The organism is Terriglobales bacterium, from assembly GCA_035487355.1.
GTDB lineage: Bacteria > Acidobacteriota > Terriglobia > Terriglobales > Acidobacteriaceae > QIAW01.
In genome coordinates, this window is record DATHMF010000082.1 from 1 (window position 1) to 57,671 (window position 57,671).

The 57,671-nt window shown below is 54.0% G+C and carries 41 protein-coding genes (1 of these 41 running past the window's edge); 19 read left to right on the forward strand and 22 right to left on the reverse strand.

The window, feature by feature from the left end:
- On the forward strand, positions 1–196 hold a 196-nt coding region (locus tag VK738_14405; protein ID HTD23847.1), incomplete at its 5' end, for a hypothetical protein.
- Positions 197–291: 95 nt separating this feature from the next.
- On the opposite strand, the gene cimA is transcribed toward VK738_14405, so the two are convergent.
- The 7 genes from cimA to VK738_14440 form a co-directional block, all read right to left on the reverse strand.
- Positions 292–1,896: a citramalate synthase gene (cimA, locus tag VK738_14410; protein HTD23848.1), complete on the reverse strand. Its 1,605-nt coding sequence runs from the start codon at positions 1,894–1,896 to the stop codon at positions 292–294.
- Positions 1,897–2,054: 158 nt separating this feature from the next.
- Positions 2,055–2,576 (reverse strand): CHRD domain-containing protein, encoded by a 522-nt coding sequence (locus VK738_14415; GenBank protein ID HTD23849.1) that lies wholly within the window; start codon positions 2,574–2,576, stop codon positions 2,055–2,057.
- A gap of 369 nt (positions 2,577–2,945) precedes the next feature.
- On the reverse strand, positions 2,946–4,637 hold the full coding sequence (locus VK738_14420) for a carboxypeptidase-like regulatory domain-containing protein (GenBank protein HTD23850.1): 1,692 nt from the start codon (positions 4,635–4,637) through the stop codon (positions 2,946–2,948).
- A 5-nt stretch (positions 4,638–4,642) separates the two neighbouring features.
- Positions 4,643–6,385, reverse strand: coding sequence for a carboxypeptidase-like regulatory domain-containing protein (locus VK738_14425; GenBank protein ID HTD23851.1), 1,743 nt, complete (start codon positions 6,383–6,385; stop codon positions 4,643–4,645).
- 108 nt (positions 6,386–6,493) lie between these two features.
- Positions 6,494–7,366 (reverse strand): fibronectin type III domain-containing protein, encoded by an 873-nt coding sequence (locus tag VK738_14430; protein ID HTD23852.1) that lies wholly within the window; start codon positions 7,364–7,366, stop codon positions 6,494–6,496.
- A gap of 113 nt (positions 7,367–7,479) precedes the next feature.
- Positions 7,480–8,094 (reverse strand): hypothetical protein, encoded by a 615-nt coding sequence (locus tag VK738_14435; GenBank protein HTD23853.1) that lies wholly within the window; start codon positions 8,092–8,094, stop codon positions 7,480–7,482.
- Between the two features lie 129 nt (positions 8,095–8,223).
- On the reverse strand, positions 8,224–8,889 hold the full coding sequence (locus VK738_14440; GenBank protein ID HTD23854.1) for a polysaccharide lyase family 7 protein: 666 nt from the start codon (positions 8,887–8,889) through the stop codon (positions 8,224–8,226).
- Positions 8,890–9,551: 662 nt separating this feature from the next.
- On the opposite strand from VK738_14440, the gene VK738_14445 reads away from it, so the two are divergent.
- Positions 9,552–12,035 carry a S8 family serine peptidase gene (locus tag VK738_14445; GenBank protein ID HTD23855.1) on the forward strand — a complete coding sequence of 828 codons (2,484 nt, stop codon included), beginning with the start codon at positions 9,552–9,554 and terminating at the stop codon, positions 12,033–12,035.
- A 331-nt stretch (positions 12,036–12,366) separates the two neighbouring features.
- A complete protein-coding gene (locus VK738_14450; protein ID HTD23856.1) occupies positions 12,367–14,136 on the forward strand; it encodes a hypothetical protein in 1,770 nt (589 codons plus the stop codon).
- Positions 14,137–14,194: 58 nt separating this feature from the next.
- Here VK738_14450 and VK738_14455 read toward each other — a convergent pair whose 3' ends face one another.
- From VK738_14455 to VK738_14470, 4 genes are all read right to left on the reverse strand, one after another.
- Positions 14,195–14,575, reverse strand: coding sequence for a hypothetical protein (locus tag VK738_14455; GenBank protein ID HTD23857.1), 381 nt, complete (start codon positions 14,573–14,575; stop codon positions 14,195–14,197).
- A 91-nt stretch (positions 14,576–14,666) separates the two neighbouring features.
- Positions 14,667–15,323: an LUD domain-containing protein gene (locus VK738_14460; protein HTD23858.1), complete on the reverse strand. Its 657-nt coding sequence runs from the start codon at positions 15,321–15,323 to the stop codon at positions 14,667–14,669.
- On the reverse strand, positions 15,316–16,761 hold the full coding sequence (locus VK738_14465; GenBank protein HTD23859.1) for a LutB/LldF family L-lactate oxidation iron-sulfur protein: 1,446 nt from the start codon (positions 16,759–16,761) through the stop codon (positions 15,316–15,318). Before VK738_14465 ends, VK738_14460 begins: the two co-directional genes overlap by 8 nt.
- Positions 16,758–17,561 (reverse strand): (Fe-S)-binding protein, encoded by an 804-nt coding sequence (locus VK738_14470; protein ID HTD23860.1) that lies wholly within the window; start codon positions 17,559–17,561, stop codon positions 16,758–16,760. The genes VK738_14465 and VK738_14470 overlap by 4 nt, the downstream gene beginning before the upstream one ends.
- A gap of 393 nt (positions 17,562–17,954) precedes the next feature.
- On the opposite strand from VK738_14470, the gene VK738_14475 reads away from it, so the two are divergent.
- The 8 genes from VK738_14475 to galE all read left to right on the forward strand — a co-directional run bounded on the left by VK738_14475 (position 17,955) and on the right by galE (position 26,017).
- On the forward strand, positions 17,955–18,737 hold the full coding sequence (locus tag VK738_14475) for an IclR family transcriptional regulator (protein ID HTD23861.1): 783 nt from the start codon (positions 17,955–17,957) through the stop codon (positions 18,735–18,737).
- A gap of 2 nt (positions 18,738–18,739) precedes the next feature.
- A complete protein-coding gene (locus VK738_14480; protein ID HTD23862.1) occupies positions 18,740–19,039 on the forward strand; it encodes a hypothetical protein in 300 nt (99 codons plus the stop codon).
- Positions 19,040–19,082: 43 nt separating this feature from the next.
- The gene (locus VK738_14485) at positions 19,083–19,343 is read left to right on the forward strand and encodes a hypothetical protein (protein HTD23863.1); all 261 of its coding nucleotides are present in this window, start codon (positions 19,083–19,085) and stop codon (positions 19,341–19,343) included.
- Positions 19,344–19,348: 5 nt separating this feature from the next.
- Positions 19,349–20,551: a galactokinase gene (locus VK738_14490; GenBank protein HTD23864.1), complete on the forward strand. Its 1,203-nt coding sequence runs from the start codon at positions 19,349–19,351 to the stop codon at positions 20,549–20,551.
- A gap of 271 nt (positions 20,552–20,822) precedes the next feature.
- Positions 20,823–21,890: a UDP-glucose--hexose-1-phosphate uridylyltransferase gene (locus tag VK738_14495; GenBank protein ID HTD23865.1), complete on the forward strand. Its 1,068-nt coding sequence runs from the start codon at positions 20,823–20,825 to the stop codon at positions 21,888–21,890.
- Between the two features lie 50 nt (positions 21,891–21,940).
- Positions 21,941–22,834 (forward strand): fumarylacetoacetate hydrolase family protein, encoded by an 894-nt coding sequence (locus VK738_14500; GenBank protein HTD23866.1) that lies wholly within the window; start codon positions 21,941–21,943, stop codon positions 22,832–22,834.
- Between the two features lie 101 nt (positions 22,835–22,935).
- Positions 22,936–25,023, forward strand: coding sequence for a glycoside hydrolase family 3 C-terminal domain-containing protein (locus tag VK738_14505; GenBank protein HTD23867.1), 2,088 nt, complete (start codon positions 22,936–22,938; stop codon positions 25,021–25,023).
- A gap of 22 nt (positions 25,024–25,045) precedes the next feature.
- On the forward strand, positions 25,046–26,017 hold the full coding sequence (galE, locus tag VK738_14510) for a UDP-glucose 4-epimerase GalE (protein HTD23868.1): 972 nt from the start codon (positions 25,046–25,048) through the stop codon (positions 26,015–26,017).
- A gap of 2 nt (positions 26,018–26,019) precedes the next feature.
- Here the strand turns inward: galE and VK738_14515 are convergent, their stop codons facing one another.
- Complete coding sequence (locus VK738_14515) at positions 26,020–27,279, reverse strand: TCR/Tet family MFS transporter (GenBank protein ID HTD23869.1); 1,260 nt, start codon at positions 27,277–27,279, stop codon at positions 26,020–26,022.
- A gap of 2,006 nt (positions 27,280–29,285) precedes the next feature.
- Here VK738_14515 and VK738_14520 point away from each other — a divergent pair.
- The 3 genes from VK738_14520 (at position 29,286) to VK738_14530 (ending at position 38,084) form a co-directional block, all read left to right on the forward strand.
- A complete protein-coding gene (locus VK738_14520) occupies positions 29,286–32,873 on the forward strand; it encodes a hypothetical protein (GenBank protein ID HTD23870.1) in 3,588 nt (1,195 codons plus the stop codon).
- Positions 32,874–32,976: 103 nt separating this feature from the next.
- A complete protein-coding gene (locus tag VK738_14525) occupies positions 32,977–36,237 on the forward strand; it encodes a hypothetical protein (GenBank protein ID HTD23871.1) in 3,261 nt (1,086 codons plus the stop codon).
- A 410-nt stretch (positions 36,238–36,647) separates the two neighbouring features.
- Complete coding sequence (locus VK738_14530) at positions 36,648–38,084, forward strand: hypothetical protein (GenBank protein ID HTD23872.1); 1,437 nt, start codon at positions 36,648–36,650, stop codon at positions 38,082–38,084.
- A 46-nt stretch (positions 38,085–38,130) separates the two neighbouring features.
- On the opposite strand, the gene VK738_14535 is transcribed toward VK738_14530, so the two are convergent.
- The 6 genes from VK738_14535 to VK738_14560 form a co-directional block, all read right to left on the reverse strand.
- Complete coding sequence (locus VK738_14535; GenBank protein HTD23873.1) at positions 38,131–39,501, reverse strand: alpha-L-fucosidase; 1,371 nt, start codon at positions 39,499–39,501, stop codon at positions 38,131–38,133.
- A gap of 128 nt (positions 39,502–39,629) precedes the next feature.
- Positions 39,630–40,007: an L-rhamnose mutarotase gene (locus tag VK738_14540; GenBank protein ID HTD23874.1), complete on the reverse strand. Its 378-nt coding sequence runs from the start codon at positions 40,005–40,007 to the stop codon at positions 39,630–39,632.
- 4 nt (positions 40,008–40,011) lie between these two features.
- Positions 40,012–41,409 (reverse strand): L-fucose:H+ symporter permease, encoded by a 1,398-nt coding sequence (gene fucP / locus VK738_14545; protein ID HTD23875.1) that lies wholly within the window; start codon positions 41,407–41,409, stop codon positions 40,012–40,014.
- A gap of 48 nt (positions 41,410–41,457) precedes the next feature.
- On the reverse strand, positions 41,458–42,285 hold the full coding sequence (locus tag VK738_14550) for an amidohydrolase family protein (protein ID HTD23876.1): 828 nt from the start codon (positions 42,283–42,285) through the stop codon (positions 41,458–41,460).
- 133 nt (positions 42,286–42,418) lie between these two features.
- Positions 42,419–43,234 (reverse strand): glucose 1-dehydrogenase, encoded by an 816-nt coding sequence (locus VK738_14555; GenBank protein ID HTD23877.1) that lies wholly within the window; start codon positions 43,232–43,234, stop codon positions 42,419–42,421.
- Positions 43,210–44,901 (reverse strand): altronate dehydratase family protein, encoded by a 1,692-nt coding sequence (locus VK738_14560; protein ID HTD23878.1) that lies wholly within the window; start codon positions 44,899–44,901, stop codon positions 43,210–43,212. The genes VK738_14555 and VK738_14560 overlap by 25 nt, the downstream gene beginning before the upstream one ends.
- Before the next feature lie 570 nt (positions 44,902–45,471).
- Here VK738_14560 and VK738_14565 point away from each other — a divergent pair.
- Positions 45,472–46,356, forward strand: a complete 885-nt coding sequence (locus tag VK738_14565) for an SGNH/GDSL hydrolase family protein (protein ID HTD23879.1) — start codon at positions 45,472–45,474, stop codon at positions 46,354–46,356.
- Between the two features lie 97 nt (positions 46,357–46,453).
- Here VK738_14565 and uxaC read toward each other — a convergent pair whose 3' ends face one another.
- A complete protein-coding gene (gene uxaC / locus VK738_14570; GenBank protein HTD23880.1) occupies positions 46,454–47,896 on the reverse strand; it encodes a glucuronate isomerase in 1,443 nt (480 codons plus the stop codon).
- A 276-nt stretch (positions 47,897–48,172) separates the two neighbouring features.
- Between uxaC and VK738_14575 the strand changes: the two genes are divergently transcribed.
- Together VK738_14575 and VK738_14580 are read left to right on the forward strand one after the other, a co-directional pair.
- On the forward strand, positions 48,173–49,180 hold the full coding sequence (locus VK738_14575; GenBank protein ID HTD23881.1) for a Gfo/Idh/MocA family oxidoreductase: 1,008 nt from the start codon (positions 48,173–48,175) through the stop codon (positions 49,178–49,180).
- Positions 49,181–49,607: 427 nt separating this feature from the next.
- Positions 49,608–51,851, forward strand: a complete 2,244-nt coding sequence (locus VK738_14580; protein HTD23882.1) for a glycoside hydrolase family 88 protein — start codon at positions 49,608–49,610, stop codon at positions 51,849–51,851.
- Positions 51,852–51,945: 94 nt separating this feature from the next.
- Here the strand turns inward: VK738_14580 and VK738_14585 are convergent, their stop codons facing one another.
- On the reverse strand, positions 51,946–52,812 hold the full coding sequence (locus VK738_14585; protein ID HTD23883.1) for an IclR family transcriptional regulator: 867 nt from the start codon (positions 52,810–52,812) through the stop codon (positions 51,946–51,948).
- A gap of 247 nt (positions 52,813–53,059) precedes the next feature.
- Positions 53,060–53,359 carry a CHAT domain-containing protein gene (locus VK738_14590; GenBank protein HTD23884.1) on the reverse strand — a complete coding sequence of 100 codons (300 nt, stop codon included), beginning with the start codon at positions 53,357–53,359 and terminating at the stop codon, positions 53,060–53,062.
- A 46-nt stretch (positions 53,360–53,405) separates the two neighbouring features.
- Between VK738_14590 and VK738_14595 the strand changes: the two genes are divergently transcribed.
- Positions 53,406–54,968, forward strand: coding sequence for a cobyric acid synthase (locus VK738_14595; GenBank protein HTD23885.1), 1,563 nt, complete (start codon positions 53,406–53,408; stop codon positions 54,966–54,968).
- On the opposite strand, the gene VK738_14600 is transcribed toward VK738_14595, so the two are convergent.
- Entirely contained in the window at positions 54,969–57,143 is a 2,175-nt protein-coding gene (locus tag VK738_14600) for a winged helix-turn-helix domain-containing protein (protein HTD23886.1), read from the reverse strand.
- 242 nt (positions 57,144–57,385) lie between these two features.
- Between VK738_14600 and VK738_14605 the strand changes: the two genes are divergently transcribed.
- Positions 57,386–57,671 carry the 5' end (the start) of a retropepsin-like aspartic protease gene (locus VK738_14605; GenBank protein ID HTD23887.1) on the forward strand. It continues 494 nt past the right edge of the window, so the window shows 286 of its 780 coding nt (coding positions 1–286); its start codon is at positions 57,386–57,388; its stop codon lies beyond the right edge, outside the window.

Genomic DNA, 57,671 nt, shown 5'->3' on the forward strand with positions numbered 1-57,671 from the left:
AGGTTCTTCACGGCCACCCCTAAATATGAGCCAGCCTATCGTAACGCCACGTCAGTCGGAAGGCGGGGGCAGCTTTCACGGTGGGAGCAGCAACTCCGGTGGCGGTTCGCGCAATGATAGCGGTAGCCACAGCCAACCGAGCCAGCCGAGCGGGCGCAGCGATTCGCACTCCTCGGGTTCAGGATGGCACCGCTAATTAATCTTTTTCAGAATTCCCAGTATGGGATCAAGCCACCCCACGAAGTAACGTTCGTGGGGTGATTTGTTTAGGAATGCAATTTTTCGACCGGTTTACGGCTGCTCTCCTACTGCGATTTCCGTGGGAGTGTTTTTCTGTGACAAGCGAATGAGATCCAGACGGGCGCCATCGAGCAGGGCCTTCCAACTGGCTTCAATAATATTGGTAGAGACTCCTACCGTGGACCAACTCTTGCCGCCGTCGTGGGCCCACTGTACCAGCACACGGACTTTCGCTGCCGTATTGCTGCGCGAATCCAGCACACGCACTTTGTAGTCGGTAAGGCTGGCCTGTGTGAGATGAGGGTAAAGCGAGGAGACACATTTTCGAAGGCAAAGATCAAGCGCATGCACCGGGCCTTCACCCACAGCGGTGGTGGTGTGGATGCGATTTTCGTGCTCCACAGTAACACTGGCCGTCGAGGAAGAGCGCCCGCCTTCGGTCACTTTGGTGGTGACCTCGTAGTGCTTTACGCTAAAGAAGTGGGTTTCCGGGTGTAAGGCTTCGTGCACCAGCAACTCGAAGGTACCCTCTGCCGATTCGAGCTCATAGCCGAGGAATTCCATCTGCTTGATGCGCTGCAGAAGTTCGCGTCTTCCTTCTTCACTGAGACGTTCTTCCAGGCCGCGCTGCTTGAGCATATAAAGAATGTTGCTTTGTCCCGATAGGTCGCTCACCAGCACGCGCTGGCTGTTGCCCACGGCACCCGGGGCGATGTGCTCATAGGTTGCAGAGTCTTTAAGAATGGCGCTGACATGGATGCCGCCTTTGTGCGCAAAGGCGCTCTTGCCGACAAAGGGCTGGTCACCACGCGGGGTCAGGTTCGCCACATCGGCAATTGAGCGGGCCAGGGAAGAGAGATGGGCAAGCTTTTCAGTGCCGATGACCTGGTATCCCATCTTCAATTCCAGATTAGCGATGATGGAGCAGAGATTGGCATTGCCGCAGCGCTCGCCATATCCGTTGATGCAGCCCTGGACATGAGTGGCGCCCTGCTCGACGGCCGCCAGGGTGTTGGCCACAGCGACGTCGGAATCGTTGTGCGTATGAATACCGATAATCCCGTCGAATCGGCGGCGGACCTCGGCCACGACCTCGGTAATTCGTCCGGGAAGCGTTCCACCGTTGGTGTCGCACAGGCAGAGAACATCGGCCCCAGCCTTCTGGGCAGCTTCCAGCGTTCTGAGTGCGAAATCTTTATTGGCGTTATATCCATCAAAGAAATGCTCGGCGTCGTAGACGACTTCCTTGCCATGCTCCTTAAGAAAGCGCACAGTCTCGGAGATCAATTGCAGGTTTTGCTCTTCGGTGACGCCCAGCGCACGCCTGGTGTGCAGCTCCCAGCTCTTGCCGAAAATGGAAACCACGGGCGTGCCGGTCTCGATCAATCCAAGAACACTTGGGTCGGTTTGCACGGTATTTTTTGCCGTGCGAGTAGAGCCGAACGCGGTAAGCTTGGCGTGATGAAGCTTCAGCTCCCGTGCCTTGACGAAAAATTCCTTGTCCTTGGGGTTGGAGCTGGGCCAGCCGCCTTCAATGTAGTCAATACCGAGTTCATCCAACATCTGCGCGATGAGGAGCTTGTCTTCCAGGGAGAAGGAAATGGATTCGCCCTGGCTTCCATCGCGAAGCGTGGTGTCAAAGGTAAAAATCTTCATGCAAAGTATACGTAACGAGCAACTTCTATTCTCGCCGAAGTCGACCGCTACGGCAAACCCAATATGGGCCTTGCTAAGAATTGAACCCAAAAGTGAAATGTAAAAGAAAAGCCTCGTCCGAAGACGAGGCTTGGTGAAAGAGAGACAAAAGACTTTACTTAATCATGCCGGCCGGCAAAGTGGACCTGCCCGCGGATTTCACCACCAGGGAAATTCGTAGTGTGAAGGTTTACATAGGTCGCGCCCTCGCCCACCAACCGCAGGGCAGTAACGAGATCACCGACTGTAACGTTCTGTTTCGTAGGGCCAACAACATTAGCTGCAGTGATGGTACCTGTTATCGTCCCTGAGGTGGCTGCAGGGCACGCCGGCTGGGAGTCGCCACCGCACAGGAAGACCATCACCCCCCCCGACTCGGCTGGAAAGCCAAAGTGAATGTGTGAAAAGAGGGGCATGGAAGTCAGGTTCTTAAAGGTAAGCGTGAAGGTAACGGTGCCATCCGGGTGAACGGTCATTTTAAATGTGCCCGTGGCGGGGGTGTTGATTGGGGCTCCCCCAACCGACGTTTCATTCAGGCCGTTCAGACTCGTCCTGAAGAAAACACTATCGTCATTATCGGCAGCCGAGCACAACATGCCAAAGCAAAATACACAGAGAACAACTAACACAAGTTTCTTCATCTTAAGATTCTCCTCGTGACAAAAGTTGGGACAACGTACAAAAGCCTGGAACAAAATGGAGTCGAGTTGACTTAATGCAGCGCTTTTTTGTCTCAAATTCCCTGACGAATTAAGAGACGAGTTATTTACTCAACATCTTTACAGCCAAAGGCTCCGCAGCCAAAACGCGGCTGCTATAGCCTCCCTTTTGATTCGCGCGGAACTACGCTCATCAAAAGTTCACCCACATTCAAATCAATGTGGCGGGAGAAGTATAGAAAAGGCAAGTTCTGGGATTTGTCACTTAAATGTAATATTTTTGTTAATTGAGTATTAACGTTAAAAGCGGTTCAGAGGTTAAAAACCCTTGATTCTATTGAGTTTTACCGGTTATTTCACAGGATGGACTTTTTCCGGACTGCCATCTGCAACGGAGCACTTTACGGTAAGACTGATTTTGCTGCTCGATTCCACCTGTACGGCCTCACCTTTTGACATGTAGGGTTGCAGCACCGCAGGATTTGCCCACTCCAGGTCCCAGCCGTTCTCGATGGCCAGCACCGTATACTTGCCAGGCAGCACCGAGGATAGCTCGAAAGTACCGTCGCTATCACTCTGATCGCGGCGAAACAGGGGCCAGTTGTTCGCCGGGTCTTGCGGCACAAGCACAATCATCGCTCCAGCGATGGGTTTGTTGTCGCGTCGCACCACACCTTCCACCCGGCCGTTTCCTTTGGAAGCTACCAGCGCGAGTTGGACGTGATCAGAGCCGCTGATTTCAACCGACTGGCCCACCACCTTGGCGTTGAGGGCGGAGATACTCTTCAAAATAAACCCTTCAGAGTTGAGCAGAATAAGGTCGTAGTGTCCCGGGCTGACCTCCGGCGAATCAAACTCTCCCTTGGGCGAGACAGGAATCTCGAACTGCTGGCCGGACTCACGGTTGTGAAACTGAAGCGATGCTTCCTGCGGAGGGTTGTGCTGGTCGTCAAATATCACGGCGCCGGTGACAGTTGCGAGTTCAGAGCCGACAGCGGCATCCACGGCGCCGTTGCTTTGTACGTTCAAAGTCTGGTGCCGGGAGTTTGTGCTTATCCCTCCATTTTTCTCTTTCGATGTTTCCACACCCATGTCGTAACGGCCCGGAGGTATGCCGGAAATCTCAATCACATTTGGGGAGATGTTCTCAATTTGGGTTTCCACAAAGGTCACGTTGCCCCCGATCAGAGTTTGTTTTAACGTCGCTCCCTCGATCCCAAGAGATGAGTTCGGGTTCTGATTGCTCAATCGCAAATGGATTGCGGGCACGGCCCGTAAGCTGATATCGGCTGTGAGGTGGTCGCCCCAGCTCAAGGTAATAGGTGTGGCCGCCTCTGGTTCAATCGTCTGCCGGTAATACGTGATGGGGTAGGCGACATCGAGTTCAGAATTGTCAGTTGTGGCAAGCTTTGCCACTCTGCTTCCCGAGGGATCGTGGTACGCATACCAAGGTTTGGCCGAAACGGCCACGAAATAGGTCCCCGTGGGAAGATGGCCGAAGTGGTAGGACCCCTGGTCATCGGTCGCTCCGTGAATGCTGAGGTCGGTGGTACGCTCTCCGGTATCGGAATGCCGAACGAACAGCATGACCGCGGCGTTACGTATCGGGTCATCCTGCTCGTCCGTGACCCTTCCGGAAATCGAGCCTTCAGGCTTGAGACGAAACAAAATATTCTCTGAGGTTTTCTCCGGTCCGACTGCGATGCCTGTAGAGAAGGGGCCGTGCCCGTCGAACGCTTGCTGCGGAAATCCCCTGTGCTTTGCCGCCAGGGTATATTTGCCGGGAGCAACGTCCTTAAACAAGAAGTGCCCATTGGCTTCCGAAACTGCGGTCTGGAGTTGATTTGGGTTGCTGGTGGAGGCAATCACGACCTCTGCGCCTGCAATGGGCTCACCGTTAAGTGCGTGGACCACAGTGCCGTTGATTTGAAAGCCACTTGGTGCAGCAGAAGGCGGTGCAGCCGGAGCAGGCGCAGGCGTAACCGGTTGTTGCGCAGCCAGCCCAAGCGTGAGAAACAAGAGACAAATGGATCTCGATAGCAAGCTGATTACTCTCCTCTTGGAATCAGACCAACTCTGACGGTTGTCTTTTCATTGGGCTGAAGGCTGACTTGGGCCGCTTTGGAGGCATATTCGCTCAGAACATCAGGATTGGAATACTCAAGTCCATCCAGACGGTCAAAGGCGAACACCTTATATTCACCGGGAGCAAGTCCATCAATCTGGAAGTCACCGTGATCGTCAGCAACAGTCATTTTCGGATCGAGCGGGGCATAGTCGGGAACAACTAACACGGCCGCTTGCCCGTCATTCTCCTGCGATTGCACGGTCCCACTCAGTGTGGCGCTGTCGTCTCGCAGTACGATCTCCATCGTAGAAGATTGGCCCGGCGTTACTGTCAGCTCTTCCCGCAAAAGGTCTGCGCCGCCGTATTGGATAGACTTAACATACAAGGAAAGATCGTTCGAATTGTTGGGAACCACCTCAACCTTATATTTGCCGGCTTCGACATTGCGCAGCACAAGCAGCGGGTTTCTCGGCCCGCCTTCAACATTGGCGGTAAGATCAGGATGGCCAATGTCAATGGGATGAAGATTGACGGAGGCTGGAACAGAGCCTACCCTTACGACGCTGCCTCCTATGGTGCCAACCCCCTCAATTTGGGGTTCGGATTGGAATTTGGTTGTTTCCACGCGTACCACAATGGGAATGGATAGTGCCGGCGTCAACGAGAGGCGCAGGTTTTTTGCGTTTGTGGTTGCGCTTACTGTGAGCTCTGCATGCAGTAGACGCTCGAAAGTGTCCTTGGCGTCAGCCTTGATGGTGCAAAGACCGGCTGCGACAATCCGCGCCTCGAACTTGCCGGTTTGCGGATCAAATTGCTTTTCGAGAGCCACATCATCTCCAGATTGATTCAGGAATTGCACGTCCGCTTCCTGTCCATGAGGATAGCCGGTGATCACGCCGGCAACGGAAACTACTGGTGTTTGTCGAAGCGTGAAATCCATCTGCGCGTGCTGGCCGGGCGCAAGTCGAATGGGCTCGGCTTCGGAGAATTCCGCAACCCCGGGATAATAAGTGACCGGATAGGCAACATTCGGATTGCTCCCAAATTGGGGCTGATCGCGGATCGGGTAAGGAACAGCGGCAAGGTAGTATGTGCCAGGAGCCAGGTTGGCAATGCGAAACTCGCCGTCTTCATCTGTGCCCAGGGTTTGTGGCTGCTCCTGCTCCTGCTGTAGCGCCTGCAACTGTTTGCGGCCATTTGCCCTAAGCAAGCCGCTGATTCTTATGATCACCCCTTCGAGCGGTTCTCCGTTGGCATCCACAACGTGTCCGGTAATCACCGCTTCCGGTATAAGTTTTATGACCACAGCAGGCGCATCCGGGCCAACATCAACGTGGTTTTCCCGAGGCCAGCCTTCATTCAGCTCCTGTTGATTGAAGAAGCCCGGTTTTCTCGCGATCAGGGTTGTTCGCATCTGCGGCAGCCCCTCGAATTTGAAACGGCCTTCCCGATCAGTAAGCATTGTGCGCTGCCGGTAACCGGGGTCAAAGGCGTTTGGGTCGTCCTCCTCCCCCATGGGTGGGTGAAATACCGGCGCCTGATTCGAACTGATCTGCACTAACGCCCGGCTGACCGGTTCTCCGGTCACAGAATTCACAACCGTGCCACTTAAAGTGTAAGAAGATTTTTCTGTTTCGTTCGAGGATAGGAAGGTGCCAGAGTTGATCTGTGCTTTCGCCGGCGGAACAAAAACAGAAGTGCCAGCCAGTAGGAAAAAAGCCACGGAACAAAAATAGAAACAACTCGGGATTCGGTACATGTTGAAAACATTAATTATATTACTGTGGAATTGATACAAGCCATGTCCAATCTAAGAAGCTTCACCCGGTTTTCAGGGTTTGTTTGACGGCAGGGATTGAGTGGTTTGATCCGATGGTTCACGCCCTGTGGTCTTTTCAGCCAGATTGGAAGGCTGACCGTAAAAGAAAGCCCGGACTCGAAAAGACAACTTGGCTTCGTAAGGAAGGTTATAGGTAATTAACGACGTAGTGCCCGGATCCAAAAAAGAAGAGACTTTGAAGTCGGAATTTGGGTCTGACTTGATTTCAATCAAATACCCATCTTCATCCTTAGCATGGTCTTTCCACTCCAACTTTACCCCGGCAGGTGGAACAAGTGTTGCCTTCAGATCCGTAGGCGCGGCCTGAGCAAGAGTTGAGGCAGACTTGACGGAATATCTGGTTTCTGTTGGTGCCGATGATGGACCAGTTTTGATGCCTTTGCGGGGAGCTTGTTGAGATCCCTTCTTCCCGGTCGTAATCTCGGCGATGTTGGAAGCTTCTCCAAAAAAAGGGAGCACACGGAAGATGAACCTGGTCTGCGGCATGAGATTGGGATGGCGATACCTGGCCTCGCTGGCAGGAACTGCGGCGATGGTGATGAATTCATTGTCGGCATTGGGACTGTATTCCACAAAGTAGCCGGCGGCATGGGTAGCGTTGTTTTTCCACCTCAAATCAATGTTGATGGGGTCGGCTAGAGCGGCGGTCAACTCGGTAGGCGCGGCGAAGGTAGCCGCGTCTAGGCTGACGTTCGGCTTTTCAGATTGCGATGCTGAACATCCCAACAACACAAAAACAGTTACCAGCTCCAAACTGCAAACTGCAAGCCAGCCCAGCAGAGGACGACTGTGCCTCGAAAATACAAAGCTGAACACTTTCGCAAACGTAGTTTTTATTAACTCATCTGTCGAAGAGATGATCATAATGATGACTCGCTGCTATTCATAAATCTGGTCTGCCCCCTCAAGAGGGCAGGCCAGGATTGAAGTAACGGGGGAGGATTGTTTACTGTGCTCCTTTTTTACTGCATGTAGTTTTACTGCATGTAGTGATGGATGTTCTTGAACATTGCTCTCGATCTGCCGCCCGGCGGCAGACCGTTGTTGTAGGTTCCGTTCTTGAAATAGAAATCAAAGCCCACATTATTATGGGTTCCTGACGACACCAGGGAACCGTTGATCCACAGGAAAAACTTGCGGGTCGCAGGATTATAGGCTGAGTTCACGTGGAACCATTTGTTGGCCATACCCGAAGCTATTGTCGGACCGACGCCGTTGCGGATGACGCCCGGGGTGTTCACCTGGAGATAGACAGGCTCATGCGCCGTGTTGCTCTTGATCTGATGGATGGCCGTGTGCTGGGTGCCGGCGTCAAACATCATGTCCGCTTCAAACTGGTTGAAGGTATGCTCGTTGGGAAATGAGGCCCAACGCAACTCTACCCGCTGCTCGCCGGCAAAGACCGTCGTGGTGATAACGCCGCCCACATTCGTGTAACGCTGGGCCAGCGGTGCGGACGTCCGGTTCTGCACCGTAAAAGCAGGATGGATCTCTGTCCACTTGCCTGGCCCGAGAGGGCCCGCGCTGGCGTTTACTAAGAGTAGAGCGCAAACGCCCAGTCCAAGGACGGCGCTCTTGATGACTTGCTTCATTGTGTTTCCTCCGTTGTTCGTTGTTGTAAACGTTTTCATGTCGTGCGGAGACCCGTACAATAAGTATTCGTCATTGACGAGTCAATACAAAATTTGAAAACTTCTATTCAGTGAAACCAAAAGATATTGTTACCGCGTCCAGAACTTGAAGTTCTTGTAATGGGTTTCCGATTTGGCGCCCGTGATGCCGTACACGCCGTTCTTGAAATACCAGACGGTCGAGAGCGGGTGAGGATCGTGCCGGGTCAGCACCAGACTGCCATTGATCCACACGCGACCGTTGCCGCTGACCGGGTCATAGGCAACCAGCATGTGAAACCACTTACCCCACATGGCGGGGGCGATGATCGTGGATCCGTTATCATTGCGCAAGTTTCCGCCGGGAAGCACCTGCACGTAGATGGGCTCGCAGGCGCACGCGGTGGCATGAACCTGCATGATGGCGCTGCCCTGGGAACCAGGATCAATATTTACGTCGGCCTCCCACATATGCTCTTTAACCGTCCAATCGAGGTTCCAACGCATTTCTGTGCGAGGACCAGTTTTGGTGGTAGATGTGAAGCCTTTGTCACCTTTAAAAATCCACGCGTTGTACGTGGGACCGGCGGTAACCGAAAACCTGGCGGATTCGGGCAGGTTAAAAGGATGCTGAACTTTGTAAGTATCGGTGTATGGGGTGAAGCCGGCGTGCGGATCGGCTGGGGGAGCAGCCTGCACCTTTAATGCGGGACGCCCCACAAATAGAGCGCAAACGCCGAGAACGGCGGCGACGCTCGTCACTATTATTTTCTTCATCGTGTTGTTCTCCGTTGACTTTGTAATTTTTTAACTGTTTTCAAGAACTTGAGAAACCTTTGCCCTGGACACAACTTGCCGTCGCGTATCGAGGCAGGATGGTTCAACCTGGCTTAATCTGGAAGTGTCGGAACGGTTACAGAAGGTTAAAAATGAAAATAAGCTGTTTTGCTTCAGTTATTTAGAATGGGGTCTTTAGTTTAACGTTAATTGCTTCAATTGGGCTTCGGGTGGACAGTACCCTAGGCCGGTTGGGGACTGCTGGTCACAACTGTGCCAAGGTTAGGAACGGAATATTTTCCATCCACGCCAAGCTTTCTATTTTCCGAAAAGGGGAGAGGGAATCCGTTTTTTTGCTGGCTAAAGCTAACTAGATTTTTTGTTTTAACCCCATAAATTTCAGTTATACTTGGGGCGCTCTGTTCAGCTCAGGTTTGCAGCTGGGCTAGAGGTGTCGTCCCAAGCAAGTCACACCAAGCCCGAAACCCTAACCTTATCCCAGAGAATGAAAGGACTTTATTCTCTTACGAACCAGCAATCCGCGTTAGGATGGCCACAAAAACTCATCCGTGCGAGGTAATGCAGCCCAAGACCCTCCGGCAGCAAGTCTCCTCCGCGCATATGCGAGACCGCCTGGTTTGACAAAGAATGGAGAACATTTTATGAAGCAAACCATCCCAGTTCTTGTGCGCAAATTTCCTTTAAGAATGGCCATGGCGCTGGCTGCCGTGGTCATGCTTGTGTTTGCTGTGAAACCTGTTTCTGCGCAGTCCGTGGCCAATGCCGGGTCCGGCTTGCGGGAGCTTATTGAGCTTGAGCGCACTACCCCCGGCCTTAATCTAAAGAACGCCGAAACAAAACTCCGCGTTGCAGGCGGCAAAAAGGCGACAGGGGTTTTCCGCCTTCATGTGGATGCGCAGAACCGAGTCCTAACGAACGTATACGCTGATGGGAGCGTTTCGCTGGCAAGCGTTAAAAACCTCATCAATGGCGCGGGCGGGTCTGTGGTTGCGATAGATTCCGCGTACAGTAATGGCGTCATTTCCGCGTATCTTCCAGTTGCTGGAGCGGAAAAACTTGCGCACACATCGGGTGTGAGCTCATTGCATCTTGCGCATCGCGCCGTGACCCACGTTGGTTTGGTAACTTCGCAGGGAGCAGTAGTATTGCGCTCTGACCTCGCGAACAAAAGAGGCTTCAACGGCGATGGCATTACCGTGGGCATTCTCTCCGACAGTTTTAACACCAGTGGCGCCGCCGATACCGCCCTCACTGACGTAGGTACTGGCGACCTGCCGAATACGACGGCGATTCCGGGCGGCGAAGGCCTCAAGTTCCTTATCGAACTCGATCCCACGGTATTTGGGCCGGGCACAGATGAAGGCCGTGGTATGGCGCAAATCGTGCACGACATGGCGCCGAATGCCTCGCTCTGCTTCGCCACCGCGTTTAGCAGCGAGGTAGATTTCGCCAACAACATTCGCACACTTCGTACGAATCCGGCTTGCAATGCCGATGTAATCGTCGATGATGTGGCGTATTTTGATGAGCCGTTTTTCTCGGATGGCATTCTGGCGCGGGCGGTGGATGACGTCGCCACCAGCGACACTCTGCCTGGACACAAAGTGGCATACTTTTCATCGGCCGGCAATGAGGCCAAACAGGGATATGCCTCCGACCTTCGCATTATTCCGGATGCAACCGCGCGCACCATCTCACCGGCAGCCTTGGGCGTGAACCTGAGTACGGTTCCTGCGGCCATTGATACCACCGGCGGGTTCCACAACTTTGATGCCACCGGCGGCGTCAACATTGCGCAAGATTTTGCTTTTGCCGACGGTACTGCTTTTTCTTTCCAGTGGGATGATCCTTTCGATTTGAGCCCTTCTGGAATTACTACCGATCTGAACCTGCTGTTTTTTGACCCTGCCACAGGAAACTTCGTCTTTGCCGTCAGTGACGATAACTTCGCTACCAACCAGCCTCTGGAGCTCTTTGCTTTGAACTCGGGCGGCGGGCCGGGCACCTTTGGCGAGCTGCTTATGGTAGTTGCCAGAACCGGCAAGGGCACCCACTTGGCCAAGCGCATCAAGTATGTGGCTTTTGGCAATGTGATTGATTTCAATGGTGTGATAACGGCGCAGACCCCCCTTACCTTTGGACATCCTGCAGCGCGCGGAGCTAATGGCGTCGCTGCTTACGTCTACGACACTGATCCGGCATTTGACGGCTTCACGCCAGCCTACGAAGGCTTCAGCTCACCCGGTCCGGCCACGATCGTGTTCGACAAGAACGGAAACCGGCTGGCCACTCCTGAAATCCGCAAGAAGCCGGACATCGCAGCGGTGGATGGTGTTAACACAACATTCTTCCCGGAAGGGCCAGGCAATGATTATGAGGCTATCGTTGGTTTGCCAGATGGTTTCCCCAACTTCTTCGGAACTAGTGCGGCTGCTCCGCATGCTGCCGGAGTCGCGGCGCTGGTCATTCAGAAGGCCGGAGGCCCGGGATCTATCTCACCTAGGCGCGTGAGCAGGATCTTGAAAGATTCGGCGCCGCCGCGGGACAGTGACCTCTTCTTCAGTGAAGCTGTTGCTGCCAACAATGATGCGACCGTAACTGTGACTGCAACAGGCGAAGATCTAAGAGCTGTTGGATTGAGTGATAACTTCTTCAAGGTGACCTTCCACTCCAGAAGGTCCGGCCAGACTCTCGACTCTCTCACCATTGACCTGACTGGAACGGGACTGTTGTTCGATCCCGTGGCGCATCCGGTACATGTGGGAACCACGACCGATCCGGTCATCAGTTCTTCCACACCCGCCACCCCCTCGGGAAAGGTGACGCTGAACTTCAGCGGATTTACCTCCGGCCAGTCGCTGACGTTTGGGGTTGACCGTGACTTTGCCAACGTAAGCGGCAACGTGGTCGAATTCGGCGGCAATTCCGGCGATGAGATGGGAGGAGCAACGGTGACCGCAAAACTTTCGTCCAAAGGAGACCGTGACCACGACTCGGATGCCTTGACGGGAGTATTCCTCAATGATCTCGATCGGGGATACCAGATCTATGATGGCTTCGGTCTCATTGATGCGGTCAATGCCCTGCGGCTTACGCGTGCTCACGAAGGCGGGGATGACGAATAACAAGAGATTCTTGGTGTCTTGAAGGATTTCTGCAGAAACAATCGGTGTTGAAGGAAATTTCCTTCAGCACCTTTTTTTGCGCAATGCGCAGCGTGTGCAGAATTAATATAGCGTCCCGGCATACGACACTGCTGCTTCTAGCGTCATTAGGCGCGCAGTTCATCGGCCAATTTCCAGCTTGACACTGGTATGCTCCTCGTTTAGAACTACTACCCACAATAGTAGTTACTGGCTTAATGTATCTCTTCACGGACCCTTCTTAAGTAGGCGTACAGCTTCACGGTACGTCTTTACCCCGAGAACCACTTGAATGTCTTCTAAGGAGCCTCAAATGAAATCCCCCCGAGTAGTTATGCTGTTGTTTTCCATAGTGCTGCTGGCTTCAATGGCAGCGGCCCAAAACCAAAACTTAACGTCGGACGGTGTTACCGCACTGAGTTCTCCTCTATCAGGGGCGCCCGTTGCTGACGATCTTTTCTCGAAGCCCTCGCACGAGGTTGACGGTCGGGTCGGACCAACGGTCCCGAACGCTGTCTTAACTGTTCCAGGGCCGGTCCCACAAGGCGCGCCCGCTCCTGCTGCCAATTCTTTTGGCTTTAATGGCATATCGCATTTCGACCAGCGGACTGCCGGAACCGGCATCTATAAGAACACGCAGTTCAGCGTTGAACCTCCGGACCAGGGTTTGGCAGCAGGCAATGGATTCATCCTGGAGGACGTGAATGATGCGTTAGCTGTCTATAACCAACGCACCCATGCTTTGCTGGTAGGGCCCACACCGGTCAATCAGTTCTTCAAACGCACGCCGGCGATCATTCGTTCCAGCCCTCCGGTCTTTGGGGATTCGCTCACCGACCCTAAAGCTTACTTCGATCCACAGACACGACGTTGGTTTGTGACCATCCTTGAGATTGACACCAATCCGGCGACTGGCGCTACCCAGAAACACAGCCACCTTCTTCTCGCCGTGAGCAAGACTCCCGATCCAACAGGTCTGTTCAATCTATTTAGCATTGACGTCACGGACGACGGAACCAACGGTACTCCAAGCCATCCCAATTGCCCTTGTTTTGGAGACCAGCCACTGCTGGGCGCGAATGCGGACGGCATTTTCATCAGCACCAACGAATTTGGATTAAGTGTTGGATTCAACGGTGCACAGATCTATGCTCTTGGGAAAGAAGAACTCGCTGAAGGCGATGCTCCTGCGGTTGTGCATCTGGATAATCTTCCTTTCCCCGAAGGCATCCCATTTTCACTTCAGCCGGCAGTCGTGCGCTCCCACGATTCTGAAGATGATGATTCCCGGGGCGTCGAGTTCCTGCTTAGCGTTCCTAACATCACGCTGTTGTTCGACAACCGGTTGGCTGTGTGGAGCCTCTCTAATACTCGCAGCCTGAGGTCGAACTCACCGCATCTCACACTCAATCACGTCGTCATTTCCAGCGAGACCTTCGGTGTACCGAATGACGCTGAACAAAAGGCCGGGCCCACTCCTTTGGGAACCGCGTTGGGCGAACCTGAAGAACTGGTTGCCACCAATGACCAGCGCATGAATCAGGTAATGTTAGTTGACGGTGAGCTGTGGGGCGCGTTGACGACCTCGGTAAGCCAGGGGCCAAACTGCGTTACCGGATTTGAGTCTGACTGCAAGGCCGGCATAGCTTGGTTTAGGGTCCGTCCTCGCTTTGACGATAATACTTTGCAAGCGGAGGTACGCCACCAGGGATACATCAGCGTCCAGGGCGAAAACGTCATGTACCCGTCGGTCGCGATCGGGGAGGATGGCCGCGGCATCATCGCGTTTGCTCTCTCTGGCCATGATTTCTTTCCCAGCACCGCCTTTGCCCGTATCAGCCACAGCGGAACTGGCCCGGTACGGATCGCGGCAGCCGGTGTGGCGCCGGAAGACGGATTTAGCGGCTATTTTGCCTTCGGCGGAGCTGGAAGCGGACGCTGGGGCGACTACACCGCCGCCGCTGTGGTTGATGAAAACAATATCTGGTTTGCGACAGAATACATTCCAGGTGGTGTTCGTACGGTACTGGCCGATTGGGGTACCTTCATTGGCCGGGTCCGCGTGGACGAAGATGAAGAGTAAATACCGTTAGCCCGGTGAACCGGCGCTGAAGGAAATTTCCTTCAGCGCCTTTTTTATTTCAGTGTCGGCCAGGGCAGCGCTTCAAGATACTGGTTGGTACTTCAGCGCTGTCATAGCGCTGAAGATAAATCCGTCCACTCTCGATACGGGCTTTAACTTCATTACCTGGCTGCCAGGCCGAAGGGTAGTACCCCGTCTGGGATTCGTATCGCACTACATAACACTTGTTATCCAACTGGACATTGATGTCATAGAAAGCATACCCATCGTAAATTGGAGCGGTGCCGTGGTTTACCCAGTCGAAGACACGGCCTTCAGGGTGCTCGACTACAGCTAAAACTTTGCCGGTCTGGAACTTCTCAGCTTGTAATGTTTGGTTTTGCGAGAACAGAGCGACCGGAGCCAGCAGCAGAATCAAAACAGAGAATGCATGTTTCATAGAAGTGGCCTCTACTCATCTTTTAGATGCGATGAGTGAGAAACATGCGCGAAAAATCTTTGTTTAGCAATCTTGTTTAAGCAAATCTTATTTAAGTGAAGATGATTGCGTCGAGCACGCGGGGGCCATGCACCCCTTTGATGCGAGTCATCTCAATATCAGAAGTAGCCGAGGGGCCGGAGAAAAAAGTTATAGGTCTTGTGCCCATCGAGTGCAGCTCCTCCAGGGCTTCGGGCACAAATTCAACAATTTGGTTGGCACGCACAACACATACCTGATAGTCAGGAATCAGGGTGAGGGCACGGCGTCCTTCCATAGGTCCGCTTTGCAGCACGATGGTGCCGGTTAGGGCGATAGCGAGTGTACAGCCGGTGATTACACCATCGCATTGATCAAGAGCGTCATGGCTCAACTGGTTGTCTCTAATGGCTTCGATGGTTTGGGGAAGCCATGCTTGCGGGAACTCAGGCGGAACCAGCATCTTGCGCTTTCCACGGGCTTGTATCGCTGCCGCAATCACTTGCGGCAATTCGGTCTGAGAGATTGCGTGGTGTACGCCCGCGCCGTAGTCATTGAGCCGGTCTTCGAATAACTGCAGGCGATCTTCAGGATCGAGCCTGCCTTTTCGCCGAAAGGGACGGCGTATGGCCATCCATTCCTGAATGAGCCGGGTATCATCGCTATCCGGCGGGTTCGAACTACGAATGCGCGCCAGAATCTCTTCTCTTGCTGAGTTGGCGTCAGGCATTGGGCTTCCTCTCGCGCTTACGCCACCACTCCCGGAAGCTTTGTTTGGGGATAGGACGCAGGTCGCGCGCCGCAGTCCATCCCGCCAGCATTCCCGGCAATTTGGTAATCATATCTTTGTGCACAAACGGCCACTGTCCAATGCGGGCCATGCGTTGTGCTGCTTCCAGCCGTCTCGCATCGGCAAAGATATACGTCATGGCCTGCATGCCCAGGTTTTCCAGATCGAGCTTGCCGCCCAGGTGCCTGCGCTTTTCGCGCACGACTTTACCGCGAAGGTGGATCAGCACCTCGGGGATATCGATCTTGACCGGGCAGACCTCATAACAAGCGCCACACAAGGAAGACGCATAGGGCAGCGACTGAGAGTGTTCCATGGATTGAAGTTGCGGCGTCAGAATGGCGCCGATCGGGCCCTGATACACTGAGCCGTAGGCATGACCTCCGGTCTGGCGATACACAGGACAGGCATTCAGACAGGCGGCGCAGCGGATGCAATGTAAGGTTTGGCGTCCGATGGGGTCGGCGTGGACCGCGGTGCGTCCGTTGTCGAGCAGAACTACATGCACTGCCTGTGGACCGTCGCCGGGTGTGACGCCCGTCCATATGGAAGTATAGGGATTCATACGCTCGCCAGTTGCTGAGCGCGGAAGGGTTTGCAGAAATACTTCCAGGTCCTGAAAGGTAGGTACGATCTTTTCAATTCCAACCAGGCTGATAAGCACATCGGGCAAGGTAAGACACATGCGCCCGTTGCCTTCCGATTCCACTACGACCAAAGAGCCGGTCTCCGCCACGGCAAAATTTGCTCCGCTGAATCCGATTTTCACCGTCAAAAACTTTTGCCGTAAATAGTGACGCGCTGCGTCGGTCAGGTCAGTCGGCTGATCTCCCAATTCGGGAAGATGCATTTTCTCTTTAAAGATCTCGCGCACCTCGAAGCGGTTCTTATGAAGCGCCGGCACAACGATGTGCGAGGGCTTATCCTGCGAAAGCTGCAGGATCATATCGGCCAGATCGGTTTCATAGGGAGTGATCCCGTGCGCTTCAAGATCACGGTTCAGTTGAACTTCGTCAGAGGTCATGGTCTTAACCTTGATGACCTCTTTCCCACCGTACTGCCCAATAAGGCCGCGGACAATCTGGTTGGCCTCATCGGCGTCACGCGCCCAATGCACCTGCCCGCCGGCGCGCGTCATGTTTTCTTCAAACTGCAACAGATAGCGGTCGAGATGGCGCATGGTGTGGGCTTTGATGTCGCCGCCCGCCTGGCGAAGCTGCTCCCAATCGGGCATCTCACCCACAACCTTGGCCCGCTTGGCGCGGATTACATCTGTCGCATACTTCACGTTGCGGCGCAGTTGCGCATTGCCCAGAGAGACTTTGGCTGCGTCCTGGAAATCAGGCGCGGTTGCCGACCATCCTATGCGAACCGTCATTCTTTGCTGCCTTTCCCGGTTGAAACTTTCTGGGTAGAGGCTTCTTCGGTTGAAGCATTTTCTGTCGAGGCGTTTTCCGTAGAAGCCAGGATTTCAGCAATGTGTACGGTCTTTACGTTGGCCTGTTCACGATGCAGGCCTCCGAAGATGTGCATCAGGCATGAATTATCGCCTGCCGTGCATACCTGCGCCCCAGTACCGATTATGTTTTTCATTTTGTCGGCGAGCATGGCGGCCGATGTCTGCGCATTTTTTATCGCGAAGGTGCCTCCAAAGCCGCAGCACTGGTCCCACTCTGGCAGCTCTACCAACTCCAGCCCGCGCACGTTGCGCAGAAGCCGCAGTGGAATGTCACCAATATGTAGGCCGCGCAGCGAATGACAAGAAGCATGGTAGGTAACACGGTGAGGATAGAACGCGCCCACATCTTCAATTCCCAGCTTGTTCACCAGCAACTCTGTAAATTCGTAGACCCTGGGCAGTAATGTATTAACCTCAGCAGCCAGCTTGCGGTCCCCGGTCTCGGCGGCAATGCGGGGATACTGTTCGCGAATCATTGCTACGCATGAGCCCGAAGGGATACAAACAGCTTCCGCATTGCGGAAGGTTTCGATGAACTTTCGCATCAGCGGAAGCGCTTCACTCTGGTAACCGCTGTTGTAGTGCATCTGTCCGCAGCAGGTCTGTGCCCTGGAAAAATCAACGGTTTGCCCAAGACGCTCAAGCACGTGCACCACGGCTATGCCAGTTTCAGGAAATAAAGTGTCGTTATAACAGGCAATGAAGAGCGAGATATTCAAAGCGTAGTTATCTTAACAGAGCAGGGAAGCAATCTTGCGGGTCCTGGTCCGGCCAGATGCGGCGGAACGCCGTATTTCTTGATGAAATGCGGTCTCAGTCAATTCGGCAGAGACCTATAACAAATTGTGGGATAGAATTCACTATGAAAACGTTTACTTCATAAGATAAAACGTTTACTTCTCCCAGGGAGAACATTTATTAATTTGTGCTATGCAGGCGCGACATTAGGCCGATTTTCGGGTAGAATCCAATATTGAAAACTCTTATTTCATTTAATAAAACGTTTTATGAGGTAAAATGTGCATCGCCGAAGGTTCGCATTGCGGAACTGGAGGCATGGGGTGGAAGAGACTGATTGTATGGCTCACGCCCGCACTTTAGGAGGTCATCCGATGCTTCGTCAGAGAGAATCGAAGTCTGCGCCCGTAGGGGTTGTGGTGAAAGTGCTGAGAATTCTAGACACTCTGCACGCCGCCCCCACCGGGTTGCAGTTGAAAGAGATTGCCCGGCTTACCACCATTAACAAGAGCACGGCTTATCGTTTCCTCGCACATCTGGAGAGTGAAGGTTATCTTTTCCGGGATGATGCGGGTGCTTACGTCATTGGTCCCAAGCTCGCACGCCTGGGGGCGGGAATCAATTACGAAGAAACGCTCCGCAAGATCAGCCGCCCGGTATTGCAAAAGCTTTGGCAGGTCACCGGCGAAACCACGAACCTGGGAATTCTTGACGGTCACGAGCTTCTCTACCTGGATGTGATTGAGAGCTCGCACACGTTCCGTCTGGCTTCGCAGATTGGCTCCCGGCGTCCTATTTATTGCACGTCTTTGGGCAAGGCCATCGCTGCTTATTTGCCTGCGGAAGATATCGAAGAGATGTTCGATTCCCGCACCATGGAACGTTTCACACCACATACCATCACGCATCCGGCGCGTCTTAAGAAAGAGTTCGCCAAGATCCGCCAGTGTGGTTATGCCATGGATGATGAAGAGGCGGTTTTGGGCGCCCGCTGCGTGGCCGCCCCTATTTTTGACGAGGGCGGTAAGGTCACAGCAGCCATCAGTACCAGTGGTCCGATTACGAGGATTACAGCCGAGAAGGCGCGGGTTTTCGCCGCGGCGGTCAAAAAAGGCGCTCATGTAATCTCCACCCGTCTGGGCTATGCCGGATTGTAGAAGTGATTGGAAAAGTAATTGTAGCCGGTGTGAAAGGCGGCTGGTTGCACGTTGTGCATATCTACCCAAGCGAGGTGGCGCAGAACTTCTGGGCGGCAATATTCGCCTGGACGTCTTGTTTTGTCATCACAATTATCATCGGTCTGGCAACCAAGCCGCGCAACCAAGAAGAGTTGAAGGGGTTGGTATATTCGTTGACCCAGCGCCCGGCGCAGGAGCATCTGAAGTGGTATCAACGGCCAGTCTTGCTGGCGGTCTGTGTGCTGGGCGGGGCAGCGATACTGAATTTTATATTTTGGTAAGAGTTTTTCAGTAAGAAGGAATCTAAAGGAAGGTTTCTGCACAATGCGACTGGATATACGTTTGCCGATCGGCGTGCTGTTTACGTTGTTTGGGATAGTACTGACTGTGTTTGGCGCCTTGAGTAATCAAGCGCTCTACGAGCGGTCTTTGGGCATCAATATCAATCTGCTTTGGGGGGTGGTTTTGTTGGTATTTGGGCTGGGAATGCTCCTGCTCGGCCGGCAGCGCGCTGTGCCGCAGGATCTGGAAGAAACCGCCAATTTGCCTTCTCCACCTCAGAAAAAGGATGCGGCACATCCCTAAACTCCATGACAACATCATCGCTAGCTCAACGCATAGATCCGTGGACTGCGCTCAAAGCCCAGTTTAGCGTCATCTTTGGCGTTTCCCCCACGCTCTACCGCGCACCTGGACGGGTAAACCTTATTGGCGAGCATACCGATTACAACGACGGATTTGTTATGCCCGCCGCCATTGATCTCTCTTGCTGTGTTGCTATTGCTCCGCGCGATGACCGCCGATTGGTTGTGCATTCTGCCAACTACAATGAAACCATCGAATTGTCTCTCGATGACAACAACGCTCCCACGCAACACTGGAGCGACTACATCCGCGGTGTGGCTTGGGTATTGCAGAACGCAGGCTATAGGCTTCGCGGCGCGGACCTGGCGGTTTTAAGCAATATTCCCATCGGTGCGGGTCTGAGTTCTTCTGCGGCCATCGAGGTTGCCACTGGTTATGCTTTGCTGGATGCATCTGGATTGCAGATTGACCGCAAGGATCTGGCCAAACTTTGCCAGAAAGCGGAGAACGAGTTCGTAGGCGCACGCTGCGGAATCATGGACCAGTTCATTGCCTGCTTCGGACAGACGGGTAACGCGCTGGTGCTCGATTGCCGCTCTCTCAATTACCGGCTGCTGCCATTGAATGGAGATATCCGCCTGCTGATTTGCAACACTATGGTGAACCACCACCTGGCCGGCGGGGAATACAACGTCCGCCGGTCTGAATGCGAAGAAGGTGTCCGGCTGCTTGCTGCGGCGATTCCCGGAGTTCAATCTTTGCGTGATATTACCCTGGTGGAGCTCGACCGCCACCGCGCCCGGCTTACCGAAGTTCTCTACCGCCGTTGCCGCCACGTGGTTACAGAAAACCAGCGCGTTACGGAAGCGGCCCTGGCTCTGCAACGTAATGATCTAAGCGGTTTTGGCCGTCTTATGGCCGACTCACATCGTAGTTTGCGCGATGACTACGAAGTCAGTTGTCCTGAACTCGACATCATGGTAGAAATCGCTACAAAGCAGGAAGGCGTCTACGGCTCCCGCATGACGGGTGGAGGGTTTGGTGGGTGCACCATCAGCCTGGTCAAGGAAGAGGCCATAATGCACCTGCAGCGAACGATTGCAGATGCCTACGAAGAAAAGACCGGCCGCCGCCCAGAGATTTACGCGTGCACTTCTGCCGAAGGCGCAGGACGCTGCAAAACGAAAGACAACGAATCCACAGGCTGAGCGCGAAGCGAGCGCTGGATAGCGCGAGCGGAGCGCGAGGGCGCAGCAGCGGAACGAAATGGAGCGTTGCGGAGTCCTTAGATAGAGGGTGAGCGCGAAGCGAGCGCCGGATAGCGCGAGCGGAGCGCGAGGGCGCAGCAGCGGAACGAAGTGGAGCGTTGCGGAGCCCTTAGATAGAGGGTGAGCGCGAAGCGAGCGCCGGGTAGCGCGAGCGGAGCGCGAGGGCGCAGCAGCCTTGTTTTGGCTGCGGAGCCCTTTAGATAAAAGACACATGATGGAGTTGCGAGATACACCTCATCGCCGCTACAACCCGCTTACACGCGAGTGGGTACTGGTATCTCCTCATCGCACCGAGCGGCCCTGGCAGGGAAAGGTTCATGAAGCGCCGCGGGAAGTTCAACCGGCCTACGATCCCAATTGTTATTTGTGTCCGGGAAATGCGCGGGCAGCCGGGGTGCGCAATCCCTCTTACAACACAACGCTGGTATTCGATAACGATTTTCCGGCGCTGCTGCCTTCTGTCCCTGACACGCACCTGGATCTCGATGGATTAATCGTGGCTCATCCCGAGCAGGGCATCTGCCGTGTGGTTTGTTTCGATCCCCGTCACGATCTCACGATTGCCAGCATGAACCTGCAACAGATCCGGCGCGTAGTGGACGTCTGGATCCAGCAATATAACGAACTGGGCAGCATTCCCTGGATCAATCACGTGCAAATATTCGAGAACCGCGGTTCCATGATGGGGGCCAGCAATTCGCATCCGCACTGCCAAATCTGGGCCAATGCGAACCTGCCCAACCTGCCCATTCGTGAGCAGGAATCCATGGAGCAGTATGCCAAGACGCAAGGCGCCTGCATGCTGTGCGAGTATTTGAAGCTGGAGCAAAAGGCCAAAGAGCGAATCGTCTGTGAAAACGAGGCATTCGTTGCCCTGGTGCCATTCTGGGCGGTGTGGCCGTTTGAAATTTTAGTCATGAGCACGCGGCATCTGGGAGCGATGGACGAACTTGCTGAGAAAGAGCGGGATGCGCTCAGCGACATTCTGAAGCAGATCACATCAGGCTATGACAAGCTCTTCGATATATCTTTCCCTTATTCGATGGGCTTCCATCAACGCCCTACGGATAAGAAAGAGCATCCGGAGTGGCACCTGCACGCTCATTACTATCCTCCTCTGCTGCGCTCTGCCACGGTACAGAAATTTATGGTCGGATACGAGATGCTGGGCACACCGCAGCGCGATATCACGCCTGAGATTGCCGCCGGCAGGCTGCGAGAGACAACAAAATCAAGCGCCGGACAGCAGCAAGTGAAAACCGAGTCGGTATTACGCTGAACATTTTATTTTATTCATTCAAAATTATTCATGGAAGGGAAGAGGAATACATGAAGGCAGGTAGGTACGTTTTAAATGGGAAGGCCGGTTTGTTCCTGGTCGGCAACGATCAGCGGTTGCTCGATTGGAGCGTTCTTGATCGTCCCGCAACACCGCAACCAGTCCGGGAAGCAGTAGCCAACGCCATTAAGGGGACGAACGATGCAGCATTTTGCGCGGCGCTTCCCCTAATAGAAGAACTTCTGGCCCGCGACGGACAATTTTTGCGAGAGGCTACACCACTCGGTTCATCACTTGAATTCCAGCCGCCGGTGCGCCCGCAGACGTTCATCTGTGTCGGTTTGAATTATCGTGATCACGCCAAAGAATCTGATATGAAACTGCCACAAGCTCCGCTCCTGTTTGCCAAAACCTCCAATGCCATTCATGCTCACAACCTGCCGGTTCCGCTCCCGCCTGACAGCACCCAGGTAGACTATGAAGCAGAGCTTGCGGTTGTGATCGGCAAAATCTGCAGGCGGGTGAAGGCGGCAGATGCCCTTAAGTATGTTGCAGGCTACACCTGCGCGAATGACATAAGCGCCCGCGACTTCCAGTTTGCCGATAATCAGTGGTATCGCGGGAAAAGCGCGGACTGCTTTGGCCCCATCGGGCCATGGCTGGTTACCCAGCGCGAGATCGGCGATGGCAGCGGTTTGCGTATCCAACTGCGCCTGAATGGCAACGTGATGCAGGATTCCACCACAGCCAACTTGATCTTCGATGTCCCTGTTTTGATCGAGTACATCTCCCGCAGCATTACGTTGAACCCCGGCGATGTGATCTCGACTGGCACTCCTCCTGGCGTGGGTTTTGCGCGCAAGCCGCCTGTTTTTATGAAGTCGGGCGACAAGGTTGAAGTTGAGATCGAGCGGGTGGGGACCCTGGTCAACCAGATTGCATAAGTAATTGGATCAGTTTTCATTTACTGTTGTTTAGGCACGGCTGAAGCCGTGCCCTTTCAAAACTATTCATGAACCATATCTAATTTCTTTGGAGGACACCGATGTCCACACGCAGAACAATGTACGCCCTGATGGCCGCGCTGATAGTGAGTACGGCCACACTCTGGGCCCAATCTCAAACGCCCGATGAGCGCGCCCGGGAGCTTGTCAACAAGATGACCCTTGATGAAAAGATCCAGGAGTTGCATGGCATCAAGGATTCGGAACACTATCGGGTTGTACCTGGTGTTCCGCGCCTGGGCATTCCTGACTTCCACATCACCAATGGGCCCGCGGGTGCAGGTCCGGGAGGCAATCTGACTCCCCAGACTCAAGCCCCGGCCACGGCGCTGCCTGCGCCGATCGCTCTGGCGGCGACCTGGGACATCAAGCTGGCGAATCTTTACGGCACCATCGTAGGTGGAGAATCCAAAGACCTGGGCAACGGTTTGGTGGAAGCGCCCACCATCAACATCGTGCGTGTGCCCCAGAATGGGCGCACTTTTGAAGGCTACGGAGAAGATCCTTATCTTGCCGGGCAGATGTCGATCAACAACATTATCGGTATCCAAAGTCAGGGCGAGATTGCCAACGTCAAGCACTACGCCGCCAATAACCAGGAAACAGATAGGTTCGTCATCAATGAAGAAGTTGACGAGCGCGCCTTGCGTGAAATTTACCTGCCTGCTTTTGAGGTTTCCATCAAGCAGGGGCACTCGGCCTCTGTGATGTGTGCCTACAACAAGATCAACGGCACTTTTTGTTGTGAGAATGATCTCATCATGAACCAGATCCTCAAAAAAGAGTGGGGATTTGATGGTTTCATTACCTCTGATTTCGGTGCTGTTCACAGCACGGTTCCCGCAGCCATGGCTGGACTGGACCTGGAAATGCCTACCGGAAAATATTTCGGGGACGACCTGAAAGCTGCGGTGGAATCAGGAAAAGTACCGATGTCCGTAATTGACGACAAACTAATCCGCCGCTTCCGAAGCATGATGAGCTTCGGCATCTTCGATCATCCATCAACCCCCAAGCCGTTGCCAGCGCAACCCAACGGAACCACGGCGCGGCGTCTTGCTGAAGAAAGCATGGTGCTGCTCAAAAATGACGGTGGGGTGCTTCCGCTCAATGCTGCTCATCTCAAGTCCATTGCAGTAATTGGACCCGCCGCGGTCAAGGCCATCACCGGCGGCGGAGGCAGTTCGCATGTCGTTCCGCTGTACACGGTTGACCCTGTGGATGGCATACGCGGCCGCGCAGGCGACAAGGTGACCGTAAACTTTAGTGATGGGAGTGATATCTCCAAAGCCGTTTCAGTGGCTCACGACGCAGATGTAGCCATAGTCATGGTTGCTGACAATGAGCGGGAAGGACGTGACCACCTTATTTCCCTGGAAGGGAATCAGGATGAGTTGGTGCAGAAGGTTGCCGCCGCCAACCCTCACACAGTAGTAGTGGTTAAGAGTGGATCGGCAGTTCTTATGCCGTGGGCGGACCAGGTGCCCGCTATTCTGGAGGCCTGGTATCCCGGTGAGGAAGATGGTAATGCCGTAGGGGCCGTACTTTTTGGATACCAGAATCCATCTGGCAAACTTCCCCTTACGTTCCCCAAAAATCTCGCCGATGTTCCTGCCAACACGCCCGAGCAATACCCCGGTGTAGATAAGGTTGCACACTATTCGGAAGGCGTCTTTGTCGGCTACCGTCACTACGATGCCAAGGGAATCACACCTCTTTTCCCCTTCGGTCACGGACTCTCGTACACAACTTTTTCCTACAAAGATTTGAAAATCTCGCCCAAAGATGTTTCTTTCGACGGCAAACATCAGCCTACGGTGAGTATAGATCTTGACGTAACCAACACCGGCAGTGTGACCGGCGCCGAGGTGGTGCAGCTTTACCTGGGTATGCCTTCCACCAGCACCGTTCCGCAACCTCCCAAGCAGTTGAAGGGCTTTGAAAAAGTGAGCCTGGCCCCGCGTGAGAAGGCGCACATTCATCTGACACTGGACGCGCGCGCCGTGTCTTACTGGGATGTGAAGCGCCATGATTGGGTGGTGGCCCCCGGCGACTATAAGGTCCTGGTGGGTTCATCCTCACGTGATATACGCCTGCAGGGCCAGCTCAAAATTAAAGCCAAGGACTAAGATAGATTTTTCAGGAGACGCAATGCGTGTACTTGTAACCGGCGGAGCAGGCTACATTGGAAGCCACACTGCCCGGATTCTTCGAAATCGCGGGCACGAGGTCCTGATTTACGACAACTTAGCCACCGGATATGCTTTTCTTGCCAACGGTTTTGAGTTGATCCAGGCCGATATTGCCGATCTCGCTCATTTAGTTCCAGCCCTGGCGCGGGTTGAGGCCGTAATGCATTTTGCCGCAAACAGTCAGGCCGGCGAGTCGGTGCAAAATCCGCGCAAGTACTTTGACAATAATGTCAGGGGAGGGCTCACATTCCTCAACGCCCTGGTGGATTCAAGAATCAAGTATCTTGTTTTTTCTTCAACCTGCGCGGTCTACGGCACCCCTGCCAAAATTCCCATTACGGAAGATACGCCGCGGGAACCGGTAAATCCTTACGGCTCTTCCAAGGCCTTTTTTGAATATGCGTTGAAGGCCTACGATGTGGCTTACGGGTTGCGTTTTGCTGGGTTGCGTTATTTCAATGCTGCGGGCGCCGATGAGAGCGGTGAGATCGGCGAATTGCATGACCCGGAGACCCATTTGATTCCGGTTGCACTCGAAGCTGCCGCAGGCATGCGGCCGGAATTGCAGATCTTCGGAGACGACTACTCTACGCCCGATGGCACCTGCATTCGGGACTACATCCACGTCAATGACCTGGGTGAGGCCCATGCTCTGGCGCTGGAGTATCTGGCGAATCAAGGAAGCTCGATTTTTCTCAACCTGGGTACGGGGCGCGGCTATTCCGTTAAAGAAATATTGGATGCGGTTGAGAAGGTAAGTGGCCCGGTGCCCAAGCGTATTGCACCACGCCGCCCCGGAGATCCCCCTGTGCTGGTTGCTGATCCTGCAAAGGCAGAGAAGATTCTGAACTGGAAGGCAAAGCGGTCACTCGAGCAATGCGTAACCACTGCACAACGCTGGATGCAGCGCGTGCCATCCCTGCGGACTTAGCTTTAAACCACCTGAGCTTCCGCGACTTCTGATTCCTTGTTTGCGGCGGGAGCGGTCTTAGGCGCGACCACAAAGGCTAACGCCAGCGCCACCAATAAGAGCAACGCGGCCAGATACCAGGGGGCGCCTGGTAAATGGAACCGCCGCCCCGGCGCGATGAAGAATGCAAAGGTCACGGAAAAGATGCTTGGCCCGACTATCATTGCGATGCTGCGCACCGACCCAATCGCGCCTTGAAGCTGTCCTTGTTCTGAGGCGGAGACGCGCTGCGTCATCATTGACGTAGAAGGCGGGCCCGCAAGCGCCCACAGACAGTTAATCGGGATGGCGATGAGGAAAAGCCATCCAGTCGGCGCCCAGCCAAAGAGCGCGAATCCTAACGCGCCCAGCAGCAAACCGGCAAACAGCGCGCGCCGTTCTCCGAAGCGCTTTACCACCGGGCCAATTATTACCGCCATGATTATCATCGAGGCGATACCGACCACCGCGAGCGAGTTGCCGATGGTTCGTTGTCCCCACCCATAGCGATAAATTACGTAAAGCACGTAGACTGTGGCGTAGATCTCATGCGCGAGGTAGCCAAGAAAGTTCACGGCGGCCAGTCCAAGCAACCCGGCATGAGAGCGAAGGAGGTTGAGTGAGCCAAGCGGATTGGCTTTCCACCAGTCGAACTGTGTCTGGCGCCTCTCAGGAGGAAGCGATTCCGGAAGGACCAGCAAACCGTAAAGCGCGTTCAGCAAGCTGCAACCTGCGGCAACCCAGAAGGGAAGTCTTGGATTGGTTGCTCCCAGCCATCCTCCCAATGCGGGTCCTAAGACGAACCCTACGCCGAAAGCCGCGCCCAGCATGCCAAAGGCACGCGCCCGTTTCTCGACCGGTATAACGTCGCTGATATATGCATTGGCTGTGTTCACGCTGGCCGAGGTGATTCCTGAGAGCAGACGTCCCAGGAACAGCCAGCTAATTGTCGGCGCAAGCGCCATGACAATGTAATCCAACCCGAGCCCCAGGTTGGAAAGCAGGATCACTGGCCGCCGCCCGAAGCGGTCAGAGAGCAGGCCGAGGACCGGAGAAAAGATGAACTGCATCAGCGCCCACATTGTGGTAAACAGTCCAATCATCTCGGCGGCGCGCGCCGTATCGCCGTGCAGAAAGTCAGCCACAAGCGTTGGCAATACCGGCACGATAATGCCCAGGGCGATCATGTCGAGCAGCACTGTAATGAAGATGAAGTTCAGGGCGGCGCGACGATGACCGGGCATTGGGGGAAGCCTCCTGCTGAGAAATAGTTTCTAACGTTTCAAGCCATAAGTCCACGGTACGCTCAATGCCCCTGTGGCCATGGAACATAAGCTCCACATGCGGAGTCTAAATACTATATCGGATTTCGCTTGACCTGCAGATATGCACAACTGGCGTGGAATTCGCAGAGCTGGGAGCCTTCTCCTTCTCGGGTTCCTCATATTCATTTCCTGTTGCTGGCTTCTGCTGTACCTGGATTCAGTCCGCCAGCACCACAAAGCTGAGCGCTTGCTTAACGAGCTGAAGTCATTTCCCTTTGCCACAGCGGGATTGTTCGAAGTACGTGAACTGGCAAATCGCTATGGCGGTACTCCCGTTATACAATCCCCAATTTTGCAATTGCCCCGGTACGGCACAACACTTCACGATCCGGGAGGAAAGGTCGAGATTTCGGCAAACCAAGGTGGACCGTTCACCTGCACAGTGCGAGAGTGCACCTTTAACATCGTTATTCAACCTCGGGTGTTGGAACTTCCGCTGAGATATCGGGCAGAGCAGCTACTCTCCACAGGTCTAGCTTATTCTGGTGTCCAGCCCTGGTCCCTCTACTCTCATTTTGAAGTTAGAGAAGGCAAGTTAAAGAAGAGTTGGACCTCGATAGCACAGCTAAGAAGTGAGCTGGTAAGAAGCAACTCGGGCATAGACAAAGAGTTGGTCCCATTTGAATATGAGGTCGAGTCTACAGATGATCCCGTGACCTTCCCCTCCACCGAGGGCTACAGAATCGGTGTTCCGTACATTACAGGAGGACCCGCACATATCTTGCTCGCAAGTCTGTCACAGACCGCGGACGCGCCCACACAGCGTGCTTTCGACGTAGATCTCCGCTGTCTTACCGCCGTATTCCGCAGTTGCCGCGGCTTCGGTGAACTCGCACCATCGGCCTGGGCGGACTACAAGGCGCGGAGGGCGAACATGAGAAAGCAGGAAAACGCGAAGTGAAGCTGAAGACCGTGAATCCGCAGGGGGGCATGGCCTGAAAAAACCACGTACCCACCCCACTTGCTGGCAGGTATTTTTGGTCCCAAAATCGCTTCGGACCCCCGTCGTTATTGGAGAAAATCGAGTTGGGGCGGGGGACTTGCTGAAGCAGTTCTCAGTTCCCGGTTCTCAGTTCTCAGCCAAAGCAAGTGCAAAGACTTTTTCGCCGCAGATGAACGCTTAGAAAACAGTTTCGAGTTTCAAAGGCAAAAGCAGAGATCAAGTGGTTTGGACTCCCCACCACTTGCTGGCGGGTGTTTGGAGCGCAAAAATCGCGTCTGACCTGCGTCATTACTCGCGAGAATCGATCCGGGGTGGGGGACTTGCTGCTCGTACTCAGTCTTGAGACCCCGATTAGCACACAAATTGTCAAAGAGCTGAATGGGCCATAAAGGCCCTGGCATTCTTGAATGCCGTCGTTACTCTAAGGGCTCCGCAGCCAAAACCAGGCTGCTACGCCCTCGCCAACTGCTCGCGCTCATCCGGCGCTCGCATTTGGCTCACCCGCGTTCTAAGGGCTCCGCAACGCTCCGCTGCTTCGCCCTCGCGCTACGCTCGCGCAATCCGGCGCTCGCTTCGCGCTCACCCCGTTCTTTTGCGGTCGTTTTTCGCCGGCAAGCGGTGGCTGACAACCGCTTCTCAATGATGGCCCGTAATTTCCAAGGGGTCAATGTTTTGGTGCCAGAGTGATATCACGATCAGACAAATCTGGAACTAGATGCCCAGGTTCTCGTCTGGGGTGCCCGTCTGACTCGGGCGTCTTGCTGCTGGACAAGCTCGATTCTGCCCACGACTGGCTTTGGCATTATTAGCTGGTTTCAAGCCACCCGGCGGCGTTTCTCGTTGCTTCCGGGTAAGCCCCTGATTGTCAAATTGACCACTCTGGCTTCTCAGTCGCTGGGTTGAAACGGTTTCGTGTTGTTCTGTCACTAAATAACGTGTCGTTCTGCGATGACGCTTCCGCGTCTTCTGCTTAGGAGGCGGTGTGAATACTATTTCAGGTCGGGTCATTCTTAAGGAATCCGGAGTTGGGATCCCCAATCTTCTGGTGGCTCTCTTTAGCGCTGTCGCTACAATACCTGCGCCGCCGGGCGCACCTCCATCCATCGGTGTCTTTCAGCCCAATGTGCGCCTCGGTTCTGTTCTCACCGGCGACGACGGCTCGTTTACCTTGACCTATGAAGATGCCAGCTTCCAGAGCGGCGCCCAAAGTAACCGCCCCTCTGTTCAGTTGGAGGTGCTGGCTCCGGAAGAACCGGGAATCTCGCCCGATGCTTTGCTCCTCTATTCCAGCGTGATCGTTCGCCAGCACGCCGGCGCGATGGAGCAATACATCATCCGCCTGACTACCGCCCAACTGCAAAAAGCGGGGATTACTCTTCCTTCTGAAACTCCAGAAGATTTTGAGCCCTCCGCAAACATCGTTGGCCGCCTGACCACTCTAGTCGCTCGTCAAACCGATCTTATCAATGGCCACGTTAGCGCCGCCCAAAGTCTTGTAGAGACCCATCGCACCCGCGTCGCTTCCTTCAGTCAGAAGTTCAAATCTTCAGTCCAAGGTGCTTTGTCAAAACTTCCCAGTTCACCGATTGATCCGGAGCGCATCGTTGGTCCAGCCGAAAGCGTCTTCACAAAAAGTTCTGCCGCCACCGTCAAGACCGTTCAAGAGACCGTAAACTCAGACGATCCGTCGAAGCGTGCGCCTGCTCGCGGGTTTATCTCGCTTAGTGCAGATCAAGTCACCCACCTGAAAGCGCAAGTTGGCGCGGATGGTGTGGTGCCTGCGACGGCTGTAGCCGCCGTCACCGGGCCGGCCGCTCCAACAAGCTTCGTTCAAGCCATCGATCGCCTGCCTCTGTGTCAGCCTGCCACTCCTCATGTCGACTGCACGGATTCCATTTTGAATCCTCCACCACCTTCGCCTGGCAATCCGCCGCCCACACCCGGTTCTGGGGTCGTCACTATAACGAATGACGATATTCCCCGCTACCTCGCGCGCCTCGTGGATCCTCTCACGGCTCCTGAGGAAGAGCTTGTTGTTGGTCTGATGCCTGTCGCCACGCGCGATAGCGTTCAGCAGAGTATCCAATCTTTCCTGTTTGATCCCAGCCCGGCCGACGTTCCTGCATTTCATGATTTTAATAGTCTCCAAATCGCCTTCGACTATGTCTGGCAAGAAGCGATTGATCAGGGCGCTCTTGACCTGGCCCAAAGCGCGTACGAGACGATTCTTGGCTTGGGCGGCAATCCGGATCATCCCAACTACAACAATCTTCATCCTGCAATCGTTCTTAATGCGGAAGCAAAAGTCGTTATGAATGCTCACGCCACGCCAACCGTAATAGTCCGCGACCATCGTGGCGAAGCTCCGGGTACCCGATTGGCGCCTCCTCCGGCTGGCGCCACTGTAACTGGATTTGGTTCCTCTGCAGACAATTGTCCATATACCAACAATGCCAGCATGGTCAATGCCCTCATGGTGGACGCTCGCGGTTACCGCATCGCTGTCGTCAATCCCATGGCGATCGCTGATCCCATTGAGCGGCTCCCAGCTCTTCTTCAGGCTCTGAACAAAAAGCTTCTCGAAAACTATAACTTCACGATCTATGCGGCCAACGAGAAGGAGCGCAGCGTCAACTTCGGCGTCCTGAATACTTACCGCCAATTCTGGACGCCTCTCAGCTATCAAGCCGGACCATTGGTCAAATCCATTCCTCTGGCCCCCAAGCAAACTCAGAAGCTTGTCATCACCAGGAAGACGACAAAGAAACGGACCCAAAAAGAGCTCGAAAACAATCTGCGCGTTCTCAAGCAAGAGACCAGTGAAACCAACCGCGCCGAAGAGCAAATAACGAACAAGGCCACGAACAACACGAGTTTTTCTCTTTCCAACGAGGCCAAAGGAAACATGGAGGTAGGCAGCGATACCCTTACCACGACCTTCAAACAGGATGCCAGCAAGAGCTCCGAGGATCTCAAGAAATCCTTCCACGAGGCGGTTTTCAAGGCGGCCCAGGAGTTCAAACAGGAAAAGACCACGGAGATCAACACCGAAGAGACTCACGAATACGACTCTGTGGAAACCACTGAGATTGTCAATCCTAACGATGAGATCGCGGTGACCTTCCTGTTCTACGAACTGCAGCGCCGCTATCGTGTCTACGAACGTCTCTATCGTGTTCAGCCAGTCGTCCTCGTCGCCCAGGAATTCCCGCAGCCTGGCGACATTGATCAGGCATGGCTGGTTCGCCATGACTGGATTCTCAAGCGGGTGATCCTCGACGATTCTTTCCTGCCGGTCCTGAATAATCTTGCCCAAACCGCCGGTGATGAGATTGCTCTCGAAGAAATGCGGACCAACGTTAGTCAACAACGCTGCCTCGTCAACGAACTCCGCCAGGAGTTGGCCATTGCCAGCCAGCAGGCGACCATTCAAAGGTCGCTGATGGATCAGGCCGTCTACCAGAAGTCCGGTGCGGCTTCATCTGGCATTCTCGGCACCGTTGAAAACGTCGCCGGCGATGTCGTCAACAGCATAGGCAGCTTCCTCTTTGGCGGTGGCTCGAGCCAGAACACCCCTAGTCCCGACATGAACAACAGCAACCGCCAGGCCCTGCAGGAGCGTGCCGATCAGGCGGCCGACCAGGTTCGCGATCTCATGTTCCGTCTCGAAAGAGAGGTCACCGCGCTCAATGCTCTGACTGAGACCTACACCAAGGCGCTGCGCGAGCACAACAACCACCTCACGGAAATTGTCCGTCTGCAGGTCCACGTCAAAGACAACATCATGTATTACATGCAGGCCATCTGGAGGCATGAGCCCTCTGACCAGCGCTTCTTCCGCCTGCACAATACTCCGGTTCCCGACCTCGCCAATGCCAGCCGCGGGTTTAAGGTGAACTTCGACACGCCGAATCCCACAACCATGGCGCCTCCTCACGAATCCCTGCCTCGTTTCGGCGGTCGCGATGTCAAGGTTTTCCCCCTCGAATCCGTCACCAAGTTCAATCCCCAGATCGCCTTTAAACCGTTGTCCCAGGTTGCAGATCTGGATAATCTCCTCGGCTTCAAGGGCAACTACGCCATCTTTCCTTTGCTCGAATCCAACGCTCTCACCGATTTCATGATGGATCCCTACGTGGACCGCGCAACCGGCCAGCTCGTTGACCCGTCGGACCCGCTGAATTGGTCCCTGGACGAATTTTCACAATACGTCTGCTGCCTCAAGAAAAAACTGAAGGACGACGAATTCACCAAGATCCTGCCCCAGTTGCAGACCATTTACCAGACCATCCTCACCAATCCGCTGCGCGATGATGACGTCCTGGTAGTGCCCACGAACTCTTTATTCATCGAGGCCTTGCCTGCTTCTCACACGCTGCTCGAGAAATTCAAGCTTGATCACCGCATGATCGACGTCAAGAAGGCCCAGGCAGAGACCCGCCAGAAAGAGCTCGATAACGTCCGCATGGCTGCGCGTATTCTCTCCGGCGAACGTGGCGATCCGCACGTCGACAAGAAGATTCTCATCGAAGGCGGAGCGAACTTCGTGGTGCCGGCCGGCGATCAGTAAGACAGGATTTGATAGATGCTGGTGACGCGTGCTGATCTGATCGGTCAAAACAATGGAAATTACGTCGACACAAGAGGAATTTGTAAGCCGTTTCAGGGCATACATGGCGAAGGCCGGCGCGTATGACGCGCTCTCCGGCTATATTAAAGGACTTCAACCTAAGGATCTTCGCGAGTGCCTTGCCATCTATTTTGATGTCTCCAAGGATTACCGGGGAAAAGAAGAGCACAAACGCTCACTGACGGTCTTTTACAGTGTTTCGTTGCTGGCTGTCCAAAAAAACGACGAATATTTTGCCTTACGGTTTGACGCCCTAACGCAGGCCGCCAATACAGATTGGCAAAAAACTTATTCGGAACTGGATTCAACCCAAAAGCGGAAATTGTCTGCACAAATCGCCCAGCAAAAAACCAAATTGTCCTGGACACAACGAGGTTTTCTGGGCGAGTTTGACAGGCACATGAAGCAACCGAATCAAAAAGCAGTTTCTGAATACACCGCAAAGCTTAAGAAGACTGATCAGCTTTTTGACTGTCTACGCGTGTATGTGGAAGCGTCCCAGAAGTACCCTGACAATGACAAGAATTCATTGATTATCTTTTTTGGCGTGTCTTTCCAGGCGCTGGGACTGGGCGACAGCTATTTTGCGGCGAAATACGAATCGCTGGTTACCTCGAAAGATACCATCTGGAAGCGACGCTATGACGCACTGGATACATGGCAGCGGGATGAAAAGTTAAAGCCGGCGATTGCCGAGAAGAAGAAAATTTCCGTTGAAAAGACAGGGAACGTTAAAGTGAAGGGGGTGGAGAAGGAACTTGTTGCACAGGAGAAATACACTGTCCCCGCGCTCCCTCATGCGCCACCCGATCTTGAAGGGCCACGGCCGACCCCGCCGCGTACTGAAAATCAGCGCAAGTTTGTGGCTGATTTCAAGAAATTCATGGATTCGCCCGATGCCAAGCCGGCTGAGTTCACAAACAAGATATTCAATCTCACCGGGCCGCAACTCGTAGAATGCGTTGAGGCCTATCTGGAAGCCTCCCTTCCGTACGGCGATAACAATGAACGGTCGCTGTACATCTTCTTTGGGACGGCCTCACTGGCGATTAGAAAAGCAGACGCTTACTACTCCTTCAAATTCTCAAGCGGCATAAAGACGGAAAAGACACTGTTGGCCAAGCGCTTTGCGGCACTGAATACCGAACAGCAAAAAGTGCTGAAAAACGACATCGAAATCAAGAAAAAACTGGCTCGGGTTCTTGATGACCTGAAGCTCGCGTATTTTCAGAAAGAAAAAAAAGAGCCCACCTTGCAGGCGCTGCGCAACTTCGAAGCCTTGAAGAATCCGGAGCAATTGTCGCTGCTGTCATATGCCCTGGATAGATGCAACCGTACTTTTAACCGGTATAACGCAGACGATTTTTCCACGGCATTCGAGGCGCTATCCACTTTGGTGCTTGCGCAGAAGGACCTGCTTTTGTCCATCGTCCTGCTTAAGCGCTGCCGGGAAGCCAAGGAGGTCGATCTGACGCTGCGGCACCAGTTGTATTGGTATATGGTGGGGCTTTTGTATATCCAGGCGCTGGTAGCACGACCGGAGGCGTATAAAGCCGGTTTCAGCGATGAGGAAAAGCAATTTTTGTTTGACGCTACCGATGCCGCCGACCCTTACTTCGCAGATTTTGCGATTCGGCTCGATTATCTGTGGCAGCACCATGCGGGAAATGAACAGCTTAAGCAAACGGTAAAAGCCTACATACAGATCATGCTTTTCGCCGCAAAGATTGGGGCACTTTTGGTACCCATGGTGGAAATGGCGGCTGTTAAAGGACTGGTGAAGGAGTTGAGAGAGAAAAAACCGAGCCCGCTTGACGAAATCCAGATTCCCATAAATAGCCGTTACAATCGGGGCAAGACCCTCCAGATCAATCAAACCATTGGACATATATTCATTGTGTGGTGGGAGCCGAATCTTGGGGCATATATTGAGCATGAAGGATTTGAAGGGATACTATTTCGAGTCGACAGCTATGACTGGCTCGGGAGAGTCTATGACAATGATGCCGTTTGGGGCGAAATTTATCGAAGGACCTCCTATCTTCTCGTACTCATTCCGTTTGTGTTCGAGCTTCTGGGGTACCTGCCTGATTTGGTTACGGGCGGTGTTACCGGGCTGGCAAAATCAATCTTCATAAACATTGCTATTGAAAAAGCAGTCGAGGAATGGGGGTTGAATTCCAACGTGGTTCAACTTGCGCTGTTGGGAGCGGGGCTGCTTACCCACCACGCGCTTTCTGAGAAGAAGGGGAGCAGTGCTTCAGGCAAATTGATAGAGGATACTGGAGCGGCGAACCGGAGCATTGATCCTCTGCCGGCAAGCTCGGGCGGTGGTGCGGGGCATGGTGGAACCCAGGGGCGAATGGCCGACTATGACCCAAGAGGGATAGCTCTGGGAGAGGGCAACGTGACCGGAGTTCATGAGCCGCTTCCTGTTGAAACTTTGACGGCCGACCGTCATATCGATCCCAACGTGAGCGGTGGTGGAGCACATGGTGGCTCAACGGCCAAACCAACTTCGGTGCCAGATGTTCCCCCTGCAACCCGCCAGGACTTGGTTCGGGCCGAAGGGGAATTGCGCAATGCAGAACAACGATTCAAAGACGCCGCCGGGACCCTTGAGAATGCGGAAAAACAGGTTGGAAACCTTGAGAGTCTCGTGGAAGAGCAAGGAAAGGATGCTTCCGCCGAGTTGAAAGAAAGGCTCGCAGAGGCCGAAAAGACTGAGAAAGATATCAGGTCGAGATACAACAAACGAGAGAGTGAATTGAAGACTGCAAAATCGGAAGTTGACCGGCTGACGAAGGATCTGACGAAAAGAGGAGAATTGCAGCCGGCGCTTCGTATTGAGTGGAATCTGCCCGATAAGCCAGTCACATTTCGTTACAAGGGCGTTGAGGCGAAATCCTGGCGGCCTGATGCCTACGTCGGCACTTCAGACAATCGTCAAATTGTTGAGCGCCTCTTGAATGAAAATCCAAATGGAGAGTTGGGGAAGCGCTTGCTTAACAATGGGAAACTGTTCCCAGCCGACGTTGGAGACATGAACCTTTGGAAAGCGCATCCCGAAATGATCGAACTGGCCCATGTTTTGTCCAAAAGAGAGAAAGGCCGTGATGTTTATATCATCATGACAAAATCACGCAATCGTACCTTCGGAGCCAGAATTGAAGGGACCGGCGGGGTTTTCAAAGAAGATGCAATTGTTCTCCAGGGCATGGCGATCGACAAGCTTTCGGCTATTCAGTTGGGAGTGCCGCAGTCCGTGATAGATAGTGCGCCGATAATTACTTTCGCGAAGTAACTAATTTCCGTGCGAAAAACAGCTGATCCTTTGGGGGTGGCCCGGGCCAAGCTTTCTTGTCCATCAAAACTTTCAAGGGTGCCCCCGTCCCTAGCTCTCTGCTAGGGCGGGGGGCTGTATCGATGAAATCCGTCGCGCCGCTCTTCAATGCACTTCCATCTTCTTCATCTCCCACACCACAAAATTATAGACAGGGGAGAGGCTGGGGCTATGCCCAAACTGACTCAATAAGTAAGCCTGTTTTTTCTCTTGACAAATTTTCTAACAAAATCGATATTGTAAGGCCTCCGCGGCGCACGGCGGCGAGGCGGATGAGGTCTGAGGATCTCATGACCCACCTAGCCTTGTCCGCGAAAGCAGTCGTTGTTCCCAGAATTGAACCTGATCCGATTTTACGAAAGGATGTGCCTATGAACACACATGGAATGTCACGCAGGCAGCTTGCCCGGTTAGGTCTGGCTGCCATGGCAAGTGTTACGTCTCTCCCCGGCATCGGCTTTGCGCCACTGGCGCGCGGCCAGGAAGCCTCAGAGGTGGATTCGCTGTTCCCCGATGACCGGGCCTTTGCGGCTGCTTTCAGCCGTGCCTATTCTTTCTTAAATACCATGATGGATGCCTATGCGCAGGGCCAGACGGTGCGGCTCTCGCAGAGCTACGCCGATCAGCAGGGACTCCAGACCACCGGGTTTGTCTATGACAATTCGCTTGTCATTCTCGCTCACCTGCTGCGCGGCCGGTCGGACGATATTTCCCGCGCAACTATTCTTGGCGAAGCCTTGCTGCACGCCCAGCAGACCGACTCCCGCGCCGACGGCCGGGTGCGCCAGGCGTATTTTGTGGATCAACCGGATGCCGCGGGTGTCTTCCTCCGGCTGGCACTTTTCCCATTCTTTTTTCTGGGATCTGCGACCGGTGACATGGCCTGGACTGCAATTGCCCTCGCCCAACTCTTTCATCACACCGGCGACCCACGCTTCCTTGAAGGAGCCGCGAGCTTGGGCCACTGGATCGTGAATAACACCTTCGACACCCGGGGAGCGGGCGGTTTCAACTTTGGCGTGGACAACGGCAACAACAAGTTGCTCTTCAAATCGACTGAGCAGAACATTGATTGCATTGCGTTATTCACCATGCTCGCAGAGCTGACCGGAGATGGAAGCTGGTCCAGTCAGGCGGATCACGCCCGCACATTCGTTGACGCCATGTTCAATGCCGCCAGTGGTTTCTTCTTCACCGGCACGACGCCCGATGGGGTCAGCATCAGTCCGGACAATATCCCTGAAGACGTGCAGACGTGGTCCTTCATGGCAACCCTGGATAAGAGCCATGCCGCTTCACTCGACTGGGCCAAAACCAACCTGGCAACTACTGACACGCCGCAGACGATTCACAGCAGGCTCAAAGGCAACAGCCGCGTTTCCGGTGTGAGTTTCGCAAGCCAGAGCCTGCGCGCCCTTGCGCCTTCTGATCAGTTCTCGGCTCCGCCTGATCCAAACGCCGTATGGTTGGAAGGAACGGGCCATCTGGCGGCGGCGCTCCTGGCCCGCAGATTGCGCGCCGAGCGTGATTTGCCCGGCTTTCACGGAGACGTAAACACGGCACGCATCCTGCTGGAAAACATTCGCGTGGCCCAGGAGACCCTGGCCCGGGGGCAGACGGTGGGCGGAAAAACTATCGCGGACGGCCAAGGCGTGCTGGCGGCATCCAGCGTGTTGAACACTGGATTCGGCTTTTCCTATAATCCAAACCTCCACATTGCGGCGACGTCATGGTTTGTAATCGCCGGCCAACGCGGTAATCCATTTCAACTCAGACGTACGGACCGGGACCGGGACGACGAGGACTGACGACGGGGCAGAACAAGGGGTCCGGTTGGATGAAGTCGCGAGCGGGCTACACTCCCTCTCGCGGCTTTTCATTGCGAACGATGTTTGTGTCTTGCGTCGGTTCAGCCTCGCATTCGATAGCGATCGTGGTTATAGGATGGTCGGGCGCTGCCGCTGGCAGACCGGTGAAGCGCACACGGAACTTATCCTGGTGGACTTCCACATTCTTGCCGCTGGCCAGCAGCTTCGCCGACTTCACTGAAGTTTGCAGACCGCTCAAGGCAACCGTCTCGCCCGGCCAGAAGTGGGTGTGCATGTACAGCGTGTTGCCCTTGCGTGAGAAGCTTGCGTAGTTGCTGCGGCCGGGTTGGCAAGTATCGGATTGGTAGATGCTCTCGCCGTTCCGCGCCATCCACTGGCCCACGTCAGTCAGAATGCTGACAGATTCTTCGGGAATTGATCCGTCGGGCCGCGGTCCGATATTGAGCAGATAATTCCCTTTGTCCTTGGCGCAGGTGATGAGGTTGCGAATCACCTGCCTGGAGGACTTCCAGTCATCGTCGGCTTTTTGGAATCCCCAACTGTCGTTCAAGGTCATGCACGATTCCCAGGCGCGTCCCTCTTTTTCCGCGGTGATGCGCTGCTCGGGCGTGGAGAAATCGCCGGGCAGTTTATTGCGGTTATTCACGATGATGTCGGGCTGGAGTTCGAAGACCATTTTGTTCATGCGCTCCGATTCCCAGCCGGCGGCGTCCAGGGGCCAGGAGACGTCATACCAGAGGACATCCACTTTGCCGTAGTTGGTCATCAGCTCGCGCACATGAGTATGAATGTATTCCACGAAGCGCTTGCGGGCGGCTTCATCTTGCGCGCAACGGGCACCATCGGGATGGTGCCAATCCATCAGGGAATAATAAAAACCAACGCGCAGGCCTTCGGCGCGCACCGCATCAACATATTCTCTTACCAAGTCGCGGCCTGGACCCTGCTTCGGTGCGCAGTAGTCGGTGGTCTTGGTATCGAAGTTGCAGAAGCCTTCGTGGTGCTTGGTGGTCATCACCATATATTTCTGTCCGGCCTGCTTGGCCAGCTTGGCCCAGGCGCGCGCAGCATTGGGCTTAGGCTTGAATTGCTTGGCCAAGGGTGCATATTCGGCAACCGGGATGCCTTCGTTTTCCATCACCCACTCGTGCCTGCCCAGCACGCTGTACAAACCCCAGTGGATGAACATGCCAAAGCGGGCTTCGTGCCACCACTTCATGCGGCGAGCGCGATCGGCATCTTCGGCAGATGTGGTAGATGGCGTGGCTGGGGCCTGTGCAGTTGTCTGGGGCGCATAGAGCAGAGCACTTGCGTTTATTGGTGCCGCAGCCGCGGCTGCTAATACAGATGCCGTGCCTTTGAGCCAGGTACGGCGTGTGAGTTTGCTGTCGTTCATGATGCTTCCTCCTGGACGATCTTGTTTTCTCCGGGGCTAAAGCCCCAATTCTTATTGAATCTATCCCCCCGGCTAAAGCCGGGAGCTTCCACCGACGCGCGCACAGCGCGCGTTTATGAAACAAATCTTTAAGATTCGAGCTTGAAAACTCTATCCATCAATATCCACTTCTGGCCAGGTTTGGCTTGAGGAAGTGGTTGTTGGAACTTCCACATCAGTTGCTCCCACTCCTGGACTTTGGGATTGCTCGCATCCGCTTTTGTCTTGGTTTCGAACGAGAACTTGTTATTGACCTCCATGATCATGAACATGCGCGTTCCCAATAGATAGATTTCCAGGTCCACAATGCCGGAGTCTTGAATGCTCTTGGTAATCTCGGGCCAGATTTTCTCGTGGTACTTCTTGTACTCCGCGATCAACTTGGGATCGTCCTTGAGATCGAGCGCCAGGCAATAGCGTTCATTTGTTTTGCTGGCATGTTTCTTTTTGCTCGCTTTTTTCTTCATTGGTCTAGGCTCCTGATGCGGCCGCTTCTTCTCCTACGACGGCCTCCCCCGTGGTTTTATAACCACGTATGGCGAAGTAGGTCACGTAGGCGTAACAGATCAAGGGCATGATGAAGGCGATACGAATATTGCTGAGATCGGAGATTTCGCCCATGGCAGCGGGGATCAGGGCACCGCCAATGATTGACATGACCAAGAGGGATGATCCGCGCTTGGTTAAGGGGCCGAGATTTTTCAGACTTAGCGCAAAGATCGTAGGGAACATGATGGAATTGAAGAAGCCGACCAGCACAATCGCCAGCACAGAAGTCAATCCCGGGGCACTAATCCCGATGGCAACGCAAATGAGTGCTCCAATCCCGAAAACAGCGAGGAGCTTTGGCGCAGGGATGCGTTTCATGATGGCAGATCCGAAGAAGCGGCCGATCATGAATCCGAATTGGTGGGCTACCAGGAACAAGGCTGCGGCTTTTTCAACGCTGTTGGGGGTGAGGTGCGCCTGCAGGCGTTCGAAGAATCTGCCCTCTCCTATTTTCGTCCCGGCAAATCGAGCAGAAATCTTGTCGAGTGTGTCAGGCATGGTGTGCTTAGTGAAACGGATAACAAAGCTTCCTACGCCTACCTGCGCGCCGACATAGAAGAACTGGGCAATCACCCCCTTGATCAAGTGGGGATGGGCCCAGACGTCGTCGGAACTCTTTGCCAGCTTGCCGCTTGCATCCTTCTTTTCATCTGACACTTCTGGAAGATGCGAAAAGAAGATGAGCGCAGCGACCGCCAGGAAGAGTGCCGTGATGATCAGGTAGGGAATCTTTACCATGTTGGCTTCCGAGGCTATGTAGGCATTGAGCTGCTGCGGAGTCATCGCAACCCGTTGTTCGTGAGTATATTCAACTCCGGAAAGAATGAAGGCGGATCCTAGCAAGGGAACAAGCACGGCTCCCACGGCGTTAAACGACTGGGCAAAATTCAAGCGGCGTTCGGAGCTCTCAGCCGGTCCGAGGACTGTGACGTACGGGTTGGCGCCTACTTCAAGAAAAGACTGCCCGGAAGACATGACGAACAGGGCCAACAAGAAGAAGGCATAAATCCTGGAGTTGGCGGCCGGCAAAAAGAGCAGAGTCCCGGTGGCGCAGATCAGCAAGCCCAGCACGATGCCGCCCTTGTACCCAATCTTTTCCATCAGCTTGCCGGCCGGGAAGGCAGCCAGAAAGTAGCCGCCGAAGAAAGCAACCTGGATAAGAGAAGATTGAAAGTCGGTGAGTTCGAAGGCCTTCTTCAGGTGAGGAATCAGAACGTCATTGAGGTTGACTCCGATTGCCCAAAGAAAGAACAGGCTGGTTACCAGAACGAATGGCAAATAATATTTTCGTTCGGTCAAAGGTACAGAGTGACTGGTCATTAATTTCCCTTCCTCCGTGTGAGCTGTCGTCAACGAATCGCAGCCTTTTTACAATCCATAAAAACGCATTGCATTTAATCCGAAAATCTTCTTTTGCTCAAGGGCGGTAAGCTTCTGCGTGTAATTTGCAACCAACTCCACGACCTTGCCGTAGCTACCCGCCAGCAGGCACACGGGCCAATCGGAGCCGAACATCAGCCGCTCGACTCCGAATGTCTGAAACAGCAAATCCAGATAAGGCTTGAAATCATCAGTCTGCCAATGTTGCCAGTCAGCCTCGGTCACCATGCCAGAAACTTTGCAATAGACATTGCGATTCGAAGCCAGAGCCTTTATGTGTTGCGCCCAGGGCTGAAACTGTTTGGCTTTGATAGGAGGCTTGCCCAGGTGATCGAGCACAAAAGGCTGATAGGGAAATTTGTTGACGAGTTCAATGGCAGCAGGGAACTGATGAGTGTAAATGAGGATATCGTAAGTAAAGCCGAATTCACCTAGATGCTCAATGCCTCGCAGGAAGGACTCGCGCAACATAAAGCGATCATCGGGCTCAGCTTGGACGATGTGCCGGAAGCCACACAACTGGTCATAGTTCGAGAAAAATTCCAGGCGTTCGGCGATATTGGGGGAACAAAGATCTACCCATCCTACAACTCCACGGATGATCTCGTTTTTCTCAGCCAGGTCAAGAAGGAACTGCGTTTCTTTCTCCGATTGATCGGCCTGCACGGCGATGCAGCCGTCCATGCCGCTGGCTTTGAGTTCCTGGCTCAAATCCTGCGGCAGGAAATCTCTTTTCAAAACGGCCATATGGTCGTTGATCCACTGGTCCCGGACAGGGTCGTACCGCCAGAAATGTTGGTGCGAATCAATTTTCATGCAAGATCAAGAGTTTGGACCACAAACAAGCACGCCGGTATTCGTTTAAACTGAAACCACCTTAGTCCGAGGCCCATATCTTTATTAGATAGCAGGAGACGTAACAAGCTACGTCTCTACCATGCATCATGGCTCAGCGGATGTTGAAGAAACCGCCGTCAATGGGATAATCGGTCCCGGTGATAAAAGATGCTTCGTTTGAACACAGGAACAGCGCCAGCGAAGCCACTTCCTGCGGCCGTGCCATTCTGCCCATCGGTTGCGAGTGAGCCAGTTCTTCCAACATCTCTTTCTCGCGTCCGGGATAGTTTTTCTTCACAAACTGATCCACGAATGGGGTAAACACGCGCGCCGGCGAAATGCAATTGCAGCGAATGTTGTAGCTTATGTAGTCCTTCGCCACAGAAAGTGTCATGGAGAGCACCGCGCCTTTGCTCATGGAATAGGCGAAACGTTCGGAGAGCCCGGCGGTGCCGGCAATGGACGCCAGATTCAAAATTACGCCACGACGGTTTTCCTTCATTTTTTCAATGCAGGTGAACATGCAGTTGTAGACACCCTTCACGTTCACGCGGAAGATCCTGTCGAAATCTTCTTCCGTGGTATTTTCCAGCTTGCCGATATGAGCGATGCCGGCGCTGTTCACCAGGATTTCAATGGACCCTTCCTGCCTGATCTTGTCGAATGTGTTCTTGACACTTTCCCGAAGGGTGACGTCGCAACCATACGCTGCTGCTTTGCCGCCGGTCTTGCTGATCTCTGCAGCGACCGCCTTGGCCAGATTCTCATCCAAGTCGACAATATGAACCAGGGCTCCGTGTGAAGCGAAGGTCTCAGCAATGGCGCGGCCGATGCCGCTGGCGCCTCCCGTGATGACGGCAGCCCTGCCTTCAAGCCTGAATGTTCCGTTACTGTGTAGCTCGTTCAGAGGGAAACTCCTCTCTTCCAGGGAATGAAGTCATCTTGTCCCAGCCGCTCGGCTTTGGTGTGGATCTCTCCGTTCGCAACCTTGACGATGAGTTCCAGAATCGCTTCGCCCATCTGCTCGACGTTTTTTTGCCCCGAAATGACAGGCCCCGTATCGATATCAATAATGTCAGGCATGCGCTGCGCGAGCCGCGAGTTGGTTGAAATCTTGACCACGGGCGCGATGGGATTGCCCGTCGGAGTGCCTAACCCGGTGGTGAAAAGCACGATGCTGGCGCCGGCGCCAACCTGTCCGGTCACGGCTTCAACGTCGTTGCCCGGCGTGCACAGCAGATTCAATCCTGGTTCAGTTGCATATTCGGGAAAGTCGAGGACTGCGGTAACCGGCGATGTGCCACCCTTTTTCGCCGCTCCCGCAGATTTCATTGCGTCGGTGATGAGTCCATCGCGAATGTTTCCAGGAGACGGGTTCATATCGAACCCAGAAGAAACGGCTTCAGCCCTGGCTTCGTAGGCGCGCATCAACTGCAGAAAACGCTGACCAACTTCATCGCTGGTGCTGCGGTTGACCAGCTCCTGCTCCACGCCGCAAAGTTCGGGAAATTCCGACAATATTCCTTTGCCGCCCAGGGCGGCCATAACGTCTGCCACATGACCAATCGCAGGATTCGCGGAGATTCCAGAAAATCCATCTGACCCGCCACACTTCAAACCAACTGATAAAGCGGAGAGTGGCACGGGTGTGCGTTCGCATTTATTGGCTTCCACCAAACCCAGGAAGGTCTGGCGGATGGCCTGCGAAAGCATCTCGAACTCAGTTCCACTTTGCTGTTGCTCCAGCACAATCAATGGCTTGTTGAAATTAGGGTTACGCTTCTTCAGCTCTGCCTGCAGAATTGGCACCTGGGCGTGCTGGCAGCCCAGACTCAGAATTGTTGCTCCAGCGACGTTGGGATGGTGGATGTAGCTGGCCAACAGGCCGCAAAGACTGTTGGAGTCTTCGCGCGTGCCGCCGCATCCGCCTTCGTGAGTAAGAAATTTAATTCCATCAATATTCGCAAATACTCTGCGATTTCGCGCAGCCTCACGCGTGGCTTCGCCGCGGAATTCCTGGAGTTCCTTGGTTTTGCCTTCATGATAGAGCTTCACCAAGTCAGCGACCTGGCTGCTATAGGGCTGGGTTGGTGCAAATCCTAATTCTTTTTCAAATGCCTCTTTGATGTAAGCAACATTCCTGTTCTCGCAGAACACCAGGGGCACAACCAGCCAGTGATTGCGTGTGCCGACCTGACCGTCAGAACGGCGATAACCCATGAATGTCTGCAGCTTCCAGCGGGAGACATCGGGCGCGGTCCAATGATAGGTTGCCGTCCTGCCCTCAACCGTGGCTGCATCATGCTTCGTATTGCGAGTTGTAACCGCTTCTCCTGAGCGGATAACTTCAACCGCCTTGCCCACGCGCACGCCATACATTACGACGGCGTCACCAACTTTCAGATCCTGGGTGGCGAACTTGTGCTTGGCAGATACGTCAGACTGCAGAACGTATTCTTTATCAGGGGTAGGGATGATCTCACCTTTTCTTAAGTCGGTGAGCGCGACCAGGACGTTATCCTGAGGGTGGATTCTCAACACTTTGGCCTGTGTCCCACTGGCAGCCGGTATGACGTCAGGAACGAGTTGGGTCATCTTAGCTATGTGAGTTTCTCCTCATCAATCGGCAAACTCTCAATCATACTCGATGACCGTACAGCCAAAGCCGATGCGGGTAAGCGATTTTCCCCGTTGATGATATGCGCAGAATGCAATTTATTGGTTCACCCTGATACGGTTCAAAAGCGCGACATCTCTCTATTTTATCTGTTGAAATATATCTTTTATGGTATGCGTAGAGAGATTGTCACGGATGAGATGGACGTGTCAAGAACCGCCTGGAAATGCTGAAGAAGGTACTACCGCCCACCGGAGTTCCTGCTGATTTTGTGGATGACTCCGTTCCACGTCGGCCTTGTGAAACTTCCCGATGCTATGATGGTGTGCCTGTTCAATGGGGACGATAAACTGCGAACATTATCTTTCCAGCTTCCCAAATCCAACCTGAATAAAGATTATTGGAGCGGAGAGGAACTTGGCCGGCATGATGGTGTTCTTAAGATAAAGATATGGCGCCACACGCGGCGCGGTTGCTGAGTTGCGCATAGAGTGTGCGTGTAAGCCTGTGTGAATAATCTTGAATTTTATTCTGGAGGAAAAAGAGACATGAGATTTTTTCGTCGCGTCAGTTCGGTCTTTAGTCTGGCTTTGGTATTGCTGTTTCTGCTGTTTTCGATGAGTATGCAGGCGCAAGACTCCGCTGGCTCTGAAAAGATAATCTTGGCCCAAGCCCAAGCTCAATCCTCAGCGCAGCCCACACCAGCGGCGGAGTCTTCTGATTTGTCGAAGCTGCAGGCCGAGCTGAAGAGTGCGCAAGATAAATTGAAAGACTGGCCGAATCTGGGTCGTTATCGCGATGCTGACGCCCAGGTGCAACCACCCTCCGCGGCAGAAAAACGCGTCGTTTTTATGGGCGACTCTATCACCGACGGATGGGGGCGCAAGTACGGCAAGTTTTTTCCCGATAAGCCCTATGTCAATCGCGGCATCAGCGGCCAGACGACGCCGCAAATGCTCATCCGCTTTCGACCGGATGTAATTGCGTTAAAGCCAAAGGTAGTTGTGATTCTGGCTGGAACCAACGATCTTGCCGGCAATACCGGCCCGAGCACAATGGAGGCCATTGAAGACAACCTGACGTCAATGGCAGAGCTCGCCAAGGCGAATGGGATTCGCGTGGTGCTGGCCTCGCTTCTGCCAGTGTGTGACTACATCAAACCGCAGACGGCACGACGGCCTCCGGAGAAAATTGTCGAGCTGAATGCGTGGATGAAAGACTATGCCGCTAAAAATGGTTTAGTCTACCTCGACTACTACTCGGCCATGCTGGATGATAAGAAGATGTTCAAGCAGGAGCTTACCTACGATGGGTTGCATCCCAACGACGCCGGGTATGAAATCATGGGGCCGCTTGCAGCGAAGGCAATCGCGGTGGCGTTGCGGCCGGCTTCTTCCAGCGGGCACAAAGGCTCAACAAAAAGCAATAAGTAGCGCGAAAAGCAGCAAACCAGGTGCTGGGTTTTAAAAATACATCGGGGAACACACGGTTATGGGTTCCCCGGTCTTTCGAACAACAGTGACACGTTTTCTAAACGCTCTTGGAGACGGCTACTTCGCGGACGCCTTCACGAGAAGGAAGCTCAAGTCCGAAATACTGCCTGGCGTTGAAATAGCAGATATTTTCAATCATTCTGCCGATCAGGTCTTCCCGATCAGGAACCAGCCCGGCTTGCATATCGCGGCCCAGTAAGTTGCACAAAATACGCCGGAAGTATTCATGGCGCGGATACGACATGAACGACCGTGAATCCGTCAGCATACCCACGAAGTGCGAAAGTAACCCGATATTGGAGAGCGCATTGATCTGCCACTCCATGCCTTCTTTATGATCCAGGAACCACCAGGCGGTGCCAAACTGGACTTTCCCGGCAATGGTTCCATCCTGAAAGTTCCCAGCCATGGTGGCAAACAGATAATTATCGGCGGGGTTCAGATTGTAAAGAATCGTACGGGGAAGAGCATTTTCCCGGTCGAGCCGGTCCAGAAAAATTCCGAGCAACTCTCCCTGTCGCCAGTCGCCGATGGAATCCAATCCGACGTCGGGGCCCTTGAGCATGCGCGTGTTGGCATTGCGGTGTGCACCCAAGTGGAGCTGTTTGGTCCAGCCCTTTTCCGAATCAAGATGCCCAAAGAAGAGCATCATGAAAGACGCGAACTGAGAATGTTCTTGCGGGCTGGGCGGCTGCCCGGAGCGCACCTTGGCGAAAATTCCGGCAGCAAGTTGCTCAGAGCAGAAGTCGGCATAGCAGTAGCTCAATCCGTGGTCGGAAAGCCTGCATCCCATTTTGTGGAAGTAGTCATGCCGTTTTCGCAACGCGTCGAGAAAGTCCTTAAAGCTGCTGATATGGACGTTGGCGGCCTCGGCCAGGTTTTCAACCCAGGAATTAAATCTCTCCGCCTGGTGCACGTCGAGCGCTTTATCGGGACGATACGCCGGATACACCCGCGGCACCAGTTTTAAGGCAGCAATTTTTTTGTGCGGTTCAAGGTCATCGATTGGATCATCGGTCGTGCAAAGGACCTCAACACGGAACTTCTTCAGAATACCTTGCGTGGTGTACTCTTCGCTGGCCAGGAATTCGTCGGCGCGTCTCCAGATTGCCGGGGCTGTGGTTTCATCGAGCAGTTCGTCAATCTCGAAGTAACGCTTCAACTCCAGATGGGTCCAGTGATAGAGCGGATTTCTCAGCGTATGGGGCACCGTGCCCGCCCAAGCCATGAATTTCTCATAGGGCTCGGCGTCGCCGGTGCAATAGCGCTCGGCAATCCCGTGCGCGCGCATAGCCCGCCACTTGTAGTGGTCGCCTTCCAGCCAGATTTCAAACAGGTTTTTGAACCGGCGGTCCTCAGCAATGTCTTTCGGCGAGAGGTGGCAGTGGTAATCAATGATAGGTTGCGCCTCCGCATATTGCCGGTAAAGATGGCGCGCAGCTTCGTTTTCGAGCAAAAAATTGTTATTAATGAAAGTCATTCACTTGTCATTGGACTACTGTTGTCATTGGACTACTGTTAAAGTCTTTATTCAACATTACACCAGAAGCCCCAGTTAGTGATAACGCGAAATTGCTGAACGAAATCTTAAGATTTGTTAAACGAACGGGCAAGTTTTTTGCAACGATTAACCCAGTAGGGTTTTGAGGCCGAAAGGCCGAATACCCCGTCTTTTATGAGCCTTTTAGGCGGTTGGCAATAAAAGACAAATAGCTGACCTTAGATAGCAAATGAAAGACGGGAGTGATAACCCCCTATGAAAATCCGTGTGGGGCTGATTGGCGGAGGCAATATCAGTGACACTCATGCCCGTGCCGTAAAGGGAATTCCAGGCGCGGAGGTCGTAGCGCACTATGGCACCAATGCAGAAAAGGTCAACCATTTGAGCCGCGAACATGGCGGAGTAACCTATCGTGATTTGGAATCTTTTCTTGCCCACCGCCCCATGGAGATGGTGATTTTGGGCAGCCCATCGGGAGCGCATGCGCAGCAGGGAATTGCGGCCGCCCGGCAAGGGCTGCATGTGCTCACCGAGAAACCGATTGATATAAGCACCGAGCGCGCCGACGCCTTGATTGCTGAATGCGAGAAAGCCGGGGTAAAACTAGGCGTTACCTTCCAGGACCGATTCAAGCCGGATATTCGCCGGTTGAAACAACTCATTGGTGATGGGCTTATCGGCAAGCCGCTGCTGGTTGATGCCCGTGTAAAGTGGTACCGGCCACCGGCTTACTACAGCAACTCGCACTGGCGAGGTACCAAAGCGCTCGACGGCGGAGGTGCGCTGATCAATCAGGGTGTCCACACAGTAGACCTGTTGCTGTGGCTGTTAGGAGACGTGATCAATGTAAAGGCGCGCACAGCGGCGATGCTGCATAAGATCGAAGTCGAAGATACTGCCCTGGCCCTGCTTGAATTTGCCAACGGAACCCTGGGTTTGCTGCAGGCAACCACGGCTGCTTATCCCGGCTATCCGCGCCGGGTGGAGATCACCGGCACGGAAGGCACGATAATTCTCGAGCAAGACCGCATCATCGCGATTAATCTTCGCAATCCGTATGAGGGGCCGATCAGTACTGCCGAAACCGACCAGAATCCCAGCTCTACTTCGCCGGTGGTGAGCGATGTACGCGGGCACCAATCCGCAATTGAAGATTTTATCCATGCCATCGAACACAATACCCAGCCTATTTGTGATGGCCGCGAGGGCCGGCGAAGTGTTGCCCTGGTGGAAGCCATCTATAGAGCTGCCAACCAAACCTAGTCTAGAACCGCGTTACTGCAGCGTTTTCAGCACTCCATTACATCGCATATATATATAGAGAGAAGAGGATGAAGGTGAGGGCGAATTTTCGAGCTGCTGCACCGTTAAGTTTTGCAAAACCTATTGTTTGATGGTTTTAATTTGACGGAAATGCAAGAAAACTGTAGATTTTGCCAGCAGCATAAAGCTTTTAACGGCATAACGCCGGCCGATCCTTTATCCGATTTGTCTTGCTTCGAGTGGGGTGGAGCAGACGCCAGATTCCAATTTTGCCTTCCGCACGGGCAGAGCATAGTGATGCAACTGAATCTGTGAGCAACTTTACGGGTGCTCCACAAATTCAATCTCCGTTTGCAATTTCACGGTGCTGTGACAACAAATGCCCATTTTGATCCCAGCAATTGCAGACGCCGAAAAGAGGAGAACAATGAAGATGCAACGCATGTCATTTACAGCAGTATTCCTGTGCGGGTTACTGATGGCGACATTTGCTGGCAAGAGCGTAGCCCAGTGCGCGACTGCCAGCGGAGGCGGCGGGTGGGTCAATGCCCCGTTCGCAGCTCAGACCGGAAACTTTACTGCTACTTTTGACGCCACGCCTGCACTCAGCAACATGAACAGCGTGGTCGGACTCTCGCATGGCGCCGGGACTGCCTACACTGCATTTGCCAATCTGGTTGCGTTTAACGGTACGGCGGGCACAATCTTGGCGCGCGACGGCGCAACCTACGCTTCACAGACCAACGTCCCGTACACCGGAGGCTCGACCTATCACTTCCGCCTGGTGGTGAACGTGCCGGCACATTCCTATTCGATCTTTGTGACTCCCCCAGGAGGATCGGAGCTGACCATCGGCAGCGATTTCCACTTCCGCACCGAACAGAACACGGTGACCAGTCTCAATAACCTCGGGGTTTTCGTAGGCGCCGCCGCAGGATCGCTGGCTGTGTGCAATTTTGCGATTGGAGGCACGCCTCCTCCACCCGACTTCACGCTATCAGCCACAGCGGCCTCGCAGACGATTACGGCCGGGGGCAGCACAACTTATACGGTGAACGTCGGTGCAGTGAATGGGTTCAACGGCAGCGTGAACTTCAGCGTCAGCGGATTACCGAGCGGCGCCAGCAATAGTTTTAGTCCGCCTTCTGTAAGCGGCGCGGGATCATCTGTACTGTCGGTCTCCACGGTTAGTACGACTGCGGCAAACAGCTACAGTCTGGTGATCACCGGAACCAGCGGTGCTATGACGCATTCGTCCTCGGTGACATTGAATGTGAACTCGGCAGGAGTGCCCGACTTCATACTCTCAGCGATGCCTGCTTTACAAACAGTCACAGCAGGGAACAGCACCAGCTACACGGTTGCGGTGACGCCGCAGAATAGCTTCAACGGTAATGTCGCCCTCAGTGCTATGGGACTTCCTACAGGTGCGAGTGCCAGCTTCAATCCGACTTCGGTTACCGGTTCAGGCAGTTCGACACTCAACGTTACGACATCGAGTTCAACTCCTGCCGCCACTTCCACGCTGACCATCACGGGTGACAGCAGCAGCTTGTCGCACGCAACCAGTGTGAACTTGACTGTACACTCTCCAACCACCGGCACCGATTGGTCTGTGGCCGTTGTTGACTCCACCATGAAACGGTTTACTCCTGCGACGATCGGCGGGTGGAGCTATCCCGTGGGTCTGTATCTCCACGGGCAGTATCTGGTCTTTAAGCGCACCAGGAACCCAAGCTATCTGCAGTTCATCCAAGCCTGGGCAGACCGGTTCGTGGACAGCAGTGGGAACATCAACAACGGCTTCAGCAGCCTGGACAGCATGCAGCCTATCGTTGTACTGCTTGATCTGTTCCAGGAAACCGGGCTAGCCAAGTACAGAATCGCCGCTGGCCACATGAGGGCCCGCCTTAACACGTATCCGAGAACCAGCGACGGCGGCTTCTGGCATGCCACCAGCCGGCAACATCAACTTTGGGGAGACGGCACGTTCATGGTGCTTCCAGGACTGATTCGCTATGGTCAACTCGCCAACGACAGCGTGTATGCCAACAACGAGGTCGGCAGCCAACTGGAGATTTATGCCAGCCATTTGCAGGATACCTCCACCGGCACAATCTCCTCCGGGCTTCTGTTCCACGCCTTTGATGAGAGCCGAACGCAGAGCTGGGCCGACAAGACCACAGGCCGTTCGCCGGAGGTCTGGTGCCGGGCGATGGGTTGGTACTCGATGGCAACCATCGAGGCGCTGGAAATTCTGCCGGCCAATGATCCACATCGGCCGCAGTTGATTGCCATCCTGCAAAAAATCATCAGCGGGATAGCAAAGTGGCAAGACCCCGCTACGGGCCGTTGGTTTCAGGTTGTAGACAAACCATCCGTGGCTGGCAACTTTACCGAAACCTCGTCTTCCAGTATGTATACCTACGTGATTTCCAGGGCAGTAGAAAGAGGTTACGTGGATCCCAGCTTCTTGAGCGTGGCGCAAAAGGGATATCAGGGTGTGCTGCAGAGAATCTCTCTGGATGGAAGCGGTATGACCAACCTGACGCAAATATGTATCGGCACAAACGTCGGAAATCTTGCGTTTTACCTCGCCCGGCCCAGAGCCACCAACGATTTCCACGGCTTGGGAGCGTTCCTGATCATGAACGAGCAACTGACGAAATAATAGCTTTGATGCAATATCCAAATCTAAACAGCAAACTAAAAGAGGAGGCCAAATTGGCCTCCTCTTTTCATGCACTAATATAGTAATGATTTCCTTATGCGTTGACCAATTGCGGGCGAACGGTCTTGAAACGCTTTTCGTCCTCCTCGGTGCTCTCTAAGGAGTCATGGTAGCCGAGATCTTCCGACAACACATTAGCTGCCGCAATTACCGATTTGGCGACAATCGGGATTTTGTAAGCGGGCAGGCGAAACGAAGGTCCTGAAACACTGATCGCGGCCACCGGGTCTCCGGAGGCATTGCGAACGACGGCGCCAACGCAACATACACCTTCCTCGTTCTCTTCGTTGTCTACGGCATAGCCGAGTTTGCGTACCTTCGCCAATTCGGACTTGAGTTCACTTAAAGAACCGATGGTTTTTCGCGTGAGAGGACGCAAGCCATGCTTGTGCACGGCAGCTTCAATTTGTTCCTCCGGCATGACAGCCATCATGGATTTTCCCACGGCAGTGCAAAAAGCTGGATGCCTGCGTCCCACAGTTGAAGCCAGCCGAACACTGCGGGCGGGCTCTACTTTATCTACGTAGACCACTTCACCATTGTCATAGACGCAGAGGTGAACGGTTTCATCGGTATCGCGGACCAACCGTTCCAGAATAGGACGCGCACGTTCGCGCAAATCAAGCTGCGAGACAGCCCTGGTTCCCAACTCGAAGAGCTTCATCCCAAGACGATACGTACCGTTTTTTGAATTTCTCTCGATGAGCTTGTGTCCTTCAAGGACCATGATGAGACGGTGGGCCGTGCTCTTATGCAAATGGAGCAGGCTGGAAACCTGAGCCAGCGTGAGATCAGGTCCTTCTTGCGAAAGCACTTTGAGAACGGCCAGCGCGCGATCCAATACCTGAATTTGATAAGGGGACTTGTTCTGACGTCTGGTTTTACGATGCGGTACGGTCATAAGAGCATTTTACCCTTTAAAATCTTGAGGATGCGTTCGTTGTATGTAATTTTAGCTCCAGCCACGCAAACTTGATGAACGATTGTTACTAAAAACAATCGTTTAGCGCAACTTATTTGTTTATGTTGTGAAGTAAGTTAACAGGGGGAGATTAACGTTAATTAACGTCCCGTGGCTTGAGAATCCTCGGCCAAACCCAGGATTATCGGGGTCGCCAGTCAGGTAAAAAGCCGCCCAATAATAATAATTAAGGATGCGCACTTCTTTGGTCATTTCGCACCGATGCCGTCGCCTGACGTAAGGCCTCATCTTTGACCAATCCCCTGCGTAAGTTTCGGTGAAACGCAACCATCAGAGTCAGGGTGCTCTGGTCGTCCGCCGTCCACGGGCTGGCTATGATTGACCGCGCCCCGGCATATTGCGGGGCGCGCGTAAGTCCGATCAGGTCCTCACCGGCAATGGCTTGTCCTCGTCCGGTGTCACAGGCGGAGAGCACGACCAACTCGGCCCTGAGCTTGAATTGGCTGTAAATCTCCCAAGCTTGCAGAACACTGTCGTTGTCGAATGTAGAATTGGTTGTTCAAGCCTTTATTATGAGTGCACGCTCTTTAATGGTGCTGGGAACAGCATCGCACGTTGGCAAATCAATTCTTACTGCCGCACTTTGCCGCATTTTCATGCGCTCGGGGCTGCGGGTGGCGCCGTTCAAAGCGCAAAACATGTCGCTCAACTCGGCAGCGACTGTTGATGGGCTCGAGATCGGGCGCGCTCAGGCGCTGCAGGCCGAAGCTGCCGGCATTTTTGCTACGGCCGACATGAATCCCATACTGTTGAAGCCGGAGTCGGATTCATCCTGCCAGGTCATTGTGCAAGGCCGCATTTGGAAAAAGTTATCTGCCGGAGAGTACCACCTGAATCGCGTGCAAGAGCTCTTTCCGATTGTGGTTGAGAGCTACCACCGGCTGGCAGAGAAATACGACCTTGTCATCATGGAAGGTGCCGGGTCTCCTGCAGAGATTAATCTGAAAGACGGAGATATCGTCAACATGCGAATGGCAGCAGCCGCTGATGCTGCCTGCCTGCTGGTGGCAGATATTGATCGTGGGGGAGCCTTCGCGTCTCTGCTGGGCACCTTGGAGTTGCTTGAGCTTGAAGAGCGGGAACGGATACGCGGCTTCGTGATCAACAAGTTCCGCGGCGATTTGAAATTACTCACTCCCGGTATTGTGGAGATGGAAAAGAGACTGAGAATACCTTGCGTGGGCGTGGTCCCTTATATTCCTGATTTGGGCCTGGATGAGGAAGATAGCGTCAGCCTGGAGTCGAAATACGGGACTTTTCAGTCTGCCGAGTGGGAGCAAAAGGGTGAAAGAGAAGGGAAGGCACGGAAGCTTCGCATTGCCGTCGTCGCACTTCCTTATCTCTCAAACTTTACAGATTTCGATGTACTCGCGGCCGAGCCAAGCGTCTCTTTGCGATTTATCCGTGAGCCACAACAACTTGAACAGGCAGATGTAGTCATTTTGCCTGGAAGCAAGCAAACCATCCAGGATTTTCGCTGGTTCAAAGATTCGGGGCTCGCAGATGCGATTCTTACTCACCGGGAGAATAAGCTGATTATCGGCATCTGCGGGGGAATGCAGATGCTGGGATTAACGGTCGAGGATCCTCACGGTATGGAGGGTGGCGGCCAAATCAAAGGCTTAGGGCTTCTGCCGATTAATACCGTCATGAGCAAAGAGAAGGTTACGGCACAGGTTACTGCCCGGCTGACCTTAGACCAATTGTTTGGTATACCGACGCCTGAGCGGGAGGCTTTGGGATATGAGATCCATCTTGGCGAAACCGATTATCTAGGCGGCGCACAGCCTCTCTTTGAATTGCGGCGTGTTCATGACGGCAATACTGTAATTCAAGACGGAGCCCAAAGTGCTGATGGCTGCATTTGGGGGACATATGTGCACGGTCTCTTCGATTGTGATCGCTTTCGCCATGCCTTTTTAAAGAATGCACGGATTGTGCGCGGGCTCGAAGCTGACGGCGATTTTGTTTTTGTCACAGCAGAGCGCCGGAAGAGAATCAATCGCCTGGCGGACCAGGTTGAGAGCGCGCTTCATATGGATATCATTGGCGATTGGATTGATCTGCCGGATTAGCTATCTTCTCAACTCCAGCATCCAAATGTTGGAGCGGTTCTCGGCATACTCATAAACAATCGCGTTGCCGGCCGGGGACCACTCTGGATAACGTACAAAATGGTTAGGGTCGGTATAAGGAGTCAGTTGTTTTTCCAGCTTGCTGCTGGTTGAGATCCACCATATATTCCAGACGCCATTACGGCGGCCAGCAAACACGATCTTGTCGCTGTCGGGCGACCAGCCGTTTGGCCAGCTATCACCTCTGGCTGTGGTCAGTTGCACCGGCTCCTGGCCCGGTTGCATGAGGTAGATATAGGTATCATCGCCGCGCCGGGCTTCCAGAGCCAGATATTTTCCATTGGGCGACCAGACAGGAAAGCCAGAGAGTTCACGATCAAAGGTGAGCTGACGCGGAGTTGGGTCATCGGGCGACACTGTCCATACGTTGGGCGTGCCGCTTTTTCCCGAGGTGAATGCGAGCCGCTTGCCGTTGTCTGCCATACTAAAGAACCCTCCATCCTGCCTCAACCTTAAGACGCGCTCGCGAGTTGCGGTATTCACATCAACTTTCCAGAAGTCCAGGAGAACGCACCCCTGGGCATTACAGTCGCGATCTTCAGGCTTAACGCCGTTAAAACACTCAAACTCTTTCCCGCTGGCAAGCCATTTCGGTTCCAGGCAGCTCTGCAGCAGAAGGTTGGCGTTGGCGCCATTCGCGTCACTGATCCAAACGCCGCCATCCTGATCGGAGCTGAATACGTCGAACAGCAGCCGCCGGCCATCTGGGGAAAACGACGGATTGGCCTTGCGAAAGCGCGTGTCACTGGTAATCGCGACCGGAGGTCCTGCGGGTTCAGCGGCCGACATCGGCAGGGAATAGAGGTTGCTGACTGTTGTTACGCTGCTGAAGGCAATCTTGCGTCCGTCGGCGGAGATCGCCAGGTCGCGGCTCATGGCGGGAAGCGTGGCATAGATTTTTCTGCCCAAAGGTGCGACCGTATGACCGAAGATCGGAAACTGCCAGATTCCAAAGTTCGTGGCGCCGCGAACTGCGGCCACATACAGGCTTTTTCCATCATGGGCGTATATCGGGTTATAGAAATTTCCGCCGTAGGTAACCAGCTTTGGATCGCTTCCATCCGTCGCAACGCACCATAACGCCGTTCCCTTGGTGAGAGAGCCGGTGGTGAACGCAAGATATTTTCCGTCGGGAGACCAGGCAGGAGAATTATGGCCGCCGCTGGGTACATTGGGCTGGGTCACCTGCCTCCGTTCTCCGTTTTGTATTTTTGCGATCCACAGGGTAGAGGGACCAACCGAAACAGCCGACATCGCAGAGAGGTCGCGTGGGGTGTCGGATTGGAAGGCGATCTCTGTGCCGTCGGGTGACCATGCGGGGCTGGAGCCGAAGGGAGTGATCTGCCGTGGCACTCCTCCCAGGGCGGGCATCACCCAGATGCCACCCTTCACCTGTGAATGAAAGGCAATCTGCTCTCCATCGGGCGACCAAGCGGGCTGGATGTTCTGAGTGCCGTCGCTGGTCAATTGCACCACGTGGCCGCCGGCGGTGAGTTGCTTCAGGTAAATCTCAAACTTGCCACCGGTATCGGAACTATAGGCGACGGTATTTCCGTCCGGGGAAAACGAAGGATATATGTCCATCCCTTCCGAGCTGGTGACTTGCCGAGCGCGAGGTTCCTGGGTGAACAGAGCCATCGATATCCACCACAACAGCCCTGCCGCCAGAATAGCAACAGCGACGACCAGCAGAGCCCACGGCAGCCAAACCCGGTGTAAGCCAGCAGCGGGTTTGATGGTTGGAGCGGGGCCGATCTCGGCACCCTTTGCGGAGGTTGGGGAACTGTAGTCACGCACGGTGACCGTAGCGACAAAGCGGTATCCGCGTTTGGGAACGGTCTCAATGTATTTTGCCGCCTTGCTATCGTCTCCCAGCACTCGACGCAGCAGGGCAATTTCACGGGTGAGTGCGTTCTCAGTCACAAACGTGCCTGGCCATACCGCCGAGAGCAGCTCTTCTTTCTCGACCAACCGTCCTCTTTGTTCCAGGAGGAAGAGAAGCACCCGGAAAGCCTTGGGTTCCACGGCAACTGGCCGGCCAGCCTTCAGAATCTCTGCATTGGCGGGGTCCACAGAGACGTCGTCGAACTCAAATATCTGGTTTTCCGTATCCATCACAATTCCATCACAAGATCTCACGCAAAAATCATGACCCCATCAAGACCATTTACCTGTGACACCGCTACCGTTAGCTCCAGCCGGTTTTCGGCCGGGAGCCATATATGGTATTCACAGGTTCAAGACGTAGAAAATGGGGCTGGCGTTTTGCAATTCTTATTGGACTCGCCATCTCCCCGTTGGTCACACGTGCGGCAAGCACTCATTCTAGCGTGCCGGTGCGGACCCTGCGAGGATATTTGGCCGTAGTAAGCGTCTCTATCAATGGCCACGGGCCATTTGATTTCCTGGTGGATACCGGAACCAATACCACGCTCATCGAATCCGACCTGGCTGCAGAGTTGGGATTGGTACCAGTAGACCGACTTTCACTCACCACTCTGACCGGCTCGGAGCCTGTGCCGCGTTATTTTCTCGAAGAGACTCGTGTCGGCTCGGCTTCCGTCACCCGTCTTGAGGCGCTCGCCGGACCGCTGCAGCAGCTCCGCAGCCTGGATCGAAACATTCGCGGCATCCTGGGCATGA

Bases quoted from the DNA above. Each gene is read 5' to 3' on its own strand.
- cimA (HTD23848.1), bottom strand. From the start codon at position 1,896: ATGAAGATTTTTACCTTTGACACCACGCTTCGCGATGGAAGCCAGGGC.
- VK738_14415 (HTD23849.1), bottom strand. From the start codon at position 2,576: ATGAAGAAACTTGTGTTAGTTGTTCTCTGTGTATTTTGCTTTGGCATG.
- VK738_14430 (HTD23852.1), bottom strand. From the start codon at position 7,366: ATGATCATCTCTTCGACAGATGAGTTAATAAAAACTACGTTTGCGAAA.
- VK738_14435 (HTD23853.1), bottom strand. From the start codon at position 8,094: ATGAAGCAAGTCATCAAGAGCGCCGTCCTTGGACTGGGCGTTTGCGCT.
- VK738_14440 (HTD23854.1), bottom strand. From the start codon at position 8,889: ATGAAGAAAATAATAGTGACGAGCGTCGCCGCCGTTCTCGGCGTTTGC.
- VK738_14445 (HTD23855.1), top strand. From the start codon at position 9,552: ATGAAGCAAACCATCCCAGTTCTTGTGCGCAAATTTCCTTTAAGAATG.
- VK738_14450 (HTD23856.1), top strand. From the start codon at position 12,367: ATGAAATCCCCCCGAGTAGTTATGCTGTTGTTTTCCATAGTGCTGCTG.
- VK738_14455 (HTD23857.1), bottom strand. From the start codon at position 14,575: ATGAAACATGCATTCTCTGTTTTGATTCTGCTGCTGGCTCCGGTCGCT.
- VK738_14460 (HTD23858.1), bottom strand. From the start codon at position 15,323: ATGCCTGACGCCAACTCAGCAAGAGAAGAGATTCTGGCGCGCATTCGT.
- VK738_14465 (HTD23859.1), bottom strand. From the start codon at position 16,761: ATGACGGTTCGCATAGGATGGTCGGCAACCGCGCCTGATTTCCAGGAC.
- VK738_14475 (HTD23861.1), top strand. From the start codon at position 17,955: ATGCTTCGTCAGAGAGAATCGAAGTCTGCGCCCGTAGGGGTTGTGGTG.
- VK738_14485 (HTD23863.1), top strand. From the start codon at position 19,083: ATGCGACTGGATATACGTTTGCCGATCGGCGTGCTGTTTACGTTGTTT.
- VK738_14490 (HTD23864.1), top strand. From the start codon at position 19,349: ATGACAACATCATCGCTAGCTCAACGCATAGATCCGTGGACTGCGCTC.
- VK738_14495 (HTD23865.1), top strand. From the start codon at position 20,823: ATGATGGAGTTGCGAGATACACCTCATCGCCGCTACAACCCGCTTACA.
- VK738_14500 (HTD23866.1), top strand. From the start codon at position 21,941: ATGAAGGCAGGTAGGTACGTTTTAAATGGGAAGGCCGGTTTGTTCCTG.
- VK738_14505 (HTD23867.1), top strand. From the start codon at position 22,936: ATGTCCACACGCAGAACAATGTACGCCCTGATGGCCGCGCTGATAGTG.
- galE (HTD23868.1), top strand. From the start codon at position 25,046: ATGCGTGTACTTGTAACCGGCGGAGCAGGCTACATTGGAAGCCACACT.
- VK738_14515 (HTD23869.1), bottom strand. From the start codon at position 27,279: ATGCCCGGTCATCGTCGCGCCGCCCTGAACTTCATCTTCATTACAGTG.
- VK738_14525 (HTD23871.1), top strand. From the start codon at position 32,977: ATGGCGAAGGCCGGCGCGTATGACGCGCTCTCCGGCTATATTAAAGGA.
- VK738_14530 (HTD23872.1), top strand. From the start codon at position 36,648: ATGAACACACATGGAATGTCACGCAGGCAGCTTGCCCGGTTAGGTCTG.
- VK738_14535 (HTD23873.1), bottom strand. From the start codon at position 39,501: ATGAACGACAGCAAACTCACACGCCGTACCTGGCTCAAAGGCACGGCA.
- VK738_14540 (HTD23874.1), bottom strand. From the start codon at position 40,007: ATGAAGAAAAAAGCGAGCAAAAAGAAACATGCCAGCAAAACAAATGAA.
- fucP (HTD23875.1), bottom strand. From the start codon at position 41,409: ATGACCAGTCACTCTGTACCTTTGACCGAACGAAAATATTATTTGCCA.
- VK738_14550 (HTD23876.1), bottom strand. From the start codon at position 42,285: ATGAAAATTGATTCGCACCAACATTTCTGGCGGTACGACCCTGTCCGG.
- VK738_14560 (HTD23878.1), bottom strand. From the start codon at position 44,901: ATGACCCAACTCGTTCCTGACGTCATACCGGCTGCCAGTGGGACACAG.
- VK738_14565 (HTD23879.1), top strand. From the start codon at position 45,472: ATGAGATTTTTTCGTCGCGTCAGTTCGGTCTTTAGTCTGGCTTTGGTA.
- uxaC (HTD23880.1), bottom strand. From the start codon at position 47,896: ATGACTTTCATTAATAACAATTTTTTGCTCGAAAACGAAGCTGCGCGC.
- VK738_14575 (HTD23881.1), top strand. From the start codon at position 48,173: ATGAAAATCCGTGTGGGGCTGATTGGCGGAGGCAATATCAGTGACACT.
- VK738_14580 (HTD23882.1), top strand. From the start codon at position 49,608: ATGAAGATGCAACGCATGTCATTTACAGCAGTATTCCTGTGCGGGTTA.
- VK738_14585 (HTD23883.1), bottom strand. From the start codon at position 52,812: ATGACCGTACCGCATCGTAAAACCAGACGTCAGAACAAGTCCCCTTAT.
- VK738_14595 (HTD23885.1), top strand. From the start codon at position 53,406: ATGAGTGCACGCTCTTTAATGGTGCTGGGAACAGCATCGCACGTTGGC.
- VK738_14600 (HTD23886.1), bottom strand. From the start codon at position 57,143: ATGGATACGGAAAACCAGATATTTGAGTTCGACGACGTCTCTGTGGAC.